The 57671-nt window shown below is 70.7% G+C and carries 56 protein-coding genes (1 of these 56 running past the window's edge); 39 read left to right on the plus strand and 17 right to left on the minus strand.

What is annotated here, in order from left to right; all coding sequences use genetic code 11:
* From KY469_15375 to KY469_15400, 6 genes are all read left to right on the plus strand, one after another.
* Nucleotides 1–553 (plus strand): hypothetical protein (locus KY469_15375; protein MBW3664480.1); only part of this gene is annotated, 553 nt, incomplete at its 5' end.
* The gene (locus KY469_15380) at nt 550–1767 is read left to right on the plus strand and encodes a hypothetical protein (GenBank protein ID MBW3664481.1); all 1218 of its coding nucleotides are present in this window, start codon (nt 550–552) and stop codon (nt 1765–1767) included. The genes KY469_15375 and KY469_15380, both read left to right, overlap by 4 nt.
* Nucleotides 1764–2981 carry a hypothetical protein gene (locus KY469_15385; protein ID MBW3664482.1) on the plus strand — a complete coding sequence of 406 codons (1218 nt, stop codon included), beginning with the start codon at nt 1764–1766 and terminating at the stop codon, nt 2979–2981. Before KY469_15380 ends, KY469_15385 begins: the two co-directional genes overlap by 4 nt.
* A 116-nt stretch (nt 2982–3097) precedes the next feature.
* Nucleotides 3098–4234 carry a hypothetical protein gene (locus tag KY469_15390; GenBank protein MBW3664483.1) on the plus strand — a complete coding sequence of 379 codons (1137 nt, stop codon included), beginning with the start codon at nt 3098–3100 and terminating at the stop codon, nt 4232–4234.
* Nucleotides 4231–5403 carry a hypothetical protein gene (locus KY469_15395; protein MBW3664484.1) on the plus strand — a complete coding sequence of 391 codons (1173 nt, stop codon included), beginning with the start codon at nt 4231–4233 and terminating at the stop codon, nt 5401–5403. Before KY469_15390 ends, KY469_15395 begins: the two co-directional genes overlap by 4 nt.
* The gene (locus KY469_15400; GenBank protein MBW3664485.1) at nt 5400–6584 is read left to right on the plus strand and encodes a hypothetical protein; all 1185 of its coding nucleotides are present in this window, start codon (nt 5400–5402) and stop codon (nt 6582–6584) included. The genes KY469_15395 and KY469_15400 overlap by 4 nt, the downstream gene beginning before the upstream one ends.
* Here the strand turns inward: KY469_15400 and KY469_15405 are convergent.
* Complete coding sequence (locus KY469_15405; protein MBW3664486.1) at nt 6553–7071, minus strand: SRPBCC family protein; 519 nt, start codon at nt 7069–7071, stop codon at nt 6553–6555. The two genes, KY469_15400 and KY469_15405, sit on opposite strands and share 32 nt — an antisense overlap.
* Before the next feature lie 184 nt (nt 7072–7255).
* Here KY469_15405 and KY469_15410 point away from each other — a divergent pair, with 184 nt between their 5' ends.
* Nucleotides 7256–8467 carry a hypothetical protein gene (locus tag KY469_15410; protein MBW3664487.1) on the plus strand — a complete coding sequence of 404 codons (1212 nt, stop codon included), beginning with the start codon at nt 7256–7258 and terminating at the stop codon, nt 8465–8467.
* Nucleotides 8468–8477: 10 nt separating this feature from the next.
* Here KY469_15410 and KY469_15415 read toward each other — a convergent pair whose 3' ends face one another.
* Nucleotides 8478–8672 carry a hypothetical protein gene (locus KY469_15415; GenBank protein MBW3664488.1) on the minus strand — a complete coding sequence of 65 codons (195 nt, stop codon included), beginning with the start codon at nt 8670–8672 and terminating at the stop codon, nt 8478–8480.
* 112 nt (nt 8673–8784) lie between these two features.
* On the opposite strand from KY469_15415, the gene KY469_15420 reads away from it, so the two are divergent.
* The 6 genes from KY469_15420 (at nt 8785) to KY469_15445 (ending at nt 13823) form a co-directional block, all read left to right on the plus strand.
* Nucleotides 8785–10461: a SpoIIE family protein phosphatase gene (locus KY469_15420; protein MBW3664489.1), complete on the plus strand. Its 1677-nt coding sequence runs from the start codon at nt 8785–8787 to the stop codon at nt 10459–10461.
* On the plus strand, nt 10454–10810 hold the full coding sequence (locus KY469_15425) for an STAS domain-containing protein (protein MBW3664490.1): 357 nt from the start codon (nt 10454–10456) through the stop codon (nt 10808–10810). Before KY469_15420 ends, KY469_15425 begins: the two co-directional genes overlap by 8 nt.
* 23 nt (nt 10811–10833) lie before the next feature.
* Nucleotides 10834–11187 carry an STAS domain-containing protein gene (locus KY469_15430; protein MBW3664491.1) on the plus strand — a complete coding sequence of 118 codons (354 nt, stop codon included), beginning with the start codon at nt 10834–10836 and terminating at the stop codon, nt 11185–11187.
* Nucleotides 11188–11263: 76 nt separating this feature from the next.
* Nucleotides 11264–11983 (plus strand): hypothetical protein, encoded by a 720-nt coding sequence (locus tag KY469_15435; GenBank protein ID MBW3664492.1) that lies wholly within the window; start codon nt 11264–11266, stop codon nt 11981–11983.
* A 116-nt stretch (nt 11984–12099) separates the two neighbouring features.
* Nucleotides 12100–13311: an acetyl-CoA C-acyltransferase gene (locus KY469_15440; protein MBW3664493.1), complete on the plus strand. Its 1212-nt coding sequence runs from the start codon at nt 12100–12102 to the stop codon at nt 13309–13311.
* A complete protein-coding gene (locus KY469_15445) occupies nt 13308–13823 on the plus strand; it encodes a hypothetical protein (GenBank protein MBW3664494.1) in 516 nt (171 codons plus the stop codon). The genes KY469_15440 and KY469_15445 overlap by 4 nt, the downstream gene beginning before the upstream one ends.
* A gap of 59 nt (nt 13824–13882) precedes the next feature.
* Here the strand turns inward: KY469_15445 and KY469_15450 are convergent, their stop codons facing one another.
* Both KY469_15450 and KY469_15455 read right to left on the minus strand, forming a co-directional pair.
* A complete protein-coding gene (locus KY469_15450; protein ID MBW3664495.1) occupies nt 13883–14224 on the minus strand; it encodes a thioesterase in 342 nt (113 codons plus the stop codon).
* Between the two features lie 104 nt (nt 14225–14328).
* Entirely contained in the window at nt 14329–14721 is a 393-nt protein-coding gene (locus KY469_15455) for a hypothetical protein (GenBank protein MBW3664496.1), read from the minus strand.
* 84 nt (nt 14722–14805) lie between these two features.
* On the opposite strand from KY469_15455, the gene KY469_15460 reads away from it, so the two are divergent.
* From KY469_15460 to KY469_15470, 3 genes are read left to right on the plus strand one after another with little or no spacing between them, the layout of a single operon-like run.
* Entirely contained in the window at nt 14806–16944 is a 2139-nt protein-coding gene (locus KY469_15460) for a hypothetical protein (GenBank protein MBW3664497.1), read from the plus strand.
* Between the two features lie 32 nt (nt 16945–16976).
* Nucleotides 16977–18479 carry a leucyl aminopeptidase gene (locus tag KY469_15465; protein ID MBW3664498.1) on the plus strand — a complete coding sequence of 501 codons (1503 nt, stop codon included), beginning with the start codon at nt 16977–16979 and terminating at the stop codon, nt 18477–18479.
* Nucleotides 18480–18524: 45 nt separating this feature from the next.
* Nucleotides 18525–20189 (plus strand): thiamine pyrophosphate protein central region, encoded by a 1665-nt coding sequence (locus KY469_15470; protein MBW3664499.1) that lies wholly within the window; start codon nt 18525–18527, stop codon nt 20187–20189.
* On the opposite strand, the gene KY469_15475 is transcribed toward KY469_15470, so the two are convergent.
* On the minus strand, nt 20186–20620 hold the full coding sequence (locus KY469_15475) for a thioesterase (protein MBW3664500.1): 435 nt from the start codon (nt 20618–20620) through the stop codon (nt 20186–20188). The two genes, KY469_15470 and KY469_15475, sit on opposite strands and share 4 nt — an antisense overlap.
* A gap of 166 nt (nt 20621–20786) precedes the next feature.
* Between KY469_15475 and KY469_15480 the strand changes: the two genes are divergently transcribed.
* Nucleotides 20787–21632 carry a hypothetical protein gene (locus KY469_15480; protein MBW3664501.1) on the plus strand — a complete coding sequence of 282 codons (846 nt, stop codon included), beginning with the start codon at nt 20787–20789 and terminating at the stop codon, nt 21630–21632.
* A 143-nt stretch (nt 21633–21775) separates the two neighbouring features.
* On the opposite strand, the gene KY469_15485 is transcribed toward KY469_15480, so the two are convergent.
* Nucleotides 21776–22360: a class I SAM-dependent methyltransferase gene (locus KY469_15485; GenBank protein ID MBW3664502.1), complete on the minus strand. Its 585-nt coding sequence runs from the start codon at nt 22358–22360 to the stop codon at nt 21776–21778.
* A 359-nt stretch (nt 22361–22719) separates the two neighbouring features.
* On the opposite strand from KY469_15485, the gene KY469_15490 reads away from it, so the two are divergent.
* From KY469_15490 to KY469_15515, 6 genes are all read left to right on the plus strand, one after another.
* On the plus strand, nt 22720–23256 hold the full coding sequence (locus tag KY469_15490; protein ID MBW3664503.1) for a sigma-70 family RNA polymerase sigma factor: 537 nt from the start codon (nt 22720–22722) through the stop codon (nt 23254–23256).
* Nucleotides 23249–23686, plus strand: a complete 438-nt coding sequence (locus tag KY469_15495) for a zf-HC2 domain-containing protein (GenBank protein ID MBW3664504.1) — start codon at nt 23249–23251, stop codon at nt 23684–23686. The genes KY469_15490 and KY469_15495 overlap by 8 nt, the downstream gene beginning before the upstream one ends.
* Complete coding sequence (locus KY469_15500) at nt 23683–24738, plus strand: hypothetical protein (GenBank protein ID MBW3664505.1); 1056 nt, start codon at nt 23683–23685, stop codon at nt 24736–24738. The genes KY469_15495 and KY469_15500 overlap by 4 nt, the downstream gene beginning before the upstream one ends.
* 247 nt (nt 24739–24985) lie before the next feature.
* Nucleotides 24986–26107, plus strand: coding sequence for a trypsin-like peptidase domain-containing protein (locus tag KY469_15505; GenBank protein ID MBW3664506.1), 1122 nt, complete (start codon nt 24986–24988; stop codon nt 26105–26107).
* A 43-nt stretch (nt 26108–26150) separates the two neighbouring features.
* Entirely contained in the window at nt 26151–26462 is a 312-nt protein-coding gene (tatB, locus tag KY469_15510; protein MBW3664507.1) for a Sec-independent protein translocase protein TatB, read from the plus strand.
* Nucleotides 26462–27079, plus strand: a complete 618-nt coding sequence (locus KY469_15515; GenBank protein MBW3664508.1) for a phosphatase PAP2 family protein — start codon at nt 26462–26464, stop codon at nt 27077–27079. Before tatB ends, KY469_15515 begins: the two co-directional genes overlap by 1 nt.
* A 16-nt stretch (nt 27080–27095) precedes the next feature.
* Here KY469_15515 and KY469_15520 read toward each other — a convergent pair whose 3' ends face one another.
* Nucleotides 27096–28265, minus strand: coding sequence for an Mrp/NBP35 family ATP-binding protein (locus KY469_15520; protein ID MBW3664509.1), 1170 nt, complete (start codon nt 28263–28265; stop codon nt 27096–27098).
* Between the two features lie 65 nt (nt 28266–28330).
* Nucleotides 28331–30631 (minus strand): Flp pilus assembly complex ATPase component TadA, encoded by a 2301-nt coding sequence (gene tadA, locus KY469_15525; protein MBW3664510.1) that lies wholly within the window; start codon nt 30629–30631, stop codon nt 28331–28333.
* A 120-nt stretch (nt 30632–30751) separates the two neighbouring features.
* Between tadA and KY469_15530 the strand changes: the two genes are divergently transcribed.
* Nucleotides 30752–31498, plus strand: coding sequence for a hypothetical protein (locus KY469_15530; protein MBW3664511.1), 747 nt, complete (start codon nt 30752–30754; stop codon nt 31496–31498).
* Between the two features lie 3 nt (nt 31499–31501).
* Here KY469_15530 and KY469_15535 read toward each other — a convergent pair whose 3' ends face one another.
* Nucleotides 31502–32281 (minus strand): hypothetical protein, encoded by a 780-nt coding sequence (locus KY469_15535; GenBank protein MBW3664512.1) that lies wholly within the window; start codon nt 32279–32281, stop codon nt 31502–31504.
* 401 nt (nt 32282–32682) lie between these two features.
* A complete protein-coding gene (locus tag KY469_15540; protein MBW3664513.1) occupies nt 32683–33261 on the minus strand; it encodes a 13E12 repeat family protein in 579 nt (192 codons plus the stop codon).
* A 16-nt stretch (nt 33262–33277) separates the two neighbouring features.
* Between KY469_15540 and KY469_15545 the strand changes: the two genes are divergently transcribed.
* Nucleotides 33278–33874, plus strand: a complete 597-nt coding sequence (locus tag KY469_15545; GenBank protein MBW3664514.1) for a hypothetical protein — start codon at nt 33278–33280, stop codon at nt 33872–33874.
* An 81-nt stretch (nt 33875–33955) separates the two neighbouring features.
* Here the strand turns inward: KY469_15545 and KY469_15550 are convergent, their stop codons facing one another.
* Nucleotides 33956–34357: an NUDIX domain-containing protein gene (locus KY469_15550; protein MBW3664515.1), complete on the minus strand. Its 402-nt coding sequence runs from the start codon at nt 34355–34357 to the stop codon at nt 33956–33958.
* A 46-nt stretch (nt 34358–34403) separates the two neighbouring features.
* On the opposite strand from KY469_15550, the gene KY469_15555 reads away from it, so the two are divergent.
* From KY469_15555 to KY469_15585, 7 genes are all read left to right on the plus strand, one after another.
* Nucleotides 34404–35540, plus strand: a complete 1137-nt coding sequence (locus KY469_15555) for an acyl-CoA dehydrogenase family protein (protein MBW3664516.1) — start codon at nt 34404–34406, stop codon at nt 35538–35540.
* A 108-nt stretch (nt 35541–35648) separates the two neighbouring features.
* Entirely contained in the window at nt 35649–36479 is an 831-nt protein-coding gene (locus KY469_15560; protein MBW3664517.1) for a PHP domain-containing protein, read from the plus strand.
* Between the two features lie 184 nt (nt 36480–36663).
* Complete coding sequence (locus KY469_15565) at nt 36664–37257, plus strand: LuxR C-terminal-related transcriptional regulator (GenBank protein MBW3664518.1); 594 nt, start codon at nt 36664–36666, stop codon at nt 37255–37257.
* A gap of 87 nt (nt 37258–37344) precedes the next feature.
* Complete coding sequence (locus tag KY469_15570) at nt 37345–37908, plus strand: MarC family protein (protein MBW3664519.1); 564 nt, start codon at nt 37345–37347, stop codon at nt 37906–37908.
* 69 nt (nt 37909–37977) lie between these two features.
* Complete coding sequence (locus tag KY469_15575; protein ID MBW3664520.1) at nt 37978–39537, plus strand: DUF853 domain-containing protein; 1560 nt, start codon at nt 37978–37980, stop codon at nt 39535–39537.
* A 20-nt stretch (nt 39538–39557) separates the two neighbouring features.
* A complete protein-coding gene (locus tag KY469_15580) occupies nt 39558–40484 on the plus strand; it encodes an AAA family ATPase (protein MBW3664521.1) in 927 nt (308 codons plus the stop codon).
* The gene (locus KY469_15585) at nt 40471–40806 is read left to right on the plus strand and encodes a hypothetical protein (GenBank protein MBW3664522.1); all 336 of its coding nucleotides are present in this window, start codon (nt 40471–40473) and stop codon (nt 40804–40806) included. The genes KY469_15580 and KY469_15585 overlap by 14 nt, the downstream gene beginning before the upstream one ends.
* Before the next feature lie 46 nt (nt 40807–40852).
* On the opposite strand, the gene KY469_15590 is transcribed toward KY469_15585, so the two are convergent.
* Complete coding sequence (locus tag KY469_15590) at nt 40853–42706, minus strand: DEAD/DEAH box helicase (protein ID MBW3664523.1); 1854 nt, start codon at nt 42704–42706, stop codon at nt 40853–40855.
* Between the two features lie 250 nt (nt 42707–42956).
* Here KY469_15590 and KY469_15595 point away from each other — a divergent pair, with 250 nt between their 5' ends.
* On the plus strand, nt 42957–44198 hold the full coding sequence (locus tag KY469_15595; GenBank protein MBW3664524.1) for an acyl-CoA dehydrogenase family protein: 1242 nt from the start codon (nt 42957–42959) through the stop codon (nt 44196–44198).
* A gap of 29 nt (nt 44199–44227) precedes the next feature.
* On the opposite strand, the gene KY469_15600 is transcribed toward KY469_15595, so the two are convergent.
* On the minus strand, nt 44228–44755 hold the full coding sequence (locus KY469_15600; protein ID MBW3664525.1) for a hypothetical protein: 528 nt from the start codon (nt 44753–44755) through the stop codon (nt 44228–44230).
* A 141-nt stretch (nt 44756–44896) separates the two neighbouring features.
* On the opposite strand from KY469_15600, the gene KY469_15605 reads away from it, so the two are divergent.
* Nucleotides 44897–45682 (plus strand): hypothetical protein, encoded by a 786-nt coding sequence (locus tag KY469_15605; GenBank protein MBW3664526.1) that lies wholly within the window; start codon nt 44897–44899, stop codon nt 45680–45682.
* 4 nt (nt 45683–45686) lie between these two features.
* Here KY469_15605 and KY469_15610 read toward each other — a convergent pair whose 3' ends face one another.
* Together KY469_15610 and KY469_15615 are read right to left on the minus strand one after the other, a co-directional pair.
* Complete coding sequence (locus tag KY469_15610; protein ID MBW3664527.1) at nt 45687–47417, minus strand: acyl-CoA dehydrogenase family protein; 1731 nt, start codon at nt 47415–47417, stop codon at nt 45687–45689.
* A 37-nt stretch (nt 47418–47454) separates the two neighbouring features.
* On the minus strand, nt 47455–48201 hold the full coding sequence (locus tag KY469_15615; protein ID MBW3664528.1) for an rRNA methyltransferase: 747 nt from the start codon (nt 48199–48201) through the stop codon (nt 47455–47457).
* A 60-nt stretch (nt 48202–48261) separates the two neighbouring features.
* Between KY469_15615 and KY469_15620 the strand changes: the two genes are divergently transcribed.
* Genes KY469_15620 through KY469_15630 form a run of 3 tightly spaced genes read left to right on the plus strand, consistent with a single transcriptional unit; the run spans nt 48262 to nt 53721 of the window.
* The gene (locus tag KY469_15620; GenBank protein ID MBW3664529.1) at nt 48262–48759 is read left to right on the plus strand and encodes an FxsA family protein; all 498 of its coding nucleotides are present in this window, start codon (nt 48262–48264) and stop codon (nt 48757–48759) included.
* Nucleotides 48760–48776: 17 nt separating this feature from the next.
* Nucleotides 48777–51995, plus strand: coding sequence for a fibronectin type III domain-containing protein (locus KY469_15625; protein MBW3664530.1), 3219 nt, complete (start codon nt 48777–48779; stop codon nt 51993–51995).
* A gap of 43 nt (nt 51996–52038) precedes the next feature.
* Complete coding sequence (locus KY469_15630; GenBank protein ID MBW3664531.1) at nt 52039–53721, plus strand: sensor domain-containing diguanylate cyclase; 1683 nt, start codon at nt 52039–52041, stop codon at nt 53719–53721.
* A gap of 154 nt (nt 53722–53875) precedes the next feature.
* Here the strand turns inward: KY469_15630 and KY469_15635 are convergent, their stop codons facing one another.
* Nucleotides 53876–54856: a fumarylacetoacetate hydrolase family protein gene (locus KY469_15635; protein ID MBW3664532.1), complete on the minus strand. Its 981-nt coding sequence runs from the start codon at nt 54854–54856 to the stop codon at nt 53876–53878.
* Nucleotides 54857–54999: 143 nt separating this feature from the next.
* Between KY469_15635 and ccrA the strand changes: the two genes are divergently transcribed.
* Nucleotides 55000–56331 carry a crotonyl-CoA carboxylase/reductase gene (gene ccrA, locus KY469_15640; protein ID MBW3664533.1) on the plus strand — a complete coding sequence of 444 codons (1332 nt, stop codon included), beginning with the start codon at nt 55000–55002 and terminating at the stop codon, nt 56329–56331.
* A gap of 69 nt (nt 56332–56400) precedes the next feature.
* Nucleotides 56401–57114, plus strand: a complete 714-nt coding sequence (locus KY469_15645) for a hypothetical protein (GenBank protein ID MBW3664534.1) — start codon at nt 56401–56403, stop codon at nt 57112–57114.
* Between the two features lie 4 nt (nt 57115–57118).
* Here the strand turns inward: KY469_15645 and KY469_15650 are convergent, their stop codons facing one another.
* Nucleotides 57119–57671, minus strand: the 3' portion of a protein-coding gene (locus KY469_15650) for a hypothetical protein (protein MBW3664535.1). 329 nt of this gene lie beyond the right edge of the window; only the last 553 of its 882 coding nucleotides appear in the window; its start codon lies beyond the right edge, outside the window — the gene reads right to left on this strand; it ends in the stop codon at nt 57119–57121.

A 57671-nucleotide genomic window follows, 5' to 3' on the forward strand; every position in this document is an offset into this window, starting at 1 on the left:
TCGGTCGCGGGGTGCCGAGCGCCAGCAGCTCAAGGTCTTCCTCTTCGCGATCGCGCTGCTACCGATCGTGCCCTTAGGCGACATCGTCCCACTGCTCGACGGCGGGATCCTCCTCGCCGTCGCCAGCGGGGCGGTGCCGGTCGGGGTGGCGGTCGCCATCTTGCGCTACCGGCTGTACGACATCGATCGGGTCATCTCGCGCACCCTGTCGTACGCACTGCTCACTACCGTCCTCGTCGGCGTCTACGCCGCCGGCGTCCTCGGCGTCGGGGCGCTGCTGCCGGGTGGGTCGAGCGATCTGCTCGTGGCTGGCGCCACGTTGGCCGTTGCGGCCCTTTTCCGGCCGCTTCGGGCGCGCATCCAGGGCCTCGTCGACCGCCGCTTCAACCGCTCGCGCTACGACGCGGGGCGGCTGGTCGAGGACTTCGGCCGCCGGCTGCGTGACCGGGTGGACCTCGACGAGGTCGCCGGCGAGCTGCGCGGCGCGGCTGGCCGGGCGCTGCAGCCACGCAGCGTGTCGCTCTGCGTCGTTGCGCCGAGGGTGCCGTCGTGAGTCGCCGCCTCGCCGCGATGCTCGCCTGGGTCCTCGCCGTCGCGGCGGTCGGGGCGGTGGCGCTGACGATCGTGATCGGCTCCACGCTGCCGACCTCCGCTCGGACGACCGCTGGCTTCACCGACTGGTGGCAGGCGTTGTGGCTGTTGAGCTGGGTCGGCTTCCCCCTGGTCGGCGGGTTCGTGGCGTCACGACGTCCTGAGAGCAGGTTGGCGTGGCTGATGCTGCTGGTGGGGACGAGCATCGCTGTGGGCGTGTTAGGCGGTACCTGGCTCCTCCACGAGGTGCGGGTCGCCGGCCGTACCCCCCCAGGCCTGGTGATCTGGTTGGAGGCGTGGATCGTCGTACCCGGCTTCGCCCTCGCCCCGTTCGTGATCGACCGCTTCCCATCAGACCGCCCGGCGGAGGGCCGGTGGCGCTGGGTCGTCCGGACGGCAGCCGCGGCCGTGGCCGTCCTCGTCGGCGCGTCGATGCTGCGACCCACCGTGGTCGAGGGCGACCTCGAGCCGCCGCTCGTCCTCGACAACCCCCTAGCTGCGTTCGGCGGTCTGCCCGAGACCCTGATAACTGCCGCGGCGCTCACCCTGGTGGGGTTCTTCGTCCTCGTGGTGGGTCGGCTGATCCTGCGGTACCGCCGGGCGATCGGCGCGGAGCGAGCCCAGCTCAAGTGGTTCGTGGCCGCGACCGCGGTGTTCCCGCTGCTGTTCGCCGTCGTCCTGCCGACGACGGGGCTCGTGCCGGGCGCGGTCACGGACGGGCTGGTGGCACTCGCGTTCTTCCTGACGCTCAACGGCATCGCGGTCGCCATCGGCATCGCCGTGACCCGCTACCGGCTCTACGACATCGACCGCGTGATCAGCCGCACGCTCGCCTACGCGCTGCTGACCGGGGTGCTCGTCGGGGTGTACGCGTTGGGCGTGCTCGGGGTCGGGGCGCTGCTGCCGGGTGAGCCCAGCGATCTCCTCGTCGCCGGGTCCACGTTGGTCGTCGCGGCGCTGTTCCGGCCGCTGCAGTCGCGCATCCAGGCGCTCGTTGACCGCCGCTTCAACCGCTCGCGCTACGACGCGGCGCGGACGATCGAGGCGTTCGGGGCGCGCCTGCGCGACGAGGTCGACCTCGACGAGGTCGCTGCCGATCTGGGGCGTGCGACCTCGGCCGCCCTCCAGCCGCGGAGCGTGGCCGTGTGGCTGGCGACCGCCGAGGTCAGCTCGTGACACGCCGGCGTGGAGCGTTCTCGGCGGGTCTCCTCGTGGCACTGGCACTGGGTGCCGAGGTGGCGTTCATCCTGGACTCGGGCCTGGCGGCGGGCGAGAACGGTGGCCCGCCGGCCTTCGTGGAGAGCATCCCCGGCGTGCTCGGGTTCGGCCTTGTCGGCGCGTACCTCGTGTGGCGCCGCCCCGACCACCGCGTGTCGTGGCTGGTGGCGGGAGTCGGTCTGTTCGAGTCGATGGCGGCCTACCTCATCGTGGGAGCGAACTGGTGGCAGGCGCGAGGTGGGTCCGGCGCCGGCGCGTACCTCCTCAACGTCTCCGGCGACATCGCGGTCGAGATCGGGCTCGTGCTGGGGCTGGTGCTGCTGCCCGTGCTGTTCCCGACTGGCGAGGTGCCCTCGCGGCGGTGGCGTTGGCTGCCGCCGACCGCCCTCACGCTGGTCGCGGTCAGTGAGGCCATCATGGTCGTGCTACCGGACGTCCGCGAGATCGCGGGTGTCGAGGTCGCCAACCCGCTCGGCATCGCGGCCCTCCGGGCACCGCTCGAGTTGGCGGGCGGGCTGACGTTCGGCCTCACGCTGCTCCTCGTCGTCCCGGCTGCGGCCTCCCTGGTGGTGCGCTTCCGTCGCGCTCGCGGAACCGAGCGGCTCCAGCTGCGCTGGTTCGTCGCGGCGGTGTTGGTCCTGGTCACGGTCGCGGTCACCCTGCTGGTGTGGGCGCTCGCCGCGAACGCCGGGCTCATCGCCGAGGCGAGCGAGCTCACTTTCGATCTGATAGTGCTGGTCCCGGTCACGGCGATGCCGGTGGCGATCGGCGCCGCGGTGTTGCGGTACCGCCTGTACGAGGTGGACCGCGTCATCAGCCGCACGGTCTCCTACGGCCTCCTGACCGGAGTGCTCGTGGGCGTGTACGCGCTCGGGGTGCTCGGGGTTGGGGCGTTCTTGCCCGGCGAGCCCAGCGACCTGCTCGTGGCCGGCTCGACCCTGGTGGTGGCGGCGCTGTTCCGGCCGTTGCGGTCACGCATCCAGACCATCGTGGACCGGCGCTTCAACCGCTCGCGCTACGACGCCAGGCGGACGATCGAGGCGTTCGGGGCGCGGCTGCGTCACGAGGTCGACCTCGACGAGGTCGCGAACGACCTGCGCTCGGCTGCGGCGGAGTCCCTGCAACCGCGCGCGGTGTCGTTGTGGCTCCCTCCCGCGGAGGTGAGGCCCTGAGGTGGAGACCGGTCCCCGCGTCGCCCGGGCTCCCCGCCCGGATCGCCGGCGCCGGCGCAGTGCCAGACGTGACGGCCGGCAGCGGACGAGGTCGCTGGCTGGGGCTCGGTTCTGCCGTGCTGGCCCTGGCGATGCTCGCGACAGGGGCGTTCCTTCAACTGACCGCGCCCGCCCACGCGACCGCGGAGCTGACCGTCGGGGATCGTGTCGCGCCGTTGACGATGCTGATGTTCGCGGCCGTCGGGGGCGTGCTGGTGTGGCGACGCCCCGAGCACCCCTTCGGGTGGGTGATGGTCGTCTTCGCCGCGCTCCAGGGTCTCAACGGCACCACCAGCGCTCTGGTCCAGCGTCACACGCCTCCTGCCTCGATCGTTGTCGATGTGGCCAGCTGGGTCCAGTCGTGGATCTGGATCCCGGCCCTCTCGCTGCTGGCGCTGGGGATCCTGCTGTTCCCCGACGGCCGCCTCCCGTCGCGCCGGTGGCGGCACGTGTTGCGGGTCGAGCTCGTGGGGCTCGTCGGAGTGGTCGTCCTGGCGGTCGCGCTCTGGCCTCACCGCGGCCCCGACCTCGTGGAGCTCGGGGACGCGTGGCCGGGGTTCGCGGGGCGCGTCGGCAAGACCGCCGTGCTGCCGCTCGTCTTCAGCGGTTTCGTGGCCTCCCTCGTCTCGCTCTTCATCCGCTACCGCAACGCGGCGGTGATCGTCCGGCTCCAGCTCAAGTGGTTGATGCTCGCGGTCACGCTGCTCGGTGTCGCCCTGATCTCCGCCGCCCTCGCGGATGTTCTCGGTTTCGGCGGCCAGTGGTGGCAGGACCTGTTCGGTGTCGCCGGGCTGTTCTTCCTGCCCGTGGCCATCGGGATCGCGGTGCTGCGCTACCGGCTGCTCGAGATCGAACGGATCCTCAGTCGCACGGTGTCGTACCTGCTCCTTACCGGCGTGTTGCTGGGTGTCTACGCCTCGGGAGTGCTCGGGGTCGGGACGTTGCTGCCAGGCGAGTCCAGCGACCTGCTGGTGGCGGGCTCGACCTTGGCGGTCGCGGCGCTGTTCCGGCCGCTGCGATCGCGCATCCAGTCGATCGTGGACCGGCGTTTCAACCGGGCGCGCTACGACGCATCCCGCACGGTCGACGCGTTCGGGGCGCGGCTGCGTGATGAGATCGACCTCTCGACGCTCGCTCGAGATCTCCGCGATGTCGCCGCATCCGCGCTCGAGCCGCGCGCGATCTCGGTGTGGCTGCGTGAGGTGCCGCGGTGACGACGTCGCACTCGCCGGAGCATCGGAGTCGCTACTGGCCGTGGGTGGTGGCGTTGTCGTTGACCGCGGTGGCGCTCGGCGGGATCGTCGTCACGGCACGCGACCCGGCGCCTGGGGGGCCGCATCCCGCGAGCACGGTGGTCTCGGTGCTCCTCGTCGTCACGTTCCTCGGCACCGGTGCGGTCATGCTGTCGCGCCGCCCCGATCACGCCGTCAGCTGGCTGCTGCCACTCCCTGGCGTGTACGTGGCGCTGGATGCGGGGCTCGATGTCCTCGAGCTGTTCGTCGGTCCGTCCACGGAGCTGTGGCTCGACTGGGTGACGCAGGCGTCCTGGGCGTGGACGTTCCCGACCCTCGCGATCTTCCTCCCGTTGCTGTTCCCGACCGGGGCACCGCCCACGCCGAGGTGGAGGTGGGTGCTGTGGACCGGGGCGGCGGCCGTCCTCCTCCTGACCACGGGGAACGCGCTCAACCCTGACCTACTCAAGCCGGCCGCCAACCCCGCGGCGATCGGTGAGGGTGCGGCCGAGGCACTCACCGCCACGGGCGGGGGCCTGCTGTTGCTCTCGTTCGTGGCCGCAGCGGTGTCCGCGGTCGTGAGGTACCGCCGCTCGAGGGGCGTCGAGCGCCAGCAGCTGCGGTGGTTCGTGCGAGGTGCCGCGATCGTGCCCTTCGCTTGGATCAACGCCATCGTGCTCGAGCACGGTCCCTACCAGCAGTTCGGAGGCCTCGTCCTGGCGGGCAGCTTGGCCGTGTTGCCGGTCGCCGTGACCGTCGCCGTCCTGCGGTACCGCCTCTACGACATCGACCGCCTCGTCAGCCGCACGCTGTCGTACGCGTTGCTGTCCGGCGTGCTTGTGGGCGTGTACGCGCTCGGCGTGCTCGGGGTCGGGGCGCTGCTGCCCGGTGAATCCAGCGACCTGCTGGTGGCGGGCTCGACCTTGGCGGTGGCGGCGTTGTTCCGGCCACTGCGGTCGCGCATCCAGTCGGTGGTGGACCGGCGCTTCAACCGGTCGCGCTACGACGCGGCGCGGACGATCGAGGCGTTCGGGGCGCGGCTGCGCGACGAGGTCGATCTCGGATCGCTGTCGCAGGAACTGCGAGCTGCGGTCGACGTGACGCTCCAGCCGCGGGTCACGTCGCTGTGGCTCCGGGAAGGTGGAGCGTGAGCAGCACGACGTGGCCGCGAGCTCTCGCGATCGCTGCCCTCATCGCCGGTGCGTTGGTGGCGGTCGCCACGCTCGTGGTGCTGGTCGGCGATGGCGGGTCTGCCCGTGAGATCGGTGGGCGCCTCGCACCGCTGGGCCCAGCGTTGGCGTTCGTCGTCACCGGCGCGCTGATCGGGGCGCGGCAGCCGCACAACCTCATCGGTTGGGGTCTGGTCCTCTTCGGGCTGAACCTGGAAGCGACCGTGCTCGCCGAGGAGTACGCGCGTGTCGCGCTCGCGTCCGGTTCCACGCATGCCAGCGTCGGATGGGCGCTGTGGTTCCAGACCTGGAACTGGGCGCCCGGCCAGGGGATCCTCGCCCTCATCCTCATGCACTTCCCCAGCGGACGCCTGCCCGGTCGCCGCTGGCGGCTGCTCCGCATCGTGACGCTGGCGATGATGGCGATGGTCGTCTTCGACTGGCTACTGGTGTGGCCGGTGCGATCGGATCCGAGCCTGCTGGTCGACACTTCGGCGTTCCCGGAGCTCGCCGGGCGCATCCAAGATCTGGTCGAGCCGTTCGTGTTCGTGCCCCTGCTAGGCAGCATCGCGTCGCTCGTCGCCCGCTGGCGGCGGGCCACCGCGATCGAGCGCCTGCAGCTCAAGTGGCTGTTCCTCGCCGTCGCCGGCGTCGCCGGAGGTCTCGGCACCATGGTCGGGCTGAGCGCTGGACCGGGACGTGGGGCCCCGCTGGTCGCCGAGCTCGCGCTGTTGCTCGGTCTCAGCGCCGTCCCGACTGCCGTCGCGCTCGCGATCCTCCGCTACCGCCTGTTCGACATCGATCACCTGCTCAACCGCACGCTGTCGTACGTCGTGCTCACCGGCGCGCTCGCAGGCGTCTACGCGTTCGGGGTGCTCGGGGTCGGAGCGCTGCTACCCGGTGAGCCCAGCGACGTGCTCGTGGCGGGCTCGACACTGGCGGTCGCGGCGCTGTTCCGGCCGCTGCGGTCGCGCATCCAGTCGATCGTAGACCGGCGCTTCAACCGCTCGCGCTACGACGCCGCGCGGACGATCGAGGCGTTCGGGGCACGGTTGCGGGACGAGATCGACCTGCGATCGCTCCGCGTCGAGCTGCGCGACACCGTCGCCACGACCGTGCAGCCGCGCTCGATCAGCGTGTGGCTGAGGCAGGCCGGGGGCTGACCGCGCCCCGGCGCAGCGTCCTCACGCGGCGTGCCGAGGTCCCGAGGTGAGCCGCGAGAGCGTCGATGCCGTGCCGCATCGTGCGGTCGTGCTCCGCCTCCGCGAGACGGCGGATCGCGGGACCGGCGAGGTTCAGCAGCGCCTTGGTCGTGCGGACGTGCCAGGTCACCTTGCCGAAGGTGACGCCGTCGAGGTCGTCGAGCTCCCAGATGGCTCGTCCCTCCAGGTCGCCGCGGACGGACCACTCGACGACCTCTGGGGTCCGCGCCCGGACCGTGTGGGCCTCGAAGCCCAGAGGGAAGCGCACCAGGTCGAAGCGGAAGCGGTGGAGCGCATCCGTCCCGTCCGCCAGCGGTCTGTGGACGCGCGCAACCTCGCGCACCTCTGGCCACGTGGTGGCCCAGGTGGCCGGCTCCGTGAGCGCCGCCCAGACCCGCTCCGCGCTGGTCCGGATCTCGAACACCGTGCTGAGGTTGTAGCTGGCCATCCGCGTTCCCCCGCGTCGTCGACCGTGTCCCTCGTTCCGCTCTGCAGCATCCCCAGGCAGCGTTCCGGCGCTGTTACGGCTGGTGCGCGCGTCTCCTCACGAGCCAGCCGTAACGGCCCCGGAACGCCCGCGCATGATGATGCCAGCCGGGTTCGACTGGCGCCGGCAGTTGGGAACATCCATCGTGACGCACGATCCTCGCGTCACCGCCGCCATCGTGGCGGCCACGGTCGTTGTCGCTCTCGCGGCGGCGGCCTCGCTGAACGTCTTCGGGGTCGCGTCAGGAGCGGCGGCGTGGCCACAGGTGCTCGCGGAGACGTCGTGGTGGCTCGCGTGGGTGCCGCTCGTGCTCGCGGGAGCCATGGTCGCCGTGCGGCGACGTGAACTGACCATCGGGTGGCTGATGCTGGCCGCCGGGACCAGCATCCTCCTGGCGGCAGCCGCGGGGCAGTTCGGCAACGCGGCGATCATCGGTGACCCGTGGCGCCCCGATCGGATCGCCTTCGTCGAGTGGCTGGCCGTGGCGCTCGACCTCGGCGTCCCCCTCCTGCCCCTCATCGTCGCTCACTTCCCAGAGGGACCGGGTTCCGACCGGCGCTGGCGTCTCCTGTTGCGCATCGGGTGGGGTGCCTTCGTGGTCGGAGCCGTGAGCACAGCCGTCACGCCTTCGGATACCTCGAAGGGCATCGGTGAGGTCGCCCACTTCGACAACCCGTGGGCCTTGGACGGACTCGCTTCAGCCTTCGGAGCGCTCGAGGGTCTGTCGTTCGCCATCCTCGGCCTGCTGGCCTTCGGGGCCATCGGCCGCTTGGCGGTGAGGTTCCGTCGCGCCCCGCTCGTGGAGCGGCAGCAGATCAAGCTGTTCCTGTTCGTCGTGTCGCTCGCCGTGCTGATGCTGTTCGGTGGCAACTGGGTCGGGGAGTCCGTCGCGTTCGCCGACGACTACGTCGCTGACCTGGGCTTCCCCGTGCTCGTGACCGGGATCGCCGTCGCCATCGGTATGGCGGTCACCCGCCACCGCCTCTACGACATCGATCGCCTCGTCAGCCGGACGGTCGCCTACACCATCGTCACCGGGGTGCTCGTCGTCGTCTACGCAGGCGGGGTGCTCGGTGTCGGGGCGCTGGTTCCCGGAGACCGCAGCGACCTGCTCGTTGCCGCGTCGACACTGGTCGTGGCCGCGCTGTTCCGACCGGTCCGGACCCGGGTGCAGCGGTTCGTGGACCGTCGCTTCAACCGTGCGCGCTACGACGCCGCGAGGACCGTCGAGGCGTTCGGGGCGCGGCTGCGCGAGGAGGTCGACCTCGGGGCACTCCGAAGCGAGCTCGGGACGGTCGTGGCCACAACCCTGCAGCCCGCCTACGTCTCGGTCTGGCTGGGCGGGCGGGGCGCGTGATGAGGAGCGGTCAGGTGATGAGACCGACGGGCACGAGGATCGCGGCGAGGGTCAGCAACATGCCCGCGTTGGCGAGCACGAGGTTGCGGGTCTGCTGCAGCCCGTGGTGGAACGAGTCGAGCTTGTCCTCGAAGCGGTCCATCTGCCGTTCGAGGCGTCCGAGACGCTCCGCGACAGGCTCCATCCGGAACTCGAGTACCTCCATGCGGTGCTCGAGCGTGTCACGGTTCTCCGACGGTGTCGTCGGTCGGGACCGGTGCGCCTGTGGACGGTCCGCTCTGCCGTAACGCTTCGGTGACGCTCGAGGAGGAAGCTGGGTGGGTGATGAGGAGGTCGAGGTGACGGCAACGCTCCCACGGGAACGGCGGCTACCGACGCTGCGGGTGCCGCGGCGCCGCAAGCGCCAGGAGGCGGTCCAGGAACTGGAGTTGTCGGTCCCGGAACTCGTTGCCCCGGAGGTCGACATCGCCCCGAACGACCCGGTCCTCGCCTACTTCCAGGCCCATCCCGAGCCGGTCGACGTCGACAGCCTCAAGCTCGAGTCGCCCGGGGTGGAGGCGCTGCGCCAGGCCGGGGTCAAGCTCGTCGTGCCGCTGGTGACGCAGGGCGAGCTCATCGGCCTGCTCAACCTCGGCGAGCGGCTCAGCGAGCAGGAGTACTCGGCCGACGATCGCAAGTTGCTCGAGAACCTCGCCGGGCAGGCCGCGCCGGCGCTCCGCGTGGCGCAACTGGTCCGCGAGCAGGAGGCCGAGGTCCGACGCCGTGAGCGCTACGAGCAGGAGATGCGGGTCGCCACGCTGATCCAGCAGAACTTCCTGCCGAGGGAGCTGCCCGAGCCGAGGGGTTGGCGCCTCAACGCCTTCTACCGGCCGGCGCGGGAGGTCGGCGGCGACTTCTACGACGTCGTCGACCTGCCGGGGGACAAGCTCGGGATCGTCATCGGCGACGTGACCGACAAGGGCGTCCCGGCGGCACTCGTCATGGCGTCGACCCGCAGCGTCCTGCGCGCTTCCGCACAACGGCTGCTCGACCCGGGCAAGGTCCTCGAGCGGGTCAACGAGCAGCTCGTCGGCGACATGCCTCCCAAGATGTTCGTCACGTGCCTGTACGGGGTGCTGGAACCGGCGACCGGCCGGTTCGTGTTCGCCAACGCCGGTCACAACCTCCCCACGATCAAGTCGGCGACCGGTGCGGCCGAGGTCCGCGCCACCGGGATGCCACTGGGCCTCCTGCCCGGGATGGAGTACGAGGAGGCCGAGATCACGATCGGCCCCGGCGAGACCGTCGTCGTGTACAGCGACGCGCTCCCCGAGGCCCACGCTCCCTCCGGAGAGATGTACGGCTTCCCCCGACTCGTCGACGCAGTGGCACGCTGGACCAAGGGTGAGCTCATCGACGGGCTCATGAACGACCTGCACGCCTTCACCGGCGACGAGTGGGAGCAAGAGGACGACATCACGATCGTGACCCTGCGACGCACCGACATCGTCGGTTACGCGGCAGGTGAGGAGGATGTCACGGAAGCGACCGGGAACGCCGAAGGCCTGCTCGACGACCCTGGCGAGCCCATCGCCACGTTCACCGTCCCGAGCCAACCGGGCAACGAGCGCCAGGTGATGGAGCGCATCGCCGACGCCATCGCCCACCTCGTTCCGAGCGACCGACTCGAACGGATCAAGACCGCGGTCGCCGAGGCGACGATGAACGCGATCGAGCACGGCAACCACAACGACGCCAGCCTGCTCGTCGAGATCCGGGTGTTCGCCAGCCAGCACGCGCTGGTGGTGCGGGTCACCGACCAGGGTGGTGGCGAGCCGCCGGCACTCACGGGCGAGCTACCCGACCTCGAGGCGAAGCTGCGGGGCGAGCAGACGCCCCGCGGCTGGGGCCTCTTCCTGATCAAGAACATGGTCGACGACCTGCACGTGTGGGCCGACGACGCGCACCACACGATCGAACTGGTCGTTCGACTGGATGGAGAGCAGGATGGCTGACTTCCACGCTGGCGTCCGTCACCACGGCACGACCGCGATCGTCGAGCTCCACGGCGACATCAACGGCGCAGCCGACCAGGTGCTCAACGACGCCTACGCCCAGGCCACCACGTCGGAGCCGCGGGCGGTGCTCCTCGACTTCAGCGACGTCGAGTACCTCAACTCGACCGGCATCGCGCTGATCGTCGGCCTCCTCGCGGAGGCGCGGAAGACCAGCCGGGCGGTGCTCGTGTGTGGCCTGTCCGACCACTTCCGCCACATCTTCGAGATCACCCGACTGGCGGACTTCATGAGCTTCTTCCCCGACCAGGCGAGCGCTGTCAGCGGCGACCTTCCCGCTCCGGCGTGACCCGTGACCCGAGGAGAGACACCGTGACGGAACAGAACGCCTCGTTCGACGTCCGCTCCGCAGGAGGGACGAGCAGCATCATCGACGTCCACGGCGATGTCACGCCCGCGTGCGAGGACGCGCTCATGGAGGCTTGGACCAAGGCCAGCGAGTCCAGCGCCGACGACGTGATCATCAACTTCACCGACCTCGAGTACATGAACAGTGGTGGTATCGGGCTGCTGGTCACCTTGCTCGTCCGTGCCCAGCGCCAGAAGCAGCGTCTGGTCGCGTACGGCTTGAGCGACCACTACCGCCAGATCTTCGAGCTCACACGTCTCGACGATGCCATCACGATCTGCGACGACGAGGATGCGGCGCTCGCCGCAGCGAGTTAGTGCTCAAGCAGCGAAGCGGTAGCACAGCCGAGTGCTCAAGTAGCGAAGCGGTAGCACGATCATGAGGAGGACGACCATGGAGACCCCCACCCCTCCGCAGCCGCGGGGCAGCGAGAACTGGGCGAAACCGGTCACGCACCTCGACGTGACCGCGGCTGAGGACGGTGCCGACGCGGGCTCGGTCACGGGGCGCCGGTTGGCCGGCCCGGTCCAGGGCTTCGGCAAGATGTGGCAGAAGACCTACCGCGTTGCACTTGGGCCCAGCCTCACACCAGAGCACGTGATCGCCGAGTGGAGAGCGCACTACGGCGAGTTCTGGCCGGCGGGCAACCGCTTCTACGCACCCTTCGCGGGCGTGAAGCCAGGCGAGGTCGCACTCATCAGCGGCAAGGCCGGAGGCCTGAAGCTGTCGACGGGCGTCCTGGTGCTCTACGCCGACGACGTGTCCTTCTCGTTCCTGACTCCGGAGGGTCACCCCTTCGCCGGGCTCATCACCTTCTCGGCGGACGCGGAGGGAGGCGCTACGACCGCGCAGGTACAGCTCCTGATCCGTGCCCAGGATCCTCTGGTCGAGTTGGGGATGGCGTTCGGCGGGCACCGCAAGGAGGACCGCATCTGGATGCACACCCTCAGCGCACTGGCGGCGCACCTCGGGGTCGCCGACGCGGAGGTCGAGAAGAAGCTCGTGTGCGTCGACAGGAAGCGGCAGTGGAACCGCGCCGGCAACGTCAAGCACGACGCCGTCTTCTACACGCTGCGCAAGCCCTTCCGGCGCCGTCGCAAGCCCGCCGCCTGAGCACCGGCTCCAGCGATGTGTGGTTGACGCGGGATGCCGCGGCACCCACGCGTCCATGACGTCGGGGCGGGGGGGATCGGCGCGTACCCTCGGACCGTCGTCCCCGGAGGCTCCCCGTGCAGGTCCGGTCCGCGTTCCTCGTCGCTGGCGTGCGCACCCCCATCGGCCGCTACGGCGGGGCGCTGGCGTCGGTTCGTCCCGATGACCTGCTAGCGCTCGCGTTCCGTGCGCTGGTCGAGCGCACCGGGCTCGACCCAGCCAACGTCGACGAGGTCGTCGCCGGGTGCGCGAACCAGGCCGGCGAGGACAACCGCGACGTCGCGCGGATGTCGGCGCTGCTCGCCGGGTTCCCGATCGAGGTGCCCGGCATCACCGTCAATCGGTTGTGCGCGTCGGGGCTCGCCGCCATCGTCCACGCCTACCGGGCCATCGCGGTGGGCGAGGGAGACCTGTTCGTCGCCGGGGGTGTCGAGTCGATGTCCCGCGCCCCGTACGTGATGGCCAAACCCGACGCGCCCTTCAAGAGCGGGGCGCCGGAGGTCGTCGACTCCGCGCTGGGATGGCGCTTCGTCAACCCCGCGATGGCGGCGATGCACCCGCCCATCGCGATGGGCGAGACCGCCGAGAACCTCGTCGAGCGCTACGGCGTCGGTCGCGACGAGCAGGACGAGTTCGCACTGCGCTCCCACCGCGCCGCGCTGGCCGCGTGGGACCGCGGCTTCTACGAGCCCGACGTCGTGCCCGTCGAGATCGCCCAGCGCAAGGGCGACCCGATCGTCGTTGAGCGCGACGAGGGCCCGCGCCCCGACACGTCGCTCGAGAAGCTGGCGCGGCTGCGTCCAGCCTTCCGTGAGGGCGGCACGGTCACGGCAGGGAACGCGAGCTCGCTCAACGACGGGGCGGGGGCCGTCCTGGTGGCGTCCGAGGACGCGCTCGCACGTCACGGTCTGACTCCCGTCGCGCGCATCGTCGCCACCGGCCAAGCTGGTGTGGACCCCTCGTGTATGGGCATCGGCCCGGTGCCGGCTACGCACATCGCGCTCGAGCGCGCCGGGTGGAAGGTCGACGACGTCGACACCGTCGAGCTCAACGAGGCCTTCGCCGGCCAGTGCCTCGCGGTCCTCCGCGAGCTGCCCTTCGATCTCGAGCAGGTCAACCCGGACGGGGGCGCCATCGCGCTGGGCCACCCACTCGGGATGAGCGGTACACGCCTCGTCCTGACCCTGATGCGTCGGATGCAGCAGGACCCCGGCATGCGACGCGGCCTCGCGACCCTGTGCGTCGGTGTCGGTCAGGGCGAGTCGATGCTCGTCGAGTCGGTGCTGTGAGGCGCAGCCTCGCGGCACTCTCGCTCGTCCTCGCGTTCGTCGGGGCGTCGTGCGCCGAGGAGGAGGCACAGCGCGATCCCGTCGGGCCCGACGACGGACTGCAGCTCACCGGCCAGCTCGCGGGCAAGCGCTACGCCGTCTCCGACGGCGAGCCCGAGGTCGTCCACGGGGACTGCGACCCCAACGACGGCCTCGACGTCGACCTGTGCGTGATCGCACGGACCGTCGACGGTCAGAACTTCGGAGTCGTCTTCGAGAACCCGGACGCGCTGATCCCGGGAGAGACCGTGCCCGTGTCGCACGTCGGATGCGTGGCCGAGCAGTGCGATGCGCACCGCGACAGCGTGCTGCTGGAGGTCCGCGTCGATGGCTCACCGCTACCGGCCACCGGCGGCAACGTCACCGTGACAGCTGCCGGCCCACCACGCTGGACAGGGGAGCTGAGCGTCCGCTTCGCGGACGGCGGTGGCCTCTCGGGCTCCTTCAACGTCCAGCCCGGCCTCATCGACTGACACTCGATCGCGGTGTCACTTCGTCCGCTCGAGCCGACGAAGTGACTTCACGCTCTCGCTCACACGGCTGCGGACCGGGCCTCGATGCCCAGGCGGAAGCGCTCGAGGTCGACGACGCGCTGCTCGAACGATCCCCGAGCGACGAGACGCGTCCCCCACCGCACGATGACCTCGCACACCAGCTTCTGAGCTCCGACGTTGGCAACGGTCGCGGTCAGCGTGACCGTCGCGCCCACGGGCACCGGCTCGCGGTGGGTCACCTCCAGGTGGTAGCCGACGCCCTCCTCGCCCGGTTCGAGGTGGGGGACGAGCAACTGGCGGCAGACCTGCTCGACGTGCACCACGAGCGCCGCTGTCCCGTAGACGGGGTGGACCTGGTCGTCGCCGATCGTGGCGGCCATCGACTCATCCACGGTGACGTCGAGGGACGCGGTCTCGCCGCGGGCGGGTCCTGGGCGCATGGTGGCGGAGTATCGACGCTGGTCGGGCTCCGGCACAACCCCGTTCAGGAACCGTCCTGGAACACGGCCTCGCCGGCATCCGACACGGGCGTGTCCTCGACGAGCGCGTCCAGCGTCACGTCCGGGGGAGCTGCACTCGCCAGGACGACGAGGGGATCGGCGTGGCGGTTGTCGATCGCGTGTGGACTCCCGGCGGGCACGAGGATCGACCCGAGCGCCGCCAGGCCGATCTCGCCCTCGTCGGTCACGAACCAGCCGTGCCCCCCGATGACTGTGTAGGCGACGTCCACGTCCTCGTAGCTGAGGACGGTGGTCTCCTGCTGCGGTTCGAGGCACCACAGGTCGATGGTGAGGACCTCGGTGGCGAACACGCGGACGCGGGTGGCGGAGGCCTGCGAGAACCGCACGTAGTCGCGCAGGTCGACCGGACGGACCACGGATGGCGTCGTCGATCCCGTCCGGTGCTCACGCGCGTCCTCCACGGCCCCAGCGTAACCGTCGCCCCAGCTAGTCTCCGCGGCGTGACCACCTCCGCGCCGCGCGCGCTCGTGTCTCTCCTCGCCGCGCTGGTCGCCACCGCTGTGGTGAGCCTGCTTCCAGCGGCCATCGCGAGGGCTCAGCAGGGCTGCACACCCGGTGCGACGCCCTACGAGGGGCTCCCCGGCGCCTCGCTGACACCCGAGGTGCACGTCAGCCAGGACGTCGACCCGGTCGTCTACGTCCGGTGGCGGGGAACGGTCCCCAGCTTCGACGGCCTCCCGCTGTCGGTCGACGTGACCGTCCCCTGCGGCGCCAGCGGGCCCCAACCGACGGTGCTCATGGCGCACGGGTTCACCGACGACAAGACCATCTGGCAGGAGACCGGCAAGAGCGACCGGGTCGTGTCCGAGGAACGCCCCGCGACCAACACCCACTGGAACAACATCTGGTTCGCCTCCCGGGGCTACACGGTCGTCAACTACACCGCGCGCGGCTGGCGCGACTCGTGCGGTCCCGACGTCCTCGGCGCGACGCCGGTCACACCCGCTCCCGCCTGCCTCGACTACGAGTACTGGATCCACCTCGATGACAAGAGATGGGAGGTCCGTGACGCCCAGTGGTTGCTCGGCGCGCTCGTCCAGAGCGGCCACGCACGCCCCGACCGCCTCGCGATGATTGGGGGCTCCTACGGCGGTGCCCCGACGCTGATGGCGGCCCTACTCGCCGATCGCATCGTGTGCGGGGGGGCGCCGGTCCCCGACGAGCTGGGGGTCGATCCGTGCGACGGCATCGCCAGCGGCGAGCTCGCGGCGTGGACCACGCCGGACGGCTCACGGACGCTCCAGCTCGCGGTCGCCGTCCCGCTCATCACCTTCGGCGATCTGGTGCAGGTGCTGGCGCCCAACGGTCGCACGTCGGACGGCTGGCAGCACGCCCCACCGCACGGCGACGTCACCGCTCCCATCGGGGTGCCGATCGAGTCAACCCTCGCAGGTCTGCTCGCAGCCGGTAACGCCTCGGGACACTTCGCGCCACCCGGTGTCGATCCGACCTCGGACATCCTCGTCGACGCGACCCGTGTGCTCGCCGGCAACCCCTTCCCGCCGGAGGACCCCATCATCGCCCGCGCCGTGCAGGTCTACCGCGACCTCAAGTCCCCCATCACGATCGCTCCGCAGGGCCGCGTCCCCGTGTTCTGGGTGCACGGGCTGACCGATCCGCTGTTCCCGGCGTTCGAGCCGTTGACGGTGATGAACGCGGTCCAGGCTGTGGACCAGGCCTACCCGTTCAAGCTCTTCCTCGGCGACGTCGGTCACGACTACACCGGCCAGCGCGAGGACGAGTGGGCCGCGGCGATCGAGCGCATGAACGACTTCGTCGACCACCACCTGCGCCCCGACCGGACCCCGCTGCCGCCGACGTACGACGTCACCGCCACGGTCACGCGCTGTCTCGACCACGACGCCCCGATGCGGATCGCCGTGGCGGACACGTGGCACGACCTACACCTCCACCACGTCACGTTCACGAGCGCTGAGGGAGGCGCGACCTCGACCTCCGCCCCCGGACCCGCCGCACTCGCGACGGACCCCATCTCGACGGCGACCCTGCCGCTCCCTGGCAGCTACAAGGGCTGCCGGATCATGCGACCGTCGGAGCCCGACCCGGCCGCGGTGACCTACCTGTTCGAGGTCGAGCAGGACGTGACCCTGATGGGCGGTCCCGTGGTCGAGATCGCCTACTCGACGACGGGGCCCGAGGTGCCGTTGAGCGTCCGCCTGTGGGACGTCGCGGCGGACGGCAGCGAGCAGGGCCTGGTCACCCGGGGGACCTACCGCATCGCGGAGGGGCCCGCGTCCGGTGGTGCACGGTTCCAGCTCGCGCCGCAGGGCTACCGGTTCCCCGCGGGGCACCGGATCAAGGTCGAGGTCGTCGCCAACGACGCCCCCTACTACCAGGCGAGCAACATCCCCGCGGTCGTGAGCGTGGACGGGCTCGAGCTCACCCTCCCGCTCCTGGAACCTCCCTCGGCTCGCGACGACGGCGTGTCGCCGTCTCAGCCTCCCGGCACCGGGACGGGCCGCCCGGCACCGTTGCCCGCCACCGGCGGCCTGCCGGCGCTCGCGGCGCTTGCGGTCCTCGTCATCCTCGGGACGGGCACCCTCGCTCGCCGGCGTTAGGCTCGCCGACGAGCTGCCGAGGAGAGTCCGTCGTGCCGACGTTCGACGTGTCCAGCGCCGCCCTCCACAAGGCCGAGGTCGACGCACTGGTCGTGCCGGTGTTCGCGGTCGAAGGCGACGGCGGGCTGGCACTGGGTCCTGGAGCGGCCGAACTCGCCGCGACGCTCGACATCGACCTCGCTGCGGAGCTCGAGGCGGTCGGGTTCGATCCCGCAGCGGGGAACACGACGCGGATGCCGATCCGCGCCGACATCCCGGCCTCCACCCTCATCGCCGTGGGTCTGGGAGAAGCGCCCGACGTCGATGCCGAGGCGGTTCGCCGTGCCGGGGCAGTGGTCGCTGCCGCCACGATGCGCCTGACGTCGATCGCCACGACCGTCGCCGGGGCGGTCATGGAGGCGACCGATCCCCGGCTGGCCGCGCAGGCGTTCGTCGAGGGGGTGCTCCTCGGCACGTACCAGTTCGACACCTACAAGGCCGAGTCGGAGACCTCCAGCCTCACCAACGTCCGTCTCCACGCCGCCGGTCCGGTCAAGGCCGGTGCGCTCAAGCGCGCCATCGCCTCCGGCGAGCCCATCACGGATGCGGTCGTGCTGGCTCGCGATCTCGTGAACGAGCCCTCCGGCGCGAAGCGCCCACCGGCGCTGGCCGACCGGCTCAAGGACGTGTTCAAAGGGACCGGTGTCAAGGTCAGGGTCCTCGACGAGGAGGCGCTCCAGAAGGGGGGCTACGGCGGTCTCCTCGGCGTGGGCGCCGGCTCGGACGCGCCGCCTCGGCTCGTCGAACTGACGTGGAAGCACGACAGGGCCAGGAAGCACATCGCGCTGGTCGGGAAGGGCATCACGTTCGACTCCGGGGGCCTGTCGCTGAAGACCTCCAACGGCATGCAGACCATGAAGATGGACATGGCGGGGGCGGCCAGCGTCGCCGCGGCGATCAAGGCGGCCGCGGACCTCGACCTGCGCGTGAACATCACCGGGGTGTGTGCGCTCGCGGAGAACATGCCGTCGGGGAGCGCCATCCGGCCGGGCGACGTGCTGACGATCCGGGGCGGCAAGACCGTCGAGGTGCTCAACACCGACGCCGAGGGTCGGCTCGTCCTGGCGGACGCGTTGCAGCACGCGAGCGAGAAGGCCCCCGACGCCATCGTGGACCTCGCGACATTGACCGGCGCGATCATCATGGCGCTGGGTCCCAAGATCGGCGGCCTGTACTCCACCGATGACGACCTCGCGGCGTCACTGCTGGATGCCTCCGAGCGCACCGGTGAGCCGCTGTGGCGCATGCCACTGGGACTCGAGGAGTACGGCGAGGAGCTCAAGGGCGATATCGCCGACGTCAAGAATCATGGCTGGAGCGGCGCTGGACCGACTCGGGCAGCGCTGTTCCTCCACGCGTTCGTCGGGGAGGGCATCCCGTGGGCGCACCTCGACATCGCCGGCATCGCTTGGCGCGACACCGAGGACGGCTACATCAAGAAGGGGGCGACGGGCGCCCCGGTGCGCACGCTCGTGGAGTGGTTGCGCAGTCTCTGAGCGCTCGACACGGGGCGCGTCTCGAGCCTTGATGAGGAGGGCGAGGTGGGCGAGCACGTACACGGCGGCCGGATCATCGCCCGTGTACTCCGGGCCGAGGGCATCGACGCCCTCTTCACGCTGACCGGCGGCCACATCTCGGCGATCTACGACGGCTGTGTCGCCGAAGGCATCCGCGTCGTCGACGTGCGCCACGAGCAGGCCGCGACCCACGCCGCCGACGCGTACGCACGCCTGACCCACCGCCCGGGGGTGGCCGCGGTGACCGCCGGCCCTGGGCTCACCGACGCCATCACCGGCGTGGCCAACGCCTACTACGCGGACAGCCCGGTGCTGCTGCTCGCGGGACGCAACCCGCTGTCGCTCGAGGGCATGGGGGCGCTGCAGGACGCCCCACAGATCGAGCTCCTACGGCCGGTCACCAAGCGCGCCGAGGTGGCGTTGCAGACCGACCGACTCGCCGAGATCGTCGGCTACGCCCTGCGGTCGTCGCTGTCGCCCCGCATGGGACCGACCTTCGTGGACCTACCCATGGACGTGCTCATGGTGGCCGTCGACGAGGACACGGTCGTCGCGCACGAGGGGCAGCGCTTCACCGCCCCGGCCGGCCCCGATCCCGATGCCGTCGTGCGTGCGGTTGAGCTGCTGGCCGGTGCATCGAACCCCGTCGTGCTGTCCGGATCGGGGACCTACTGGGCACGAGCCTGGAACGACTTGCGTGGCGTGGTCGAGGTCGGCGCGTTCCCGCTGTACGTGAACTCGATGAGCCGGGGCATCCTGCCCGCCGACCACCCCAACCTCCTGGCACTGACAAGACGGCACGCGCTGCGGAACGCCGACGTGATCCTCGCGCTCGGGATCGACTTCGACTTCCGCCTCGGCTACGGGCGGGGCGAGGGCTACGCGGACGACGTCGCGGTCATCCACGTGGACCCGCAGGCGGACAAGGTCGGACACAACCGCAGGGTCGAGCTCGGCGTGGTCTCCGATGTCGGGGCCTTCCTCCGGGCGCTGCTGGAACACGAGGGCAAGTTCGGCGTGACCAGCGAGCGCTCTTGGCTCGCCGAGCTGCGTGACGAGGAGGCGAGCCGACGCTCGGCACGGGCCGAGGAGGCCAGCAGCGACCAGACGCCCATCCATCCGCTGCGCTTCGCTGCCGAGGTCGCCGAGTTCGTCGACCGCGACGCGGTGCTGATCGGTGATGGTGGCGACATCGTCGCCGTCACCGCGGGCTTCACCGAGGTGAACCTGCCCGGGCACTGGATGGACCCAGGACCGTTCGGCTGCCTCGGCGTCGGCGCGCCGTTCGCGCTCACGGCACGGCTGGTCCGCCCCGATCACCAGGTCGTCGTGATCCACGGCGACGGGTCGTTCGGCTTCAACGGCTTCGAGTACGAGTCCGCCGCACGGCAGGGACTGCCGTTCCTCGGGGTCATCGGCAACGACGGGGCGTGGGGCGAGATGAAGGCGTTCCACGAGCGCGTCTACGGGCCCGAGGCCATGGTCGCACAGGATCTGTCCCAGGAGACGAGGTACGAACTCGTGGTCGAGGGGCTCGGCGGCCACGGCGAACGCGTCGAACGGCCCGACCAGCTACGGCCCGCCCTCGAACGTGCGGACACGGCGGTGCGGGACGGTGTCCCGGCCGTCGTGAACGTGATCCTCGACCGGTCGTTCCGACGCGTCTCGGCGACGGCGTACGGCGCCTAGCTCGCCTGGGCGGTGTCGGCGGACATCTCAGCCTCGGGCTCGCCCCCAGCTTGCGCGAGCTTGTCGAGGAACCGCTGGCGGTCGATGATGACGCGCCGGTGACGGATCCTGGCGACGATCGCATCGCCATCGCGCACCATGACCTGGAACTCGAGCCTGCGCCCGTGGTGACCGATCAACGTGGCCTCCGCGGTCACGCGTGCCCCGACAGGGGTCGGCCGCTCGTGCTCGATCTCGGCGAACGCCCCAACCGATGTCTGGCCCTCGGGCAGCTCGCCCGCGATCGCGTGCACGCAGGCACGCTCGGCGAGCACGAGGACGATCGGCGTCGCCAGCACCGGCACGTCGCCGGAGCCGACCACGGCCGCCGTGTGTTCGTCGAGGACCTCGAGCTCCTCGACGTCCTTCAGACCTGGATCGCACTCACCCATGACACGTTCCTCATCCCACGGGAACCGACCGAGGGTAACGCGGTTCGTGCCCGCCGTCTGCTCGTCGCCGAAACCGGTCCCGGAGGTTGGTCACCGTCGACGGAGGCTGGCACCATCCGCCTCCCGGCCGCTGTCCGCCCGGGTCACCCCCTGACCGGAGGGACCGTTGAACGTTCCCGCTGCCGTGCTCGCCGTCGTGCTCGCCGAGGCGGCCGTCGGCGGTCTCGCCATCCTCTGGGCGTCGCCGACCTGGCGTGCCGTCCGTCACGGCTACGAGATCCTGCTCGGCTCGACGCTCGCGCTGATGGCGCTGGGCGCGTGGGCGTCCCTGCGCACCCCTCTCGACAGCGTCATCGAGTCGGCCACGACCGACACCCCCGTGCAGGCCGCGACGTGGACGGGGCGTGGGTTGGCGGCGGTTGCGATCCTCGCCGGACTGTCGGCCGTGCTCCTGCTGACCCGGCAGGCGATGGCTGGCCGGATCGTGGGGATCGTGTCCGCGGTTGTCGGTGTCGTCACCCTCGTCCCCCTGGCGCTGCTGCGCACCGCCACCGACTCGCCCGGCGGGTTCCCCCAGGGACTCATCGAGCTGCTGCTCGGGGCGTTCTTCCTCGGTGCCGTGTGGGACGGACTGATCCTCGGCCACTGGTACCTGGTCGAGCGGCGTCTGTCGAAGAGCTACATGGAGTGGATGGCGCGCGTGAACATCGCCGCCGTCATCGCCGGTGCCCTGGCGGTCCTCCTCAGCGCACGCAACCCGGTGCCCTGCGCCGGCCTCACCGGCAGGGATCTGGAGCTGTGTGCGCTCACGTTCTCGCCGCTGCTGTCGATCGGGAGCACGACACTGCTGCTGGGCTTCGGTGTGGTCGCGCTCGTCGCGATCATCGCGGGGTTCAACTACAAGCTCGCCCAGGAGGGCGGTCGCTCCATCCAGGCCGCCACGGGCATGTTCTACCTCGCCGTCATCCTCGCCCCCGCCGCCGAGTTCGCCGCCAAGGTGAGGTTCTTCTAGCGAGCAGTTCCAAGCCGCGGAAGCGAAGCGACGCGGCTATCCAGAAACCCGCGCGCGGGCGGTGGTTTCCGAAGCAGCGGAAACCACCGCGTCGCGCGGGTTTCTGAGAAGCGGCCAGTGCCACCGCCGAGGCCGGGACGGTTCTACCCCAGCGTGGCGACGCCGACGCCGCCGCCGAAGGGGAGGGCCGCCCCGACGACGTCGTCGTTTTCGTCGACGAGGTCCACGAAGGCGTGGAGGCTGTCGTCGTCGAGGCCGAGGACCACCAGCAGGCCACCGGCCTTGAGCAGGCGGCGGGCGTGCTGGAGCAAGGCCGGGGTGGTCCCGTGGTAGGTGTGCAGGACGCACAGTTCGTAGCCGGCGTCGGACAGGCGCGGCAGCACCTCGAGCGGGTCGCCGGCGATCGAACGGACCTGATCGGCGACCCGAGCGTGCTCGAACGACTCGGTGGTGACCCCGTGGATCGCGTTGTCCGACTCGATGCTGGTCAGCACGCCCCGCTCCGCCATGCCTCGGAGCAACCACAAGCCGGTGACTCCGCCCGCGGTCCCGACCTCGACCACGTGTCGTGCTCCGGCGGTCGCCGCGAGCCAGGCCAGGAACGCGCCGACCTCCGGTGGCGGGGGCGAGGTCACCTCTCTCGCTCGGCTCCGCGCCGCCGCCTGCGCGTCGTTCTCCGCCGCGGCCAGGCCGCGCAGCGTCTTGAGCGCCGCGGTGTCCACCGCCACCTCCCTGCTCCGCGCTAGACGCCGTCATGCTTCCGCCGGACATGTTCAGCACACTCCAGGAACGGTAGCGGCGCGGGAGCGCCGTGCGCACGCCTCTCCGCAGGCGGAACCCACCGGACCGCCTGACCGTTCGGAGGTGAGCGGGGCGTCGGGACACGTCCGCGACCCCGTCCGTCCCGGAGCGGGCGGGGCCCGGAACGCATCCCATCGTTACGCTGGGTGGTGAGCGTGCCGCAACGCACCCCGCGACCGACCGAGGAGCAGAGCCCGTGCACCAGCCACCGTCCCACGGCCCCGCCGAGGGCGTGCTGTGGACGCTGGGCGACGGCGGACCTTCCGGCGAACGCGCGCGCGGCTCGTTGCCGTCGTGGGATCCCGATCCGGTCCCGACCTGGGACGAGATCGCGACCAAGTACGGCCCCAAGGTCTACAACATCGCGTACCGGTTGACGGGCGATCCCGACGAGGCCAAGGATCTGGCACAGGACGTCTTCGTCCGCGTGTACCGCAACCTCGACAAGTACCAGCCCGGCACCTTCGACGGCTGGCTCTACCGGATCACCAAGAACCTGTTCCTCGACAAGGTCCGCCGCCGGCGCCGCCTCCGCTTCGAGTCGCTGCCCGACGAGGAGTGGCGCCAGCCCGAGGACGAGGGGCCGGGACCCGAGGACGAGGTGCAGCGCGGAGTGCTGCGTGTCGACATCGAACACGCTCTCGCCACCCTCCCACCCGACTTCCGCACCGCGGTCGTGCTGTGCGACATCCAGGGGCTGCACTACGAGGAGATCGCCGACGCCACCGGCTGGCCGCTCGGGACCGTGCGCTCCCGCATCCACCGTGGTCGCCGGATGCTGCGCGAAGCCCTCAGCGAGGACGGAGCTCGTCGGGATGCGTGATCCCCGCCCTGGCGAGCACGAGGACGAACGGCTCTCGGCGTTCCTCGACGACGAGTTGCCCGAGGACGAGGCGCTCGACGTGACCCGCCACCTGTCCGCCTGCGGCACCTGCCTTGACGAACTGGAGGGCCTGCGTGCGGCACGTGCGGCACTCCGCGGCTTGCCACCCGTGCCGGCACCGCCCGTGCTCCTCAGCGACGTGGAAGCCGCAGCCGCGATGGCCATGCCGCGCGCGCAGGGCCGCATCCGCATCGGCCTCCTCGCGCTCGCGATGGCCGGGCTGGTCGGCGGGGCGGCGTACGTCGCCGGCGGGCAGAGCGAGGGACGGCAGGTCGTGCCACCTATCGACCTCTTCGTGGTCGATCACTCGGTCCGGGTCGGCAACGGCCCCATGGTGACGACGGTGAACCTGGGCACCACCGCCCCGTGAAGCCGGCAGGGCTCGGGCTGGTCGTCTTCGCCTCCCTCTGGGTCGGCGCGCTACCGGCAACCGCCGTCCAGGCCGACCCGGAGACGGCGGGCTGGATGCAGATCCTCGACCGAGCGCTCGAGGCAACCCACACGGTCTCGTTCGAGGGTCGCGTCGTCATCGTCTCGTTCGACGAGCACGGTCCCAGCATCGCTGAACTCGACGTCGCTCAGGACCCGGGCGGCGAGCTGCGGGTCGGCAGCGGCGAGACCTGGATGGTGGCACGGCTCGACACCGAGGCGGTGCTCCTCCGAGCTGGTTCGCTCCTGCGCCTGAGCCGCTCCGACGAGACCGGCTTCGATCCCGAACGGGTGGTCGACAAGTACGCCGTCGAGGTGGGTGAGCTCACCGGCCTGGACACCGGCCCAGCGACCGTGCTGCAGCTGCGTGAGCGGCGAGGCGATCTCGTGCGGGAGCGGCTGTACGTCGACGAGAACACCGGGCTGGTCGTCCGGCGTGAGACCCTGCACGCCGACGGGACACCACAGCGCCTGGTCGCCTTCACCGACCTGCGTACCCGCATCCGCCGCTTCGAGACGATGCCGGGCGAGGAGGAGCAGGTCCGGGGCGTCTCACAGCGCATCAGTGGTGAGGGCATCGACATCCTCGGCGATGTGGGTTGGGTCGCACCTCACGTGCTGCCGGGCGACTACCGCCTCCAGGCCGCCTACGCGCTGCCCGAGTCGGAGGGCAGTTCACTCCACCTCGTCTACGGCGACGGCCTGTACACGATCAGCATCTACCAGCAACACGGCACGCTCCAGGCTGATGCGCTCGATGGCGCCGTCGCGGATGCCAGCGAGGGTATGCACCACTACACGTGGCCCGGCGCCGAGCCGACGCGGTTGGTCTGGTCGGGTGACGAGCGGACGTTCACGGCGGTGACCGATGCTCCCACTGAGCACGTCGCCGCCGCCGTCGAGGTGTTCCCTCACGAGTCACCTCCGTCGCTGCCGCGGCGTATGGTGCGCGGGCTGCGGCGAGTCGCCGACATGCTGTGGCCGTTCGCGTGACCCCGAGCAGCGGCCATCCGAGGTGGTGATGGAACCGGACGAACGCCCCGATGGGGCCACCGTGACCTCCGCACCGTCCGTCGACGTGGAGACGTCCGGCGGTTCGCAGCCAGGACAGGTCCTGCCGCCGACGCCCTCGTGGCCGCAGCCGCCACCATCGACGTGGGGTGCTCACCTCGGTGGCCCTGGCTCGCCCGTGGGGTCCGTGCGTCCCCCGGACACGATCGGGACGCACGAGACACCCACCGTGGACCGCGGACCGGTCCGGCGTGCAGTCTCGCCGGCGCTCGTCGGTGCGCTCGTCGGAGCGGTGCTCGGCACCGCCGGCACCCTGGCCGTCGTGCGTACGACGCCGGCGTACCAGGGCGGACCGACGGTCACGTCCCCGGTCGTCGAGGCGGTGGGCGAGGGAGGACTGAACGTCGTGCAGGCGGTCGCTCGTGCGGTCGCCCCGAGCGTCGTTCGCGTCGACATCGTCGAGCGTCGTCGCGACCCCGCTGACCCAGCGAGCACCCTCGAGGCCGAGGTCGGCAACGGCTCGGGGGTCATCTACCGCTCGGACGGCTTCATCATCACGAACAACCACGTCGTCATCGGGGGTGACCGGCTGCGGGTCCGGCTGTCGTCCGGCGAACGCCTCGATGCCCGGGTCGTCGGCACCGACCCGGTCAACGACCTCGCCGTCCTCAAGGTCGACCGGACCGGCCTGCCCGCGATCACCGTGCGCCAGGAGCTACCCGTCGAGGTCGGGGAGGTGGCCGTGGCGATCGGCAGCCCGTTCGGTCTGGACACCACGGTCACGGCGGGTGTCGTCAGCGCGACCAACCGCACCATCGACGTTCCCGATCCGGCGAGCGGACGACCGCTCGTCATCCCCAACGTGCTGCAGACCGACGCGGCGATCAACCCGGGGAACTCCGGCGGGGCGCTGGTCGACGCGTCCGGACGTCTCATCGGGATCAACACCGCCATCTTCTCGGCGACCGGCGGCAACGAAGGGGTCGGGTTCGCCATCGCGGCAGCCGAGGCGATCGCCGTCGCCGATGAGCTGATCGAGCACGGGTTCGTGGAGCACGCGCTCCTCGGCGTCACCGGCGTCGACCTGACCCCCTCGGTGGCGGAGGAACTCGGCCTCGAGGTGGACGGCGGGGCGGTGGTGGACGCGGTCGAGCCCGGGAGCGGGGCGGCGGAGGCGGGACTGCAACCGGATGACATCATCATCGCCGTGGACGGCGAACCACTACGGTCGATGACCCAGCTCGTGGTGGTGATCCGCCAACACCGCGTGGGGGACGTGCTGGAGCTGACGATCGTCCGCGACGGTCGTCGGGAGCGGGTGGAGGTCGAGCTCGGGGAGCGGCCGCGCTGACCCACGCCGCTACCCTCGCGGTCCGTCGATCGCAGGTGCGGGCGTGGGCAACCTGGGTTTCCAGGAGCTGTTGATCATCGCCTTCATCGCCTTGCTCGTCTTCGGTCCGGACAAGCTGCCCGAGCTAGCGCGCAACGCCGGGAAGGCGGTCGCGCGGTTCCGCAAGGAGACCGCGCGCAGCGTCGAGGAGCTGAAGAAGGCGGCCGACCTCGAGGACCTCGACCGTGAGCTCAAGTCACTGAAACGAGACCTGCGCGAGGTGCGCTCGTCCGTCGGGCGCGCGGTCACGGCCGACCCAACGGCGAAGCCGCGCCCCGCCGACGCCCCGCCCCCGACCGACCCCGAGGCGACGTAGTGGCGCGGATACCACGGTCCGGTGTCGCACTCGCGCTCACCACGATCGCGGCCTCGGCATCGGCGCTGTGGAGCAAGCGCGCCCACGACCTGGACCGTGAGGTGAGCCGCCGGCTCGCCGCCCCTCGTGGTCACCGCGCCGACCTCGCGGCCGGCGCCATCACCGACATCGGGTCCGTCTTCGCCGTCACCGGGTCCGCCGCCGTCCTCGCCGCTTCGGGACGGCGCGAAGCCGCGCTCGAGGTGTTCGGGGCGGGCATGACGGGTTGGACGCTCGCGCAGGCGCTCAAGCCGCTCGCGCGACGCCCACGCCCCTACACGGCCGACGGGATCCACCGGCTGGTCGCCGAGCCCGCTGGCCTGTCGTGGCCCAGCGGTCACCCCGCCGTGGCCGCCGCCGTCGCGACCGCGCTGGCGTCGCACCTGACACCCGCTGGCCGGGCCGTGGGAGCAGCGGTGAGCACGACCGTCGCGTACAGCCGCGTGTACGTCGGCGTGCACTACGTCGGCGACGTGCTCGCGGGGCTGGGACTGGGTGTCCTCAGCGGGATCGTGTGGGGCTGGACCGGACCGGTGCGTCGCCGCTACCTGCGGTGGCCCGGCGCCCGCAGCGCCTGAACCGGCAGGCCGGCGTTCAGGACACCGCCAGAGGCAGCTTCTTGCCCACCACGGATCGCGCCTTGGCCGCCAACTGCTCGGCGACGCGTCGTAGTGCTTGCGCCGCCGGGACGTCGGGATCGGACGCCACGAGCGGGATCCCGCTGTCGCTCGCCTCGCGCAGGCGTGGATCGATGGGGATCCGTCCGAGCAGATCGGTGCCGAGCTCCTCGGCCAACGCGGCCCCACCGCCGGACCCGAACAACTCGTGGGTGCTGCCGCAGTCGGGGCAGGTGAACCCCGCCATGTTCTCGATGACCCCCGTCACGCTCATCCCCGTCTGCTCGGTGGCGCGCCCCGCTCGCAGCGCCACCTTCTGGGCCGCCTCCTGCGGGGTGGTCACGACCACCATGTCGGCGTCCGGCAGCATCTGTGCCAGCGAGATCGCGATGTCGCCGGTCCCGGGTGGCAGGTCGCACACGAGGAAGTCGAGGTCGCCCCAGTAGACGTCGCCGAGGAACTGCTGCAGGGCGCGGTGCAGCATCGGGCCGCGCCACAGGATCGACCGATCCGGGTCGGTGAAGAACCCGATCGAGATGACCTTGCAGCCATGCGCGTCGTGGGGGAGGACCCGCTTGACGGGGTTGCCCTGCTCGTCCATGCCGTCGAACACGCGCGGCGAACCGGCGGCACCCATCATGCGAGGGATCGAGTAGCCCCAGATGTCGGCGTCGAGGACCCCGACCGCGAAGCCCTGCTGCGCCAGGGCGACGGCGAGGTTCACCGTCACCGACGACTTGCCCACGCCGCCCTTGCCGGACGCGACGGCGATGATGCGGGTGTCGCTGTCAGCACGAGCGAAGGGGTTGTCGGGGGCAGCCGGGGCGCCGGCATCTCGACGCAGTGACTGCGACAGGTCCTGACGCTCCTGCTCGGTCATCGAGCCGAAGCTGATGCGCACCCCCTCGACGCCCTCGATCGTCGAGACGGCCGCGGTCACGTCGCTCTGGATGCGATCCTTGAGGGGGCAGCCCGGAACGGTGAGCTTGACCGCGACCGCGACGATGCCATCGGAGATGACGATGTCGTCGACCATGCCGAGGTCCGTGATGGGCTTGCCGATCTCGGGATCGTCGACGGTCGCCAGAGCTTCGAGGACCTGATCCTTGGTGGGCACGGTGGGCTCCGGAGACAACGGGGGACGCATGGACGGTCGGTTCAGTACCCGACGTGCCGAGGGTACAGGGGCCGTCCCAACCGTCGCGAAACGCGTCAGCGGAGCCGTGAGGCGCGGTGCATAGCCGCCTGTAGACGCGCCCGCAGGACCTCCTCATCGAACGGCTTCGTGAGGTAGTCATCGACGCCGGCGAGCAGTCCCTCGACCTCGACCTCGGGATCGACGACGCCGGTCAGCATCAGCACCGCGATACCGGAGGTGACCTCGTCCGCGCGGAGCAACCGGGTCACCTCGATGCCGTCGATGTCCGGGAGCCGGTAGTCGAGGATTATGGCGTCGGGGTTCTCGGACCTGGCGAGCGTCACGGCCGACTCGCCGTCCTCGGCCTGGAGCACGACGTGGTCGTCCATCAGCAGCGTCGTGACCAGCTCGCGGAGGGAGGGGTCGTCGTCCACGACGAGGACCGTCCACTTCGTCCCAGCCGGGGGTCGCTTGCGGGGTGCTGGTGAGGACTCGCCCGTCCGTGCCGACGCGGCCGTGTCGCTGGTCTCGGAACCCGGTGTGCTACCGGGCTCGACCTTCGGCCCGAAGTCACGTGCCACGGTCACGGTCAGCTCGCCCGGGAGCTGGCCCGGTGCCGGCTGGTCGCCGCTGCCGTCGCCGACCTGCTGATCCTCGGGCGTGATCCGCAGGACCTCCTCGAGGGTGGTCAGCCCGTTGTAGGCCTTCAGCAGCGCGTCCTGACGCAGCGTCCGCTGTCCCCGGTCACGGGCGTACTGGCCGACGGCGGTCTCGGTCCCGTCCTCGACGATCAGGTCGCGGAGGCGGGTGTCGACGGGCAGCATCTCGTACACCCCGAGACGGCCGCGGTACCCCGATCCGTCGCACAGCTGACAGCCGGCGCCGCGCATGAGCGTGCGTCCGCTGAGCTCGGCACGGTCGAGTCCCAGGTGGCGCAGCGTGCGCTCGTCGGGCTCGTACGGCTCCTTGCAGTGATCGCACACCACCCGCACGAGGCGCTGGGCGATGACCAGGATGACCGAGGACGCGATCATGAACCGCTCCACGCCGAGGTCGTGCAGGCGCACGATGGTCGAGGGAGCGTTGTTCGTGTGGAGCGTGGACAGGACGAGGTGGCCGGTGAACGACGCCTCCATGGCCAGCTCGGCCGTCTCCTGGTCGCGGATCTCGCCGACCATCACCACGTCGGGATCCTGGCGTAGCACGGTCCGCAACCCGCGCGCGAACGTCAGGCCGATCTTGGGGTTCACCTGCGTCTGGTTGACGCCCTGGAGCTGGTACTCGATCGGGTCCTCGAGGGTGATGACGTTGCGGACGGGATCGGTCAGCTCGGTCAGCCCGGCGTAGAGCGTCGTGGTCTTGCCGGAGCCCGTCGGTCCGGTGAGCAGGACCAACCCCTGGGGACGGGCGAGCGCCGACTCGAACAGTTCGCGCGAGTCCGATGCCAGGCCGAGGTCATCGATGGAGAGGCGCTCCTCGCCCTTGCGCAGCAGCCGCAACACGATGGTCTCGCCGTGCAGCGTCGGCATCGTCGAGACACGCAGGTCGACCTCGGTGTCCTCGACCCGGATGGCCGAGCGCCCGTCCTGGGGCAACCGACGCTCGGCGATGTCGAGGTTGGCGGTGATCTTGATGCGCGACAGCAGCGCGGGCCCGAGGCCGCGTGGGATGTCCATCTTCTCGCGCAGCAGCCCGTCGATCCGGTAGCGGACCCGGACGCCGTCACGTTCGGGTTCGATGTGGACGTCGCTGGCGCGGGTGCGAACCGCGTCGGCGAGGATGGCGTTGGCCAGGCGCACGATCGGCTGGGCTCCTGCCGTGGCGGAGACGGCGGACAGGTCCTCGAGGTTGGTCTCCTCGATGGCCGCGACGTCCTCGTGTCCGCCGAGCGAGTCGACGATGTCCAGCGCCGCCTGGTCGGTCCCGAACGCGCGGCGGATGGCGTCGATCAACTCGCTCTCGGGCGCGACGACCGGGCGGACCGCACGCATCGCGGAGGTCAAGCGGATGTCATCGAGCGCGACCACGTTGGTGGGATCGCTCATCGCCACCACGAGGACGTCGAGATCCTCGATGCGCAGAGGCAGAACCTGATGGCGTTCCGCGAGCTTGCGCGGGACCCGCTGGAGGGCGGCGGGCTCCGGTCCCTGCGCCGTCAGGTCGACCGTGTCGTAGCCGAGCTGGGTCGCCAGCGCGTGAGCGATGTCATCCTCGGTCGCCAGCGCCAGCGAGACGATGACCGTGCCCAGCCTGGCCCGTCGGCCGTCCCCTCGCTGGGCCTCGAGCGCCTCGATGAGCTGGGACTTGGAGATGACCCCGGCCTCCACGAGGATCTCGCCGATGCGGCGGCGGGCCTGGTCGTCGGTACGCGCCACGCTGTACACGCTCCTCCGTTGCACCGAGTCTAATGGGAGGCCAGTCCTCCTACTCCGGGACCTCCTCAGGGGCCCTGGCGGGTCCGTTACGCTCACGCGCCTCCCCGGCCGGAGATCACGTTGCGCCACCCTCTCCTGTTCGTCGGCCTGCTCGTAGTGGGCTTGAGCGCCTGTCAGCTGCGCGTGGCCGTGGACGTGGCCGTCGAGGCGGATGGCTCGGGCGCGTTCGAACTCGCCGTCGCACTCGACGAGGAACTCAGCCGGCTGCTGGAGGACGCCGATGTCGACGTGCTGACCGATCTGGACCAGGTGCGTGCAGCAGTGCCGGAGTGGTCGGTGACGGTGGACGAAGCGACCGACGGACTCGCCGTGGCGTTCAGCACCACGTTCGAGGATCCCGAGGGTCTGGCCACACGCACCGATGGCCTCCACGACGCGCTCGACGAGGTCGACGGCCGCATCTTCCGCGATCTCGCGCTCGTGCTCGAGGGCGACCGGTTGCGCTTCACGGGACAGGTCGGCGTGCTGCCTCCGGAGGTTCCGGGTGCGACCGGCACGGGCGTCTCGTTCGACGCTGACGACCTGCGCCGGCTCCTCGAGGAACGAGGCGAGGAGTTCGTCCGCTACGACGTGCGCCTCGATCTACCCCACGAACCCGAACGTCACGACGGGGACGAGGTCGAGGACACCAGCGTGGTCTGGCACGCCCCGATCGGCGAACTGCGCGCGATCAACGCCGAGACCTCGGTGGGGAGCGCTCGCCAACGGTGGCGCGCGATCGGTGTCGCCACGCTCGCGGCGGTCGTTGCCGCCGTGGTCGTCGTCGTGATCCGGCTGCGCGGTCGGCGAGGCCGACGTCGCACGTAGCCCTCAGCGGGCTAGCGGGGACAGAGCGACCAGCACGCAGCTGTTGCGCCAGCGCTCGAGGGCACCGTCGCCGTCGGGGAGGTTCAGGCGGGTACCCATCCCCAGCGTCGCGATGCGGTCGAACTCGTCGCTGTGGTTGTCGATCACCTCGACGTCGGCGTCGGCGACGGCGACGGTGGCCTGGAGATCCTTCGACTTCACGTGGACCTCGACCTGGTCGGCGTGCTCGATGTCGTCGAGGATCTGCTCGCTGGGGCCGCTCAGCACGTAGATGCGGCCGCCGTCGAGGACGTACCACGCAGGCTTGCCGACGACGCGCCCGTCCGGCTGGGGGATCCGGAGCCAGATGATGGCGCCCCTCTTCAGCGCATCCTGCATCGCCTCGTCGAGGACCCCGAGAGCGGACGCCGACTCGGGCGCGTCCACGAAGACGGGGATGCGCCCCGCCTCGGCGCCGTCGATCAGGAACACGAGGGTGTGTTCGTCAGCCGAACCGAGCTTGATGTCCTCGCGGATCAGACCGTCGAACCGGTCCTCGAACATCTCCCCCCGGAGCTCGATGAAGCGGTAGGGGCGCTCCCAGATCACCACGTCATCGGGATCCAGGAGCAGCAGCGCCTCCTCGTACGTGCCCTGCGCCCCCTGGTAGACGCGCTGGACCCGGAAGGGCCGGGCGGTCGCCGGGAGTTCGCCGTACACGCGAAGCGCCGGATCCGCGATGCCCGACTCGGCGAAGCTCGCCTCGTCGAAGGCCATCGCGGAGAGCAGCTTGACGCGCGCCATCGGCAGCTCCGGAGATGTGGTGACGGAGCCGGGAGTATAGGGAACCGTGCACCCCCGGCCCGGTTCCGGTGGGTCGGGGGTGCGGCTGTTCCGCCGGCTCACGAAGTGTGAATGTCAAGGATCGCGAGCGCAGCGGGCCGTCCCCCTCTGTCAAGGAAAGGTCCGTATCGCTCGTGGTGAAGTCGTTGTGGTCGGGGGTGCGGACTCTCGATCCCTCACCGGCGCTGAGGTGGTCGGGTCAGGGGGGTGGTCGTTCGAAGTGGGTTCCGTCGGGCCTTCGGAAGGTGGTGGATCCGTCGGCGTTGCCGTTGGCGTGTGCTGACGCTGCTGGTCGCGGACGGGCTTTGCGACTTCCACCGGATCCGGTGGTTTCGGTCTGAAACCACCGGTTCCGGTGGAAGTCAGGAAGACGCGTCGCTATCGCGAAGGTGGGGCCGTGGGCGGCCGCAGCGGCGGCAGCGGCCGCCGTCGCGGGCGTAGACGGCGCGGCGGATGGGGTCGGGCCAGACCTTGGTGGCTCGGCCGATGTCGAGGACCTGGCTGCGGCCTTTGGTGATCACGCGGCAGATGCGGGCGTCGCACAGGATGCGGCGGGCGGTCTCGGCGGGGAGGGGTTCGCCTTGGAAGGTGACCGCGCCGGCGTGCTCGCGCATGGTCAGGTCGTCGATGTCGTGGCCTTGGGTGATCCAGTCGAGGTCGACGATGAGCATCGCCAGGGTGTCCAGGCCTCGGGACTGGGGCAGCCCCGCGCCGCCGAGGGCGGCGTCGAGGAGCTGGCCCAGCGCGTCGTGCATGCGCTGGGGGAAGCTGCGCCGCAGCTCCTCGGGTACGTCGGGGCCGTCGGGGGCGAGGAAGGGTTCGGCCCCGGCCAGCAGCTTGTTGGCCAGCTCGGGGGTGAGCAGCCCTTGGCACGTGCTGGCGTTGGTGGTCGCGGACGGGCTTTGCGACTTCCGGTGGAAGTCTGAGAAGCCCGTCGCCACTGCGAAGGTTGGGACGATGAGCGTGGGCGGTCTGCTCGGGGGTGTGCTCGCGCGCGTAGGCGACCAGCTCGTCGACCAGCGCGGCTTCCTGCTCGTCTTCGACGGTGCCCGCGGCGCGGCCGATGACGCGGACGTGGTCGGGGGAGATCTCGCCCGCCTCGGCCGCCTCGGCGACCGGCTCGTGAGCCTCGACCGTCTTGGCGACGGCGGCGTCCTTGGCGGCGACGTCACCGTCGACCCCCAGCTGGCCCGACAGCCACTTGCTGTGCCGCTCCGCCCCGCTGGAGTTGCGGGTCTCGGTCGCGGCGATCCAGCGTGCCCGGACGGTGGCGAGCTTGTTGGACAGGGCTTGGATCTGCTTCAGGCCGGCCGGCAGCTCGTCGGGGTGGACCAGCGACGGGTCGGTGGCGGCGAGCGCGTCGATGGCGTCGTGGGCGCGGGGGAAGTCGGGCGCCGGTGTGGCGGTGTCGGAGGCGGGTCCGTAGGCCCGCATCGTGTCGGTGGTTGCCATCCCGGTCGCAGTCTCCCAGCCGCGAGGGAACTAATGTACCGAACATCTATTTGCTTGTCAAGCGGATCGGGCGAAGAAGTTGTGGGAACCCGCGCGGTGTGACGCGCCTGGTCTCCGCCACGACGCCCCGCGATGCCGAGGCGGGACGCACCGGCATGCACCCCTAGGCGGTCAACCGTCAGGTCAGGGCGTGACGTGGATCCCGTGCTCGACGAGGAAGTCGAGCAGCCCCTCGGTCGTGCCGGCGGTCACCAGCTCCGCCCGACTCATCCACGCAACGTCTTCCGCATCGTCGCCAGCGTGCAGTTCGCCACCGCGCACGTCGACGAGGTAATCGTGGATCAGGTACTCACCCTCTCCGAACGGACGTCGCAGCGTCCCGACCAGCCGGACCACCTCCACGACGAGGCCGGTCTCCTCTCGGACCTCGCGCACGACGCACGTGGGCGGATCCTCGCCCGGCTGGACCCGACCACCGGGGAGTGACCAACGGCCCCGTGCTGGCGGGTTCCCGCGCCGCACCACCAGCAGCCGAGCGTGCTGGTCCAGCGCGATCGCGCCCGCAGCTTCGACGAGGTCGCTCATTTGGGCGACAGGCTACGGTCGATGCGAGCCTCACCGGGAGTGTCACGTGAGCGTCGAACTCGATCAGCTGCGCGCGACCGCTCGGGACTTCTGCGACCGCGAGATCCGACCCACCGCGCGCGACCGTGATCGGGACGAGTCCTTCCCGGCGGAGCTCGTCCAGAAGATGGCTGAGGTCGGCTTCCTCGGGGCGGCACTCCCCGAAGAGTTCGGAGGGATGGGCCTCGATGCGCACGGCTACGCCGTCATCATCGAGGAACTCGGAGCGGCGGATTCGTCGATCCGCTCGATGGTCTCGGTCAACCTCGGCCTGGTCGGCATGAGCATCCTGCGGTGGGGCACCGACGAGCAGAAGCAGCGGTGGCTGCCCGGGCTGTGCGAGGGCCGGCTCGGGGCGTTCGCCCTGACCGAGCCGGCGGCAGGGAGCAACCCCAGCCAGATGGTCACCCGCGCCGCGCGCGAGAGCGAAGGTTGGCTGTTGAACGGATCGAAGATCTTCATCACCAACGGGTCCCTGGGCGCCGTCACCAAGGTGTTCGCGCGAGCCTTCGACAGCGACACCGACCTCGGCATCACCTGCTTCCTGGTCCCCCAGGACAGCGACGGGTACTCGGGGAGTCAGATCCACGGCAAGCTCGGACTGCGCGCCGGCGACACCGCCGAGATCGTGCTCCAAGACGTACGCGTCGGTGACGACGCGGTCCTGGGCGAGGTCGGCGGGGGGATGAAGGTGGCGCTCTCCGCGCTCGACAACGGCCGCTTCTCGCTCGCCGCCGGCTGCGTGGGGCTGGCGCGAGAGGCGCTCGAGGTGAGCCTGCGGTACGCGGGGGAGCGCGAGCAGTTCGGCAAGCCGATCGCTGGACATCAGCTCGTCCAGGAGCTGCTCGCCGCGATGCACGTCGATCTGCAGGCAGCGCGCGCGCTGGTCGAGAAGGTCGCCGTGAAGAAGGCGGCGGGCGAGCGCTTCACGCTCGAGGTCTCGACCGCGAAGCTGTTCGCGACGGAGGCCGCCGTCCGCTGCGCCGACCGAGCCGTGCAGGTGCACGGCGGCTACGGCTACATCGACGAGTACCCCGTCCAGCGACTGCTGCGCGACGCACGCGTGACGACGTTGTACGAGGGCACGTCACAGATCCAGCACCTCATCATCGGCCGTCACCTCACCGGCCTATCGGCCTTCTGAGGGCCGCGACTGCGGGTGCGGTGCGATCGCGGCGCGCCAGCCTCGATGTGAGCCCTCGTCGGGGGACGGTGGGTAACGTTCCCGCCCCGCCGACCCTGCGGAGCGAGCGTGCCGGGCTACGACCTGCACAGTCACACGACGTACAGCGACGGGACGACGACGCCCGAGCACAACCTGGACCTGGCCGTCGAGCTCGGCCTCGAGGGGTTGGGTGTGACCGATCACGACACCGCGGCGCACATCGCCCCGTTCGAGGAGCTCGCCCGGGACCGCGACATCGAGATCGTGCCGGGGACGGAGTTCTCCGCCGAACTGGGTGAACGCTCGGTCCACGTCCTCGGCTACTGGTTCGACCCGGAGAACGAGGCGCTCGCCCGGGAGATGGACCGCGTCCGCAACGAGCGCGAGCGCCGGGCCGAGGAGATCGTCGCCAGGTTCAACGCGCTCGGGATCGGCATCACGTACGAGCGCGTGTCCGAGCTCGCGGGCAACGCGCCGATGGGGCGCCCGCACATCGCTCGCGCCGTGGTCGAGCTGGGCGCAGCCGAGGACACCACCGACGTGTTCGACCGCTGGCTCGCCGACGGCGGACCCGCGTACGTGCCCAAGTACGCCGTTGATCCGGTGCGAGCGGTGAAGCTGGTGACCGGGGCGGGAGGCGTCGCGGTCGTGGCCCATCCGGGACTCTACGGCGGCCAGGAGGGCGGCCTCGACGCCGACACGATCGAAGCGATGGCCGGTGCCGGCATGGCCGGGATCGAAGCCGACCACCCCGATCACCCCCCGGAGGTGGCGGCCCGCTACCGCGACCTGGCACGTGCCCTTCGACTCGTGGTGACCGCGGGATCGGACTTCCACGGAGCCAACAAGGACCTGCCACTGGGAGCGGCGACCACGGCGCGCGAGGACGTCGAGCGGCTCCGAGCATGTCGTTCCTGACGCCAGCAGTGGGCTGTGGCTGCTCGTACCGACGGTAACGGTGGCCCTTCGAACAGGGTCCACAAGTAGGTACGCTGGCGGACGGGTACGCAGGCGGCATCGCGCGGCAGCTGCCGACAGGATGCCACCAGTCCCGCGCGCCCGGCAGACGGAGTCGGGTCCAACCCCCCAGGAGGCGAGGCACGTGAGCCAGCCGGTCCAGAAGGCCCAGAAGATCGTCCCGGTCCCCGCTCTGCACTTCACGAGCGGCCCACTCGCAGGGCAGGTGATCCGCCTCGACCAGGACGAAGCGACGCTCGGCCGCCGCGAGGACAACCCCTACATCGTCCCCGACCCGCGCGTCTCCCGCGTCCACGCCAAGATCACCAAGGAAGCCGGCTCGATCATCGTGACCGACCTCGGTTCCAGCGGGGGCACGAAGGTCAACGGCGAGGAGACCACCGGCCCGCACGTCGTCAACCACGGCGACAAGGTCTCGTTCGGCCCCGTCGAGTGCGTCTTCGAGGATCCCGCGGCCGCGTCCGTGCCCGAGGACGAGACCCAGGTGCTCGAGATCCCCAAGATCGAGACCGGCCCGCACCTGTCGCCTCGCCAGCAGCAGGTCCTCGAGCTCATGGCCGAGGGGATGACCAACAGCGAGATCGGCGACCAGCTCGGTGTGACGGAGCGGACCGTCAAGGCCTACGCGCAGGAGCTGTACGACAAGCTCGGAGTCCGCAACCGCGCCGGTGCCGTCGCCGAGGCTGCCAAGCACGGGATGCTGCCCAACATCGGGTGAGGATCTCCTGCTTCCCCGACACGAGGAAGTTCGCTGGATCTGGATGGGGGGCTGCTCGCCCGCGCGTTCGTGACCCTCGTGGTCATCATGGACCCGCTCGGCAACGTTCCCGTGTTCCTCGCGCTCACGAGAGGTGAGGAGCGCCGACGCCGACGCCGCACCGCGCTGAACGCGGTCGTCGCTGCCACCGTCATCGTCTACCTGTTCGCGTTCTTCGGTACCGAGATCCTCCGCCTGCTGTCCATCGGGCTCCCCGCGTTGCAGGCGGCCGGCGGGATCATGCTGTTCCTCGTGGCCGTGGAGATGCTGCGGGGCGACATCCTCGTGCCCGACAAAGCTGAGGGCGTCAACGTCGCGATCGTGCCGCTCGGGACCCCGATGGTGGCCGGTCCCGGGGCGATCGCGGCGGCGATGGTCTTCATGACGGGCGAGGGTGGCGGGGCGCTGGCGTCGCGTCAGCTGACGGTGGCGCTGGCGATCGCCGCGGCACTGGCGGTGGTCTACGTCGCCCTCCGGTACTCGGTGTTCCTCGAGAACCTGCTGAAGGACAACGGCATCCACCTGATCACCCGGGTCATGGGGATGCTGCTGACCGCGATCTCGATCGAACTCGTCGCGCAGGCGATCATCGCGTACGTGCGGACGGCCTGAGCCGTCCGTCCGATCCCGGCGGTGTCCGGGGCGCTGGGTACGCTGCCGGACCGACCGGGAAGGGCTGTGGTGTCCGAGCTGAACGAGGTCCTCGCCGAGGGCTACGGCTTCGACGACGACGCGGTCATCCTGGGCCGACCCCTCGCACCGGACCTGGAGGGGACCCTCAACGACCACTACGTCCAGGCCCCCCTCCGGCACCTCAACAAGCACGGCCTGATCGCGGGTGCCACCGGGACCGGCAAGACCAAGACCCTGCAGGTGTTCGCCGAACAGCTCTCACGCGCGGGTGTGCCGGTCTTCCTCGCCGACCTCAAAGGCGACCTGACCGGCCTCGCCACGCCCAGCCCAGGTGCCGGCCCCATCGACGAGCGCATGGACGGCATGGACCTGCCGTGGCAGCCGGAGGCGTTCCCGGTCGAGCTGCTGTCGCTGTCGGGCGAGCTCGGCACCCCGTTGCGGGTCCCGGTCAGCTCGTTCGGCCCGCTCCTGTTGTCGAAGATCATGGACTGCAACGCCACCCAGGAGTCCGTCCTGCAGGTGCTGTTCCGCTTCGCCGACGAAGCCGGTCTGGCCCTGCTCGACCTCGAGGATCTCATCGCTCTGCTCCGCCACGCGCTCTCGGATGAGGGCGCCGAGATCGAGGAGCAGTACGGGGCGATGGCGACCTCGACCCTCAACGTGCTGCTGCGGCGTTCACTCGAACTCGACGACCAGGGCGCCGAGGCCTTCTTCGGCGAGCCCGAGTTCGACGTCGAGGACCTGCTCCGGTCGCGGGACGGCAAGGGCGCCATCTCGGTGATGAACCTCACCGACATGCAGAGCCAGCCACGGGTCTTCTCGACCTTCATGATGTGGTTACTCGCCGAGATCTACGAGACCTTCCCCGAGGTCGGTGATCAGGACCGCCCGCGCCTCGTCTTCTTCTTCGACGAGGCGCACCTGCTCTTCGAGGGCGCGAGCAAGGCCCTCCAGGAGGCGATCGAGCTCACCGTGCGGATGATCCGCTCGAAGGGGGTCGGCGTCTTCTTCGTGACCCAGAACCCCACGGACCTCCCTGATGAGGTGCTGGCGCAGCTCGGGAACCGCGTCCAGCACGCGCTGCGAGCGTTCACGCCACAGGACCAGAAGGCGCTCAAGGCGACCGCGGCCACGTTCCCGGTCTCGGAGCACTACGACGTGCGCGAGACACTCACGGCGCTCGGGACGGGTGAGGCGCTCGTGACCGTCCTGGGGCCCAGCGGTGCCCCGACGCCGACGGTGCCGACACGCGTGGTCGCTCCCGTCTCGCAGATGGAACCGGCGACCGAGACGCTCGTAGGGACCTTGATCGCCGCCTCCGATCTCAAGGGCAGGTACAGCGAGGAGGTCGACCGCGAGTCCGCGCACGAGCTGCTCGCCGCCCGAGCCGAGGCACGCGCGAAGGCGGCGGAGGAGGCCAGCAGGACCGACGAGGAGCAGGATGTGGTCGAACGGCGGCGAGAGGACGCCGAACGGAGCGCTGGTGGCGGTGCTGGACGTGGCCGGGAGTCGGCCGGCGAGCGGTTCGTGAAGAGCGCCGCCAGCTCGATCGGCCGGGAGGTCGGCCGTTCGCTCATCCGCGGCCTACTCGGCAACCTGAGACGTTGACGACCCGATCGGGGAACCGTGTGACCGCCAGAGTGATCGCCTTCGCCAACCAGAAGGGTGGTGTCGGCAAGACGACCTCGGCGCTGACCGTCGCCGCCGCGATGGCCGAGCTCGACCGCGCCGTGCTCGTGATCGACCTCGATCCGCAGGCGTGCCTGACGTTCTCGCTGGGCTACGACCCCGATTCCGTGCAGCCATCGCTGCACGACACCGTCGTCGGGCGCGCCCCGCTGGTCGAGACCATCGTGCAGCACCGCGAGGTCGACCTCGCCCCGTCGAACATCGACCTCGCCGGGGCGGAGGTGACGCTGCTCAGCCGGACGGGGCGGGAGTACCTGATGCGTGGCGAGCTGGCCGAGCTCCTCGACAGCTACGACCGCATCATCATCGACTGTCCGCCGTCGTTGGGTGTGTTGACGATCAACGGGCTGACGGCCGCGGACGAGGTCGTGATCCCGGTGCAGTGCGAGACGCTGTCTCACCGCGGGGTGGCGCAGCTGCTCGAGACGATCCAGGACGTCAAGCGGCTCACCAACCGCACCCTCGAGACACGGGGCATCATCGCGACCCTCTTCGATCCGCGTACGAACCACAGCCGTGACGTGCTCCGCGACCTGCTGGCGCGCTACGGCCTGCCGCTCATCGGTCCGCCGGTGCGCAAGTCGATCCGCTTCGCCGAGGCGCCGACCGAGGGGGCCAGCGTGCTGCGGCTCTCGGGTTCGATCCCCGGAGCGGCTGCCTACCGAGCGATCGCGCGCGAGCTGCTGGGTCTGCCCGTCCCGCCCGGGCTGTACGAGGACGCCGGATGGGACGACGAGCGCCGCGACGACGTGCTCGGAACCGAGGAGGAGGTCTCGGGGGGATCGACGACCGATACGCAGGGTTCCGACGAGGAGGAGCTCGTCGTGCGCGATCTCGACGTGGAGGCCGAGCGTGCCCGCACGTGACCCGCGGTTCGATCGGGTCTCTCGCCCCGACCCCAAGAGCCTCCCTGAGCGCGACGGCGCGGGGAAGGAAGCCCTCTACACGACCTCGCCCGAGGCGCCCCCGACCGCACCCGTCACGATCCACTGCGAGCGCTGCGGTACTCAGCGGGCGCTCAAGGTCGGCGACCTGCTCAGCCTCGTGCGGCCGCCGATGTTCGTGAACCCGATGCGCGATGGTGGCCGCGTCTGGGCCCGCTGTCCCGCCTGCGAGAAGCGCTCGTGGCTGCGCTTCCGCGTCGCTGGGACCCTCGGCGCGTACCTCAACCGTCCCGACCCGGACTGATCCCTGCAGATCGAAGGACCGAGCCGAGTCCTCCGAGCACGGTCGGTCAGGGGATGTGCTCGACCTTCAGTGGCCGCGACAGGCGCGGCTGGCCGTTCCCCCGGGGCTGAGGGACCGGCTCGGGGCGCTCGTGCTGACCTGCGCGCGAGCTGTCGTCATCCCGGCGTCCCGACCGGCGTGAGCCCCCCTCGGAACCCGCCTTCGCCCCGGCCGTCGCCCTCGACCCAGAACCAGACCGCGATCGGGAACCGGACTTCGACCCCGAACGGGACGAGGACCGCTGGCCAGAGGAGTCGCCGCTCGTGGATCGGGCGCGCGACCGGCTGCGGCCGCTGGACCGTCCACCGGTGTCCGCTGTCGACTCGCGGCCCGCATCCGCGTCCATCTCCGGGGTGATCCGCGAGCGGGTCCGGGTCCGCACGACCTCGCTGTCGTCACCGAGATCGAACGACGGCTCGGCGTTCACGGTTGTCGGCTCCTGGAGCTGAGGATCCGCTCGCTCGGGTTCGCGGCCACGGCTACGCGAGCGCTCCGCCTCGTCGGTCTTGCTGGGCTTCTGCTCGCTCCTACCGGATCGCTGGTCGCGCTTGCTGGGCTTCTGCTCGCTCCTGCCGGGCCGCGGGTCGTTCTTGCTGGGCTTGCGCCCGCTCCTGGCGGATCCGCGGCTCTTCGCCCCGCGACCCTCGCCCGACCCGGCGCTCCTCCCGAACTGGTCCCACGGCGTCGCCGCGGGCAGATCGAAGCGCTCGGTGAGTTCCTTCGACGTGGAGAAGACCTCCTCGAAGGTGTGCTCGCGCAGCTCGAGGGCCTTGCGGATGACGTTGAGCCGATCGACTTCGGCGTGGGTGGCGAAGGTGATGGCCACGCCGTGCTCGCCTGCGCGGGCGGTCCGCCCGACGCGGTGCAGGTACATCTTCTCGTCGTCGGGGCAGTCGTAGTTGACGACGTGGGTCATCCCGCCGATGTCGAGGCCGCGGGCGGCGACCTCGGTGGCGACGAGGACGTCCACCTTGTTGTCGCGGAAGCGACCGAGGTTGCGTTCGCGTGTCTGCTGGCGCAGGTCGCCGTGGATCGCGATGGAATCGACCCCGAGATCGTTGAGCTCCTGCACGAGCCGGTCCGCCATGTACTTGGTACGGGTGAAGACGAGGGCGAGACCGCGCGCCGGCTGCTGGAGGACGCGTGCGAGTACGCGCGGCTTGTCGAGCTTGTGCGTGATGAAGAAGTGATGCTCGATGCCCGATGGCATCGACAGCTCCTGGTCCTGCGCGCGCAGGAACGTCGGCTTGCGCAGGTACCGGCGAGCCAACTCGACGATCTCGGAGCGCATCGTCGCGCTGAAGAGCAGCGTCTGGCGGTCGTCGGGACACGCGCGGATGAGACGTTCGACGTCCGGCAGGAAGCCCATGTCGAGCATCTCGTCGGCCTCGTCGAGCACGAGGGTGCGGATCGTGGACAGGTCGAGGTTGCCGCGTCCGAGGTGGTCGAGCAGCCGTCCCGGCGTCCCCACGACGATGTGCGCCCCGCCCGTCAGAGCCTTGGCCTGGGGTTCGATCGGCACACCGCCGTAGACGGCGGCCACGGTGACGTCCGACTCGCGGCCAGCCTTGGTCAGGTCCTCGACGATCTGCAGGCACAGCTCACGCGTGGGCGTGACGATGAGGCCCTGGGCCTTCTTGAAGGTCGGGTCGACGTGCTGCAGGATGGGCAGTCCGAACGCGAGCGTCTTGCCCGACCCGGTGCGGGCCTGCCCGATCAGGTCGTGTCGGTCGAGCGCGAGCGGGATCGCCAGGCTCTGGATCTCGAAGGGTTCGGAGATGCCGTCGTCGGCGAGGGGGAGGGTGAAGGTCTCGGCGAGACCGAGGTCGGAGAAGGTCGGCTTCGTGGGAACGTTCGTCAAGTGGAGGTCTCTCGTCGTGCTCGTCCGGCCGCGGTTGCGGGTCGGTGAGCGATGTGGATGTCCGTGCGCGAGGATCCGTGCGGTGTCCGCCGGGACCGAAGGAGGCGCGTGGACAAGGTCCAGCGTACCAGGTGGGGGCCTCGCTCGACGGTCTGGGCGCGATTGGAGCGCTCTCGGCTACCGCCGGTAGTGTGGCGGACGCGGACCCGGGCCGGGTGCCACACGTGCCACCTCCCACGAGGAGCTCGACGTGACCTTCAACCTCCAGCTCACCGAGGAGCAGATCCAGGCCCAGAAGTGGGCGCACGAGTTCGCCCAGAAGGAGATGCGTGAGGCGGAGGTCGACGGTCTCGCGGCCCACCGCTACTACGACGAGCACGAGGAGTTCCCCTGGCCCATCGTCGAGAAGGCGGCCCAGATCGGGCTGTACGGCATGGACTACTACCAGATGGCCGGGCAGGACCCCAGCGGCCTGACCTCGGGCCTCATCCTCGAGGAGACCTTCTGGGGTTGCGCGGGCATCGGGCTGGCGATCTTCGGTTCCGGGCTCTGCCTCGCGGGCCTCGCCTCGTCGGGAACGCCGGAACAGATCGGCGAGTGGGCTCCGCGCATCTTCGGGACCCCCGACGACGTCAAGGTCGGCGCCTACGCGGTCACCGAGCCAGGTGCCGGTTCGGACGTGTCGCGCATCCGGACCCGCGTCGAGAGGGTCGATGGGGGCTGGGTCCTCAACGGCGAGAAGATCTGGATCACCAACGGCGGCATTGCGGACGTCCACGTCGTCGTCGCGACCGTCGATCCCAAGCTCGGCCACCGCGGTCAGGCGTCGTTCATCGTCACCCAGGACATGGACGGCTTCTCGATGTCCAAGAAGCAGAAGAAGCTGGGCATCCGTGCCTCGCACACCGCCGAGCTGACCTTCCAGGACGTCTTCGTGCCCGACGAGAACCTGCTCGGTGGCGAGGACAAGCTGAACGCCAAGATCGAGGGCGCCCGCAACCCCGATCGGGCGCGGAAGGCCAAGTCCGGGGCGCTGTCCACCTTCGAGGCGACCCGCCCGCTGGTGGGGATCCAGGCGGTCGGCATCGCCCGCGCCGCGTTCGAGTTCGCGCGTGACTACGCGATGGAGCGCGAGACCTTCGGTGTACCGATCATCCGCCACCAGGCGATCGCTTTCAAGCTCGCCGACATGGCGACCGAGATCGACGCCGCTCGCCTGCTGTGCTGGCGCGGCATCAACATGGGGACGACCCAGACGCCCTACGTGCAGGGTGAGGGGTCCATGGCGAAGCTGAAGGCCGGCAAGGTCGCCGTGTGGGCCACCGACGAGGCGATCCAGATCCTCGGCGGCTTCGGCTACAGCCGCGAGTTCCCGGTCGAGAAGTGGCACCGCGATGCCAAGATCTACGAGATCTTCGAGGGCACCAAGGAGATCCAGCAGCTGGTCATCTCGCGTCAGATCGCCCGGGCCGCCGGCGGGGACGGTGCCTAGGAGGGCACAGGCGTCCTAGCGCGCTCTCCTCAGTCGCGGGTGCCCTCGTCGCCACCCACCTTCCGGCGTAGGCCGTGCCGGCCATCGCGCGCGAGCACGATCGCCTCGGAGGGGGTCAGGTCGAGGGGCGTCGATCGGCCCTGGAGTCGCTCGTCGTGCACCGTCACCTCCAGCGACGTCTCGACCGGAGCCGCGGTGCGTGGGGGTCGCGGCCGCGGGGGTGCGGGCGGAGGTGGTGCCGGCTCCGGCTCGCGTGCCGCGGGTTCGGGCTCGGGCGGGGCGGGTTCGGGCTCGGGCGGGGTGGGTTCGGGCTCGGGCTCTGGTTCCGGTTCGTACACGGGTAGCGGTTCAGGCTCGGGTGCGGGCTCCGGCTCGGGCTCAGGTTCCTCGTCCTGCGGTCGGGTCGGGCCCGGCGGCGTGGGCAGGGGGAACAGATGCGTCTCGACCCGCGGCGCGACTGGTGTCCGCTCGGGCGGCTTGGTCGCGGTGAAGCTCTCGAAGGTCTCGACCTCGGCCTGTGCGTCCTCTGCCCTCTTCCGGCGACGCCAGAAGGCCACAGCCGTCCTCCCTGTGCGGTTACCGGGTGCGGTTACGGGTTCTGGTCACGGGGGGCGTGAAGCGGCGCTTGAGTTGACGCGTTACCGCGCCGAAGCTCACCTTACCGGGGGGCGTGCGCCCCGCGACGGAACGAGGACCCGATGCCGCTCGATCACCGCGAGGTGGAGACGGCCGTGGCCGCGGTCGACGGCGTGGCCACCGCCAGCGTGCGCCCCTCCGAGTCCGGTCGTGCCCGTCTGCGGATCACGTTGGCCCCGGGCGGTGACGCCGATGTGGTCGCCCAGAACGTCTCCGACCTGCTGAGGACCCGCTTCGGCCTCGCTATCGACCCGTCCGCGATCCGTCCGCGCCCCGCCGGTTCGGACGAGGCCGAGCCCGAGGCGGAGCCGACCGTCGCTCCCGGGACGCCGCGCGCCCCCTCGACGCCTCCACAACCCGAGGCCGCCGCCGCGGAAGGGCCGGAGCCAGACGTCCGTGGGCCATCGCGCGAGATCAGCCGGACGCGAGCCCAGCCCTCGGCGGATGATGACGGGCGCAACGGCCGGCCCGTCATCCGTGATCTGCTCGTCACCGAGGAGGGACTGGGCGTGCGTGCGCGCGTCGTGCTCCACAGCGAGGGCCGCGACCTCACCGGCGAGGCGACCGCAGCGAAGACCCACAAGGCGACCCTGCGTGCCATCGCGCGGGCCGGGCTCGCCGCGATCGAGGCCATGCTGGGCGATCGCGCGCGGCTCGAGCTCGAGTCGCTGCAGCTGACCGACGACGGGGAGGATCAGCAGGTCGTGGTCAGCGTGGCGTTCGTCACGCGTGCGGGGACCGAGAAGCTCGTGGGAGGCGCGGTCGTGCGGGGCGACGATCAGACCGCTGCGCTGCGGGCGGCCCTCGATGCCATCAACCGGCGCGTGACCAACGTACCGGTGGTGTGACCGGTCACCCGGGCAGCGCCTCATCTCGAGCCAGCGCGGCGTCCCCGACCGGGTCAGCGTCGTCGACGATCAGGTCGAGCCCACGTGCCGCGTAGCGACGCGCCACCGCCAGCCCGCGGCCGTCGTGCAGCCGCTCGAGGTCGTGCTGCGCCTGTGCCGCCAGCAAGACGGCCGTGTGGGCGCGGCCCAGCGTCACCGCGAAGCGGCGGGCTCCGTGCTGGGCGGCGTCCAGCCCGCCCTCCTCGAGGGCGCGAGCGACCCACGCGGCTGCATGGTCGGCGGCCGCGATGGCCGCGCGGCCGATCGACGCCAGATCGGGGTGGGCGCTGCGCTCGGCCTGGTCAGCGATCTCGGCGCGGTAGGCGGGCAGGGCACCGTCACGGGCGAGGGCACGGAGGGTGTCGAGCGAGAGCACGTTGGTGGTGCCCTCCCAGATGGGCAGCACCTGCGCGTCCCGGAGCAGCACCGGAAGGTGGGTGTCCTCGATGTAGCCCGCCCCGCCGAACGCCTCGAGCGCCTCGGACGCCGCCGCGACGGCCTGCTTGCCGGTCACCAGCTTCGCGACTGGCAGCAGCATCCGTAGCACCTGCCGCTCCTCGTCGCTGGCTTCTCCGCGTTCGGCACGGCCGAACAGCTCGACCGCGCGGAACGTCAGCTGCAGCGCGGCCTCGTGCTCGACGCGTAGGTCGGCCAGGGTCACCTGGTGCAGCGGCTGGTCCGCGAGGGCGCGGCCGAACGCGACCCGGCGGCGTGCGAAGTCGCGCGCGAGGGCGAGACCTCGACGGATCCCGCTGGCGGCCGAGACGGCGTTCCACAGCCGCGTCACCTGCAGCATCGGCACGATGTTACGGGTGCCGTCCGAGGGCCCGCCGACGAGGAAGCCGATGGTGCCGTCGAGGGCCAGCTCGGCCGTCGGCATCTGCCGCGTCCCGAGCTTGTCCTTGAGGCGCAGGACCCGCAGGTCGTTGAGCGGGCCGTCCGGCTCCGGCCAGTGCGTCTCGACGTAGTACATCGCCAGGCCGCGTCCGCCGCCGGGGTTGCCCTCGGGGCGCGCGAGCGTCAGGGCCATCTCGGACGTGATGGCGGAGGTGAACCACTTGGTGCCGTGGAGCCTCCAGACGTCCAAGCCGCGGTCGTCGATCCAGCCGTCCTTCGTGGCGGTCGTCTCGGACAGGCCCACGTCCGACCCGCCGGTGCGCTCCGTCATCCACTGCCCCGACGTCCACGCGGTCGCCGGGTCGCGGCTGGTCAGGTGAGGTACCGCGCGGTCGATCAGCGCCTGCTCCCCGTGGTCGAGCAGCGTCCGGGCGGCACCGTCGGTCATCGCCAGGGGGCAGGAGTAGAGCGCGCTGGAAGGGTTGAACAGGTACGCCAGCGCCATCTGGTGCAGCCGCGACCACGCCCCGTGCGCATCCTCGTAGGCCGTGGCGACGACACCGTGCCGCGCGGCGTACGCGCCGATCCGCCCCCACGCCGGAGCGGTCTCGATGCGGTCGACGCGGCGTCCCCACGCATCGAAGTGGACGAGGCGGGGCTCGTTGTCGCGCCGGTTCATCTCGACGGCGAGGTCCCGCAGCTCGTTGGCGGCGAGGTGGCCCATCTCGGTCAGGCTCGGGGTGATCTCCGCGAGGACGTCCGCAGGCACGACCCGCTCGAGGTACGCCCGCAGGGCGTGATCGTCCTCCCACTCGTCGCGCAGCCGCGGCGCGTCCTGGAAGAAGCCAGCCTGGTCCACGGTGGTCACGACATGCTCCGCTCCGCCTCTTGGGTCGTCAGCGTACGCTCCAGCGGGGCCGTTGCTCCAGCCCTCGCAGCGCGTAGAGCACCACCGCTACGGCGGTGGCGAGGTTGAGGCTCGACACCTCCGGCTGCATCGGCAGACGCACCACGTGATCGGCACGGTCCCGGGTGGCGGGGCGGACGCCGTCGCGTTCGGTCCCGAAGACCAGCACGGCATCGAGGGGCAGCGATGTCGGGTCGAGGACCGCTCCACCGGGATCGACCGCCACCAGCGCCCGGGGAGTGGAGGGCACGGCGTCGGTGCGAGCCACCGGCAGGGCGAACTGCAGCCCCGCGCCCCCCCTGACCGCCACCGGGTGCCAGGGATCGCTCGTCCCGGTCACCAGGAGTCCCGATGCCCCTGCAGCCGCCGCGACGCGCACACACGCGCCGATGTTGCCGAGGTGTCGTGGTTCCTCGAGAACGATGACGGGACCAGCGCTCCCGCGAAGCACCTCCGACGCATCGACGGTGGGGCGCTCTGCGACGGCGACGATCCCGTCAGGCGGCGGACGGGTGGTCAGGGTCTCGAAGACCGCGGGCGCGACCTCGACGGGCTCGACGTCGAGCAGATCGGGCAGGTCGGGTGCCAGGACCGTGGTCGCCCGCCGGAGGTCGACGCCCTCGCGCAGCACCACCGCCATCACCGCGGCGCCGAAGCGCAGGGCGTGCTTCAACGGGTGCAGGCCCGCGAGTAGCACCCGGTCGTGGTCCGAGGCGGCGCCCCGGACGGCATCCATCGCGCTCGGCACCGTGATCCTTCCCCGCCTGCGGGGACGCTAGCCACGTAGGCTTGCGCTGTGCCGATCCTGCTGCTGTTCGTCGTCCTCCCGATCGTCGAGCTGGTCGTGATCGGGGAGGTGCAGGACGTCATCGGTTGGGGGTGGACGTTGTTGCTGCTCTTCGGGGACGGCCTGATCGGCGCCGTGCTGGTTCACAGCCAGAGTCGTAGGGCCTGGGATAACTTCCGGACCGCCCTGGCGGACCGTCGCTGGCCGGGGGACGAGGTCGCCCAGGGGGCGCTCGTCCTCGTGGGCGGGGCGCTGGTGGTCACCCCGGGGTTCGTCACCGACACGGTCGGGTTGCTGTGCCTGCTGCCGATCTCGCGTCGCGCCATCGCGGCGGGGATCCGTCGGAGGTTGATGCCCATCCAGGGCTTCGGTTCCGGCACTGACAGCCGACGTGAGAGGGGACGCGACTCCAGACGGGGCGAGACCTTGGGTGTCGAGGTCGTCTCCGTCGAGGTCGATGACGAGGATCGGGACTCAAGCTCCGATCCTGACGGACCGACCCCCTAAGCGGGGAAGGGAGGTTGGTGCTGGACGCCACGCCGGATCCGCGTGGCTCGCCGGTGTCTGTTGGACGAGGCGCCGGTAGAGCGGCACGGCTCGTCGCCGTGCTGTTCATCTGTGCCTTGAACGTGGCCCTGCTGGTCCCCACTGCCACGGCCGCCCCGGTCACCTACTTCCGCACCGGTGCCTCGGCCGGGGTGGCCTCCTACTCGCGACTCGACACCGCGCCGGCGACGAGCTCCTTCGTGACCAGCATCGACCACGGGAGCGCCACCGGGTCGTTCCTGTTCCAGCCGGGCCGCAGCGGCACGGCCACGACCGGGTTCCCAGGACCGTCGGGAACGGGCTTCGGGTACGCGACCACGGGGAACCTCAACGGGACCGTTCCGGCAGGGACGTGGTCGGTCAACGCCACGGTGACCACCGACGTGCCCGCGACTGACGCGACCGGCAACATCCTGGTCGCGTACTACGCCGTCCGGTCCGACGGCTCGTCGAGGCGCATCCACGTCCAGCAAGGCACGAGCAACGTCCTGAGCGGGCCGGGGACGAGGACCACAACCGTGAGCACCGCGCTGCCCGCGATCGCGTTCTCGAACGAGCGGCTCGCGGTCGAGCTCTACCTCGTGATCAGCCGCAACGAGGCGTCTGGCTCGACCGTGTGGCGGACGTCGCTGCGTCACGGCGATGCCGGCGACACCGTCATCGTCCCGGGACCTCCCACGGCTCCCGACCTAGCCCCCCCGGGGACGCTCCAGGTCACCTCCGTCGGCGACAACCGCATCGGACTCGCGTGGGGGGCCTCGAGCGATAGCCGCGTCGCCGGCTACGTCGTGCAACGGGCCACGTCGTCCGCGGGGCCGTGGACGGACGTGACCGGGGTCATCGGTGGGACCTCCCACACCGACACCGGCCTGAACAACGGCACGCGCTACTACCATCGGGTCGTCGCGGTCGATGCGGCGGGGACGCGCTCACCCCCGTCGAACAGCACCAGTTCGGTTCCCGCGGATGTCGACGCCCCCGGTGCTCCGGGCAGCATCAGCGTCTCTCCTGCCGGCTCCTTCCGGCTCCAGGTGTCCTGGGCACCGTCCTCGGCGGGGGACATCGCGGGGTACGAGATCCAGCGGGCTGGGTCGGCGGCGGGTCCCTTCTCCCGCATCGCGGGCCCCGTCGGCGGCACCAGCTTCACCAACGACGGGCTACCGTCGGGCAGCACGTGGTACTACCGCGTCATCGCGATCGATGACGACGGTCTGCGATCGGCTCCGACCGCCCCGGCCGCGGGGACGGTCGCTCCGTCGCCACCCAGTGGCCTGCGGGTCGTCGCGGTCGCCGACCGATCGGTCGCCCTGGCCTGGAACGGCACCGCCGAGGCCGTCACCCGCTACGTCGTGGAACGATCGACCTCGTCGGGTGGGCCCTTCGCCGTTGTCGGCGCCACCGGTGGTCTGTCGTTCACGGATGGAGGGCTGGTCAACGGCACGACCTACTACTACCGCGTCCGTGCCGAGGACGCCGCCGGTGCGAGTTCGTCACCGTCCGCGACGGTGTCGGCGGTGCCGAAGGACACCGGCATCCCCGCCCCGCCGACCACGCTCGTCGCGGTGCCTCAGGCGGGATCGAAGGTCCGGCTCGACTGGGGTCCGAGCCCGTCGGCCTCCACGGTCGGCTACCGCGTGTACCGCTCCACCGGTGGCTCGTTCACCGACATCTCCGGACGCATCGGCGGTCGCTCCTTCATCGATGGCCCACTGCCGGTCGGCGTTCCACACCGCTACCACGTGCGTGCCGAGGATGCCTCGGGCACGCAGTCGATCCCCTCGACCGAGGCCGCGTACACCGTGCCCCCCTCCGCACCCGGGAACCTGCGGGTCACGGCGGTCAGCGAGTCCACCGCCTCGCTGGAGTGGAACGCCAGCAACGACCCCCGCGCCGGTTACCGCGTCCTGCGCAGCACCAGTCCCGGAGGGCCTTACTCGCCGGTATCGGGGAAGGTCTCCGGGACCACGTTCACCGATGCCGGGTTGGTGCTGGGGACGTCGTACTTCTACGTCGTGCAGGCGGAGTCGGTCGACGGCACCCGATCGGCCCCCTCCAACGAGGTCCGGGTGGTGCCGGTCAACGGTCCCCCGACGCCGCCCTCGGGTCTACGCGTCTCGGATACCACCTCGGGCGGGGAACTCCGCGTGACGTGGGCGGCGAACCCCGAGCCGGACATCGCCAGATACGTGGTGCAGCGCGCCACCAGCGCGTCCGGTCCGTGGGGGGAGATATCGACCACGACGTCGACGACGATCCTCGATGGCGGTCTCCTCGACGGGACCCGCTACCACTACCGGGTGATCGCCGTCGACACGGTCGGTCTGCGGTCGTCTCCATCCGCCGTCGCGTCCGGGGTCCCGTCGGACACCACCCCACCGAGTGCCCCCAGCCGTCCTGTCGTGAGCCAGTCGGGGCTCGACCTGCGGGTGCAGTGGGCGGCGTCCGAGGGAGCGGTCCGCTACCGCGTGCTGCGCACGACCAACAGCGGCGGCCCCTACGCGGTCCTGGGCGAGGTCAGCGGCGCGCGGACGTTCACCGATACCGGCGTGGCGCGAGGCGTGGCGTACTACTACACGGTCGTTGCCATCGACGCGTCCGGGAACGAGTCGCCGCCGTCGGCCGAGAGCCTGGCTGCGGTCGTCCCGCTCGGCCTGCCCTCCCCGCCACCCAGTGGGGGGACGGGTGGCGGGACCACCGGCGGCACCGGTGGAGGTACTGGCGGAACCGGTGGACCGTTCGGTGACGGCGGGCCCGTCGCAGGTGGCCCGACCACCCCTCCGTCGCCGTCGACCGGCCTGCCGCCTGGTGCACTGGGTGGGGGGGATACTCCCGGGGCCGCCACCGGCGACCAGGACGGTGATGGGGACGGCGACGGCGACGGCGACGACGAGGGGCGGACCCCCATCGCCGCTGGACAGATCCCCGGCGACGCTCTCGGTGACAGCGGACTCCCACCGCTGAGCGCAGCCGACGAGGCGCTGCGATCGGGCCGTTTCAGCGACGCGCTGTCAGGCACGGCCGCCGAGGTCGCCGAGGACATCGGTACGGTGGCCCGGACCTTCCGTATCCCCCTCATCGTGCTCGCCGTTCTGCTCATCTACCTGATCGTCCAGGGGAGGTTGGACCGCACCACCCTGCCCATGACCGTCGAGACACCAACCGGAACCGCTGATGACGACGATGAGTACATCCTCTGACGCCGATCGGCTCCGGGGACCGCTGAACGAGCGGCTCCGGACCATGACGATCGCGCGGATCGTCATCGTCCTGGCGACGATCGTGGCTCTCGCGCCCATCACGGACTACACCGACGACCGCTCCGGTCAGATCCTCGCCCTGGCCAGCGCCGGCTACCTGCTGCTCAACGGCGTGATCTTCGCGGCGCTCCGCGGCCTGCCGAGCGTCGGGCGTCCGGTCCTCAACGCGTCCCTGCTCGCCGACGCGGTCTGGGCGGCCGCGGTGCTGTGGTACACGGGCAGCACGGCCAGCCCGCTCATCTTCCTGATGTACGTCCAGAGCGTCACCGTCACCGTGCTCTTCGGGTGGCGGACCGGCGTGAAGCTGGCCATCCTGCACACCGCCGGGCTCCTCGCCAACGCCTACGGTCAGTCCCAGGGGCTGGGGCCGGAGGCCGGCGAGGTCGGCTTCACGATCGGCTTCTTCAACCTCCAGATCGAGGACCCGACGCGGGGTGCGCAGTTCATCCGCGTCCAGATCGTCGTCTCGATCGTGACCGTGTGGCTGATGGCCGGCGCCACGGCGTACTTCTCGGCCGTCCGCGAACGCGAGCTGCGCCGGACCAACCAGGAGCTCTCCGTCCTGCGCGAGCTCAACACCCAGCTCGAACGCAGCCTCGACCTCTCCGATGTCTGCCAGGCGATCGCGACCGGTGTCGTCGATGAGCTGAGCTACGACCGCGCCGTCGTGTGGATGGCGCAGGGAGGCAGCGACCTCGGCCCCGCCGGAGCGGCCGGCTTCGCGCCCGACGAGGTCGAGCTGCTGTCCGCGCTGCGCCTCACCGTCGGGCCCGGCCCCGTCGGTCGTGCGGTCGAGTCACGGCGCCCCGTCCTGGTCGCGCGCGAGCATGCCCGACCCGCCGCTCTCGCGGACGCCTTCGAGATCGACAGTCCCCTCGTCCTCGTCCCGCTCACCACGGAGGGGCGCGTGCTGGGCCTGCTCGCGGTCGAGGTGGGCCAGCCGCTGGGCCGCGCCCCGCGCGTCAGCGGCCGCGACCTGCGCATCCTCGCCACGCTCGCCACCGAGGCATCGCTCGCCCTCGACAACGCCCGGCTCCACGCCGAGCTACGTGACCTGTCCGTGACCGACGCCCTCACCGGCGTCTACAACCACCGCTACTTCCAGCAGCGACTGCAAGAGGAGCTCGACCGCTCGGTCCGACGGGCGGGTGGCGGTGCACCGGAGCCGGTCAGCCTCATCCTGATGGACCTCGACCTGTTCAAGAAGGTCAACGACCGCTTCGGCCACCAGGCCGGCGACGAGCTGCTGAAGGGGCTCGCCCGGCTCATCGAGCGCGTGCTGCGCTCGTCCGACGTCGTGTGCCGCTACGGAGGGGAGGAGTTCGCGATCATCCTGCCCGAGACGACGCCGGACCAGGCACGCCAGGTGGCCGAGCGCATGCGTGAGGCGATCGAACGCTCGAACTTCACCGCGTCCGACGGTCGCTACCTCGGCCAGGTGACGGGCTCGTTCGGCGTCGCGACCTACGAATCCGGCCTGCCGTCACGCGGCGACCTGATCCGCGAGGCCGACGAGGCGCTCTACCGCGGGAAGGCGGCGGGGCGCAACGCCGTCGTGGTCCGCGACGAGGTGGTCCCCGTCACCTTCGGGATCGGCCGCAGGCTCGATGCCGGGCGCGACGACGAGCCCCTCGCTGACATCGCCCGGGTGCCGCACCGCAGCTAGTTCTTGGCGACGCCGCATCCGCGTCGTCGATCGGGGGAGCCCACGTCGCCCGCCGCCGAGAGCGCGGTCTCGGCGGCTCGGGGCGCAGGGGGACCCGCAGCGTGCACGTTCCTCCTGGCGACGCCGCATCCGCGTCGTCGATCGGGCGAGTCCCTCACGAGTGCCGCGCCCCGACCCGGTTCGACAGCGTCCCGATCGCGTCCGCGCGCAGCTCGATCAGCTCGCCTGGCTGTGGCAGCCGCCCGTGCTCGAGCCCGCATCCGCCTGCCACCGTCCCCGATCCGTAGACGTCGCCCGGGAAGACGTCCTCCGCCTCGCTGACGTGGACGAGCATCTGCGCGAACGACCAGTGCATGTCATCGGTGCCCGTGTCGGTGACCACCTCGCCGTCGATCGCCGCGGTGACGTGCAGCGCCTCGATGTCGATGGCGTCGGCGGTCACGATCACCGGCCCCAGGACGGTGGCGAAGTCCTTGCTCTTGGCGGGTCCGAGCCGCACCTGCATCTCCCGGCGCTGCAGGTCGCGCGCGCTGACGTCGTTCATCAGCGTGTAGCCGAAGATGTGTTCGGCAGCGGTCGACGCGTCCAGCCCCCGACCGCGCCGCCCCACGATCATCGCGAGTTCGAGTTCGTAGTCGAGTTCCTCGGTGAACGTGGGCCAGGGGAGCTCCTCGTCGGGACCCAGGATCGAGCGGTGGTTGCCCTTGTAGTACGCCGGCAGCTGGTACCAGGCCTCGGGGATCGACTCGCCGCGCTTCTCGAAGCCCCGTGCCACGTGCGTCTCGAAGGCGTAGAAGTCGCGCAGGCTGGGAGGGTTCGGCACCGGCGCGAGCAGCCGGACCAGATCGACGGGCAGCGCGCGGTCACCGCTGCCGATGGCGCGTCCGGCGAGTCGCCCCGAGGCCGCCGCGGAGGCGAGCTCCCGCGCCGCGTCCCACGCATCGGGACCCGCTTCGATGAGCTCGAGCATCGTCCGCGGCAGATCGGCGTGGACCTCGGCGCCGTTGCGCTGCAGGTCGAAGAGGGTGTCGCTGCCCGCGACGTGCACGACCACGGCTGCGCGGCCGAACTCGGCCAGTTCGAAGGAGGTGCCGTCTTGCGGGGCTTCTGGAGGCAGGTACGTGGCGAGCTTCACCAGGCGTGCTCCGGCGGTGTCGCGGGACGGGAGGCGCGGACGCTAGTACGTCTCCTCGGTTCCGAGCGCTCCACCCGCCGCTGGTAGCGTCTCTGGGTGGGAGTCCGGGGCCCGTTCACCGCCAGGGAGGTCGCGACGTGACCATGGACCGGATCCGCCAGGCCATCCTCGAGGACGCACCAGGCGACGAGCTCGCTGCGCTCGAGCTGCCCGACTCGATGCGGGCGGCGGTCGTGCGCAAGGACGAGCAGGAGATGTTCGAGGGCCTCGACAAGGACGACAAGGACCCCCGCAAGGCGCTCCACGTCGACGAGGTCGCGGTACCGCCGCTCGGTCCGAACGAGGTGCTCATCGCTCCGATGGCATCGGCGATCAACTACAACACCGTCTGGACCTCTATCTTCGAACCGCTGCCCACCTTCCTCTTCCTCGAGAAGTTCGGACGCGAGAGCGAGCTCGGGGCGCGACACGACCTGCCCTACCACATCGTCGGGTCCGACGCCGCCGCCGTGGTCCTGCGCGTCGGCCCCGGTGTCACCCAGTGGAAGCCCGGCGACCGCGTGGTCGTGCACTGCAACTACGTCGACCTCGAGTCACCTCAGGGTCACATGGACTCCATGCTCGATCCCCAGCAGCGGATCTGGGGCTTCGAGACCAACTTCGGCAGCCTCGCCGAGATCGCGATGGTGAAGGCGAACCAGCTCATCCCGATGCCCACCCACCTCACCTGGGAGGAAGCCGCGTCGCTGGGGCTCGTGCTCGCCACGTCGTACCGCATGCTCGTCAGCCCCAACGGCGCCAACATGCAGCAGGGGGACGTCGTGCTGGTCTGGGGTGCGACCGGTGGGCTCGGAGGGTTCGCGGTCCAGCTCGTCAGGAACGGTGGGGGCATCCCCGTGGGTGTGGTCTCGAGCTCCGAGAAGGTCCAGCTCCTCCACGACGTCGGCATCGAGGCGGTGATCGACCGCAAGGCGGAGGGGTTCAGCTTCTGGGACGGCGACGATCCCGACTACGGCGAGTTCAAGCGCTTCGGCAAGCGCATCCGTGAGCTGGTCGGCGAGGATCCCGACATCGTGTTCGAGCACCCGGGGCGGGCGACGTTCGGGGCGTCCGTGTACGTCACGAAGCGCGGCGGCAAGGTCGTGACGTGCGCGTCGACAAGCGGGTACCGGCACGAGTACGACAACCGCTACCTGTGGATGCATCTCAAGTCGATCATCGGGTCCCACTTCGCCAACTACGACGAGGCGTGGAAGGCCATCCGCCTGGTCGACAAGGGGATGATCCACCCCACCCTGTCCGCGACCTACCCGCTCGACGAGACCGCGGAGGCGGCGTACCAGGTGCATCGCAACCTGCACACCGGCAAGATCGGCATCCTCGTCAACGCGCCCGAGGAGGGGCTGGGTGTCGCGGACACGGAGAAGCGCGAGCACCACATCGAGGACATCGAGCGCTTCAAGCGGTTCAGCTAACGCCCCGGGCCGACCCCTCGACCGGTACGGTTGGAGCGTTCGGGGCAGCACGGATCACTGGGGGTCGAGGTGGCACGCAGCCGGGAATCCCGACTCGACATCATGCTGCGCACCTGGTGGGCTCGCCTGCTCGCGGCGATCCTCGTCGCGTCGGCCGCAACGCTGCTGTGGTTCGCCGGCTTCCGCTACTTCCGCGACGACCTCGGTCTCGATTTCCTCGCGTGGCCGGTCGGGATCGGCGTCGCGATCGGTGCGTACCTGCTCATCGGCTACATCTACCGGCAGTTCGGGCCCAAGGCCCACCCGATGCAGCTCTCGCGCGGCGTCCTGACCGATCGTGCTGACGCCCAGCTGCGACGGTTGCAGCCGATCACTCACTTCATCCACCCGCTGGGGCGACCGTGGCCCAAGGCGGTGTGCGGACCCAACGGGGTCTACATCGTCGATGCGAAGCCCGCACCCGGATCCATCGGGTTCGTGGATGGGCAGATCCGGGTCGAGGGAGAGGCACCGCCCACCGAGTGGATCGGCGAGGTCCGACGGCTGCTGCCGTTCGTCCGCGAGCTCCTCCACGACCGGCGCCGAATCGACATCGACGTCGCCGGGGTCATCGTCGTCGACGAGGCGACCATCGTCCCTGCCGGCCTCCGGGAAGGCAACGTCGACATCGCCGTAGTCCCCGTGAACGAACTGTCGGACCACGTCGAGTTCGGACGACCGGTGTCGATCGAGACCGCTCGCGCGGCCTACGACGCGTTGGCGGCGTGGCGACCCGCGACCTGACCGGTCACAGCGGGGAGAGCGACTCTCGCGCGTAGATCGCTAGTGCGAGCGCCACCGGCACGACCGCCCAGGCTCGGGCGCGTGTCTCGATGAGCGTCGCGATGATGACGGCGGTGCCGGCCGCCAGGCTCGCCTGGTACAGGCTCTGGAGCAGGTCGCGGTTGCCGAAGATCCCGCCGAACGCGAGGAACTGCGCCGCGGCGGCGATGATCATCGGGGCGACGATAGTCGCGCGGGTGGTCTCCATGCCCCCGACGACGGCGCGGTCGGTGAGCAGGACCGCGACCGCGAGCCCGCCCACAGTCCACAGGACACCTCCAGGGCGGTACCCGGGCCGGATCGCGTTCAGCAGACCGAACACCAGGGAGGCAGCGGCGGCCCCCATCCCGAACGTGCGGAGCGCTTCGACCAACGGGAGCACGTTACGAGCGAAGCCGTCGCGGGCCCGGACGGTCAGGAACGGGTACAGCAGCAGCATCCCGAGGAAGGAGGCCACGATGAAGCCGATGCCGAGCACCAGCGTGGGGAGGTCAGCGGGGTCGAGCACGACGATGAGG

It is taken from the genome of Actinomycetota bacterium (assembly GCA_019347575.1).
In the GTDB taxonomy this organism is placed as follows: Bacteria; Actinomycetota; Nitriliruptoria; order Nitriliruptorales; family Nitriliruptoraceae; genus JAHWKY01.

What these genes read in the sequence shown, in the direction of transcription:
- KY469_15405 (MBW3664486.1), bottom strand. Translation starts at nt 7,071, where the DNA reads ATGGCCAGCTACAACCTCAGCACGGTGTTCGAGATCCGGACCAGCGCG.
- KY469_15415 (MBW3664488.1), bottom strand. Translation starts at nt 8,672, where the DNA reads ATGGAGGTACTCGAGTTCCGGATGGAGCCTGTCGCGGAGCGTCTCGGA.
- KY469_15425 (MBW3664490.1), top strand. Translation starts at nt 10,454, where the DNA reads ATGGCTGACTTCCACGCTGGCGTCCGTCACCACGGCACGACCGCGATC.
- KY469_15435 (MBW3664492.1), top strand. Translation starts at nt 11,264, where the DNA reads ATGGAGACCCCCACCCCTCCGCAGCCGCGGGGCAGCGAGAACTGGGCG.
- KY469_15450 (MBW3664495.1), bottom strand. Translation starts at nt 14,224, where the DNA reads ATGGCCGCCACGATCGGCGACGACCAGGTCCACCCCGTCTACGGGACA.
- KY469_15475 (MBW3664500.1), bottom strand. Translation starts at nt 20,620, where the DNA reads ATGGGTGAGTGCGATCCAGGTCTGAAGGACGTCGAGGAGCTCGAGGTC.
- KY469_15495 (MBW3664504.1), top strand. Translation starts at nt 23,249, where the DNA reads ATGCGTGATCCCCGCCCTGGCGAGCACGAGGACGAACGGCTCTCGGCG.
- KY469_15520 (MBW3664509.1), bottom strand. Translation starts at nt 28,265, where the DNA reads ATGCGTCCCCCGTTGTCTCCGGAGCCCACCGTGCCCACCAAGGATCAG.
- KY469_15535 (MBW3664512.1), bottom strand. Translation starts at nt 32,281, where the DNA reads ATGGCGCGCGTCAAGCTGCTCTCCGCGATGGCCTTCGACGAGGCGAGC.
- KY469_15545 (MBW3664514.1), top strand. Translation starts at nt 33,278, where the DNA reads ATGAGCGTGGGCGGTCTGCTCGGGGGTGTGCTCGCGCGCGTAGGCGAC.
- KY469_15550 (MBW3664515.1), bottom strand. Translation starts at nt 34,357, where the DNA reads ATGAGCGACCTCGTCGAAGCTGCGGGCGCGATCGCGCTGGACCAGCAC.
- KY469_15570 (MBW3664519.1), top strand. Translation starts at nt 37,345, where the DNA reads ATGGACCCGCTCGGCAACGTTCCCGTGTTCCTCGCGCTCACGAGAGGT.
- KY469_15605 (MBW3664526.1), top strand. Translation starts at nt 44,897, where the DNA reads ATGCCGCTCGATCACCGCGAGGTGGAGACGGCCGTGGCCGCGGTCGAC.
- KY469_15615 (MBW3664528.1), bottom strand. Translation starts at nt 48,201, where the DNA reads ATGGATGCCGTCCGGGGCGCCGCCTCGGACCACGACCGGGTGCTACTC.
- KY469_15630 (MBW3664531.1), top strand. Translation starts at nt 52,039, where the DNA reads ATGACGATCGCGCGGATCGTCATCGTCCTGGCGACGATCGTGGCTCTC.
- ccrA (MBW3664533.1), top strand. Translation starts at nt 55,000, where the DNA reads ATGGACCGGATCCGCCAGGCCATCCTCGAGGACGCACCAGGCGACGAG.